Below are 57671 nucleotides of genomic sequence, written 5' to 3' on the forward strand. Positions count from 1 at the left end.
GCAGCTACCGTTCTATGGATGCGAAAGTATCATCTTTAAATCTGAAGAGGCTGGAGGGACGGGTCTACACGGATCATGCGAGCTTTTCCTACCGTGTGGATGGGAACAATGTGGATCCGGATACGGAAGGCGTCATGCTGGCACAGAACCAGCTGAAATATCAGGGACTCATAACCAGTATCAATCAGGAATTCACCAATCTGCAGACAGTGATGAAGTAAAAGAAGAGGAGATAGGAAAATGGGTTTGTTTTCTGCTTTCAACATTAATGCCTCCGGCCTGACGGCGGAGAGATACCGTATGGATATTATTTCGGAGAATGTGGCCAATGCTAATACCACGCGCACTGCAGACGGCAGTCCTTACCGCAGGAAAGTGGTTTCCTTTGAGGAAAAGAGCGAGAGGAATATGTCCTCTTTCAGCCATGTATTCGGCAAGGCTATCCACGATCATGCTTTTATGGAGACTACAGGTACAGGCGTCAGGGTGTCGGGTGTGTACCATGATTATGTCACGGAGATGAATATGGCGTATGACCCCTCCCATCCGGATGCGGACGAGAACGGCTATGTGACATATCCCAATGTGAACATCATCACTGAGATGACCAATATGATAGATGCCAGCCGTGCCTATGAAGCGAACTCCACGGCATTCAATGCCAGCAAGGCCATGGCGCAGAGAGGGCTTGAGATAGGCCAGTAAAAGCGTCATATAAATCGATAGTGAAAGAGGGGCATACAATAAAATGGATATAACAGCAATAACAGGTCTGACAGGGGTGCCCGGTCTGACGGGCATATCCGCAGATAAGGACGTGGAGCGCGCATCCCTGACCGGTACGCTGACGGACAAAGAGGAGAAAGTGGGAGGCAGTCTGTTCGATGCGTTCCTGAACAGCGCCATTGATAATATAAAGACTACAAACGCTTATCTTTCCGATGCGGAGGATGAGCAGATTAAGTTTGCCATGGGCGAGACGGAGAATTTCCATGACCTGACGATTGCCCTGCAGAAAGCGTCCGCAGCTCTGCAGTATACAGTGGCTGTCCGGGACAGACTGCTGGATGCCTATAAGGAACTGATGCAGATGCAAATCTGACATATGGCCCGCTCCCGTGTAAGAAATGTGCGGTGGGCATGAAAGGCAGGGAATTTAGAAATGACTAGGAGAGAAGCACCATGGCTGACAAGCTAAAAGAGATACCCGGTAAAGCACTGGAGTGGTGGAATAAATTTACGAGCAGACAGAAGACGATTATCATTGCGATAGTGGCAGTCGTGATATTCACTTTTGCCATTATCGTATATACTTTTTCAAGACCCCAGTATACAAGGCTGGGAACCTATGAGAGCAGTACCACCGCTGCAGAAATCGTTAAGATATTGGATGATGCCGACATTACACATAGAGAGAGCGCTGATGCGATGACCATCGATGTGCTGACCAGCCAGCTGTCCCAGGCTAATCTGGCCATTGCCACGGAAGGATATGTGCCGGACAGCCTGAAGTATACCGATATCGTAGAGACGGGCATGTCCATCACGTCATCGGACCGTGAGAGCATGCAGACGGAATACATAGAGCGCGGGCTGGAGAACATGTTCGCCAGGACAATGCCGGTAAAGGATGTGGCTATCAAGATAAACAGGCCGTCCAATTCCGGAAGACTGAGCGATTCCGATACGGATTCCTTTGCCACCATCACGGTGACGGTGACAGATGACTTCAATGCGGCCAATGCCACTGCAATGGCAAAAGCGGCTGCTACAGCGCTGGGCAATGACAGCACAGCGAATATAACAATAGTGGATCAGAACTGGAATCTGCTGTTCGCAGGGGGAGACGATTATTCCACCATGGGAATCGCCAGTTCCATGCAGGAACTGCAGACCCAGGCAGAAGCCATGGTGACGAATCAGGTGAAGAAAGTCCTGATTGGCACGAAACAATTCAATGAGGTGGAGGTGAGCAGTCATCTTTCTGTTGATTTTTCAGAGTACAACAAGAGGGTGACTGAGTACTCTGCCCCTGACGGTTATACCAACGGCATGCCATCCCATGAGGATACGCTCAGCTTTGAGAGTGACAATAGCACAGGGGGGATACCGGGCACGGATTCCAATACGGAGAATCTGACGGGATATGATTATCTTGGGGCGGGAGGCGGAACCACCTCCCAGGAAGAACGGTCCGTGGACTATCAGAACAATGTGTCCGACACCAGTACCATCACACCGGCCGGAAGCATTGACTACGATAATTCTTCCATATCTGTAGCACTGATTAAATATCGTGAATATTATGAAGAGAATGTAGAGAGACAGGGGCTCTTAGAAGGAATCTCCTGGGAGGACTTCAAGGAAGCCAACAGGGACGACATCAAACGGGAAGTGGATGAGGATGTGGTCCAGATGGTGGCCTATGCCAGCGGAATCGATGCCAGCAGGGTCGTGGTGGTTTCCTATGAGTCCCCCATCTTCTATGATAAGGAGGATTTTTTCGAGGCTGTCAGCAGCACGGATATCCTGAGCATCGTGATGATTATATTGATTCTGGGCCTCCTGGCTTTCGTGATACTGCGCAGCATGGTATCGAAGAAGAAAGAGGCCGTGGAAGAGGAACCGGAGCTGTCCGTGGAGGATATGCTTCAGTCCACGCCTGCGGAGCCTGAGATAGACGACATTGATGTGGAGACCAAGTCCGAGACGCGCAAGATGGTGGAGAAGTTCGTGGATGAGAATCCCGAGGCTGCCGCGAATCTGCTGCGCAACTGGCTGAATGAGGACTGGAATTAATGGGAGATAAAAGCGAGGTACGGATATGCCAAATAGTGCGACAAGCGAAATGGGAATCAGAGGGGTGCAGAGAGCTGCTATCCTCCTGATTTCTCTGGGGCCGGAGCGCTCTGCCGGTATTTTCAAGCATTTAAAAGAAGAAGAGATTGAGGAGATGACGCTGGAGATAGCCAATATCAGAAGCGTGACTCCCCAGGTGAAAGAGGCAGTCATCACGGAATTCTATGAGCTGTGCCTGGCCCAGCAGTACATTGCGGAGGGCGGTATCGGCTATGCGAAAGATTTGCTGGAGAAAGCTCTGGGAGCAGAGAAGGCTATGGATGTCATCGGCAAGCTGACGGCATCTCTGCAGGTGAAGCCTTTCGAGTTCGTGCGCAAGACGGATGCTACCCAGCTTATCAACTTCATCCAGGATGAGCACCCTCAGACCATCGCCCTGATATTGTCCTATCTGTCACCGGGGCAGGCGGCTCTGGTGATGTCGGCATTGCCTCCCGAGAGGCAGGCCGATGTGGCCAGGCGTATCGCCGTCATGGACCGCACCAGCCCGGACATCATCAAGGAGGTGGAGAAAGTGCTGGAGTCCAAGCTGGCAAGTCTCGTGAACCAGGATTATACCATCATCGGCGGCGTGGACGCTGTGGTGGAGATATTGAATACAGTAGACCGCGGAACGGAGCGCCATATCATGGAGACTCTGGAAGTGGAAGCGCCGGAATTGGCGGAAGAAATCAGAAAGAAGATGTTCGTGTTCGAGGATATCCTGCTTTTGGACGACAGAGCTATCCAGCGCGTGCTGCGTGATGTGGAGAACAACGATTTGACCATGGCCATGAAGAGCACTAAGGACGAGGTGAAGGAGGCAATCTTCAACAACATGTCCAAGCGTCTGGCGGTCATGATTAAGGAAGATATGGACTTTATGGGCCCTGTGCGTATGAAAGATGTAGAGGAGGCCCAGCAGAAGATTGTCAATGTCATCAGGAAACTGGAGGATGCCGGTGAAATTGTAATTTCCAGAGGTGGAGGTGACGAAATCGTTGTCTAGTAATCTGGTGAAACAATTTTTCATGACATTGCCTGAAGAGGAAGAAAAGCTGGTCATCGATAACAATGACCGTATCCGCAGAAGGCTGGAAGCCCTTTCCAGAGGGGATTCCGGGGATGGATTCGTATCCGGCCTTGCTATAGCGGATGTGATAGAAGCGCCTGAGGATGTGAGCGGCAATGTAATCAAGGCACAGGATGAAGCCAGGGAGCTTCTGGAGCAGGCAAAAGCGGAAGCGGAGGAGACGCTTTCCCAGGCCAGGGCCCAGGCGGAGAGCATTTTAGCAGAGGCCAGAACTCAGGCCGAGGCTGAAAAGCAGCAGGTGCTGGAGCAGGCAAAGCAGCAGGGGTACATGGAGGGCATGAGCAGAGCCCAGGCCCATGAGGGCGCCATGGAGCAGGAATATCTGGAGAAGAACCGGGCGCTGGAGGAGGAATATCAGCAGCAGATAGATATGCTGGAGCCGAAGATGGTAGAGACGATTACTGCAGTCTATGAGCATGTCTTCCATACGGAGCTTTCTTCTTATCGGGAGATACTGACAGCCCTGATTTCTGATGTGTTGCATAAGCTGGAGGGAAGCAGGAATTTCATCATCCACGTATCAAAGGATGATTATGCATATGTCAGCATGCAGAAGAAGCAGATACTGGCCGGCGCTGTATCGGAGAGCACCACTGTGGATGTGGTGGAGGACGCTGCAGTAGCAAGGAATGAATGCATGATAGAGACAGAAAACGGCATTTTCGACTGTGGACTGGGCACTCAGCTTTCGGAACTGAAAAAGAAGCTGATGTTGCTTGCCTGGTCAAAGGGTGAGAAGGACTTCTAGGGCGTCAGGGTACGCCGCTTAAGAAATTCTAAGTCTCACACTGTGGAGGAGGATGGTTTGCGGCAGGTTACTGTGGACTTCGCAAAATATAATAGATTGTCCGAAGGTTTTTTTTATAAGAAGAAAGGCAAGGTAGTCAATGTGGTAGGTCTGACTATCGAGTCGGCCGGACCTGACGCGAGACTGGGTGATATCTGTGAGATAGCGCCGGAGGGCGGAGAGAAGCCTATTCTGGCGGAAGTGGTAGGTTTCAAGGACAAGAAGACCTTGCTGATGCCTTATGACTCCGTGGACGGCATCGGTCTGGGATGTATCGTGGAAAATACGGGTAATCCTCTCCGGGTGCCGGTCAGCGATGCGCTGCTGGGCAAGACTCTGAACGGATTGGGGATTCCGGTGGACGGGACACATTTTGACGGTGTACCGTATCTGGTGGAGGCGGCGCCTCCTGACCCCATGAGCAGGAAAATCATCGATTCCGTGCTGCCGCTGGGGGTAAAGGCTGTGGACGGCCTGATTACTGTGGGCAAGGGACAGCGTATCGGCATTTTTGCCGGTTCCGGCGTAGGGAAGTCTACTTTGATGGGAATGTTCGCCCGCAATACCAAGGCGGATATCAATGTTATCGCTCTGATTGGGGAGCGCGGCAGGGAAGTGCGCGAATTCATAGAGCGCGATTTAGGGGAAGAGGGAATGAGGCGTTCGGTTGTGGTGGTAGCTACTTCGGACAGACCGGCCCTGGAGAGGAATAAGGCGGCCAAGACAGCCACAGCCATTGCGGAATATTTCCGGGACAGAGGCAAGGATGTGCTTTTGATGATGGATTCCCTGACCCGTTTTTCCATGGCACAGAGAGAAATCGGGCTTGCCAGCGGAGAGCCGCCGGTGACCAGAGGATATCCCCCCAGCGTATATTCGGAGATGCCAAAGCTTCTGGAGCGGGCCGGATGCGCGGCCAGAGGTTCCATCACAGGCCTGTATACGGTTCTGGTTGACGGCGATGATTTCAACGAGCCCATTACCGATACGGCCAGAAGCATCCTGGACGGCCATATCATGCTGGACAGGAAACTGGGGCATAAGAACCATTATCCCGCCATTGATATCCTGCAGAGCATTTCCAGATGCATGTCCCAGATAGCATCGAAAGAGCACAAGCAGGCGGCAGGAAAACTGAAAAATGTCCTTGCCACTTATAACGAGGCGGAGGATTTGATCAATATCGGCGCATACAAGAACGGCAGCAATCCGTCCATTGACTACGCCATATCAAAGATTGAGGCTGTGAACCGTTTCCTTTGCCAGGATGTGGATGAGAAATTCACGTTCGAGGACAGCGTGAATATGCTGCAGAAGCTGTTCTGACAGCAGGAAAAGTCTGATTCTGTGGAGGGAACGAGATGGCAAGATTCCGGTATTCCATGCAGAGCATTCTGAATATAAAGCTGAAGATGGAGACGCAGGCCAAGCAGGAATTTTCCGCTGCCAGAGCCGCTCTGGACGAAGAGGAAGAGCGGCTAAAGGCTTTGTATGACAGGAAAAGCAGCTATGAGGAGACGGGGCTAAAGCTGCTGTCAGGCACGCTGAAGCTTCGGGAAATCAATGAGAACAAAATGGCAATTCGATGTATGGAGGATTACATAGAAAAGCAACAGATTAACGTAAATATGGCGGAAGAGAATCTGGAGAGGGCCAGGGAGAAGCTCACGGAAGTGCGTATGGAACGCAAGACCCATGAGACATTGAAAGAAAAAGCTTTTGAAGCCTTTCTCATGGAGGAGAAGAGGCAGGAGAGCAAGGAGATAGATCAGCTGACCAGCTATACCTATGGCCAGCGCAGAAGTGAGGAAAGCGCAAGAAGCGTATCCGTTTAGGAGAGATTACTATATGGCAACAAAGGAATTGAGTCCTGTGGCTGCTGCGGCAGCAGAGGAAAAGGCAAAGCTTAAGGAAGAGAAAAAGAAATTCCGGCAGGAACAGAAAGAGCAGAAAAAGGAAGCCAAAAAGAGGGCGGCGGAGATAGCGAAACAGGAAGAGGCGCTGGGAGAGGACGGCGGCAATGGCGCAGTCACCTTTCTTGCGACTCTGCTGATAGTGATTCTGTGGCTGGCTATCGTCTGTGTAGTGATTAAGATGGATGTGGGCGGCTTCGGCAGCAGCGTCCTGACGCCTATATTAAAAGACGTGCCTGTTGTCAATAAGATTCTGCCCTCCAAATCACTTCCTTCTTCCGGGGAGAATGTGGATTCTGAGAGTTATGGGGGATATGACAGCATGGATGAGGCGGTAGCCTATATCAAGCAGCTGGAGCTGGAGCTGGAGAGGGAGCAGACTGCGTCCAAAGGTAAGGATTCACAGATTGACGAGCTGAAAGCTGAGGTTCTGCGGCTGCAGGAATTTGAGCAGAAACAGTCAGAATTTCAGCGCATCCAGACGGAGTTCCTGGAGCAGGTAGTCTATTCGGACAAGGGACCGGGCCCGGAGGAATACAAGAAGTTCTATGAGGCTGCAAATCCGGCCTCCTGGGAGTATGTCTACAGGCAGGTAATCACCCAGCTGCAGGCGGATCAGGAGATTCAGGACTTTGCCAATACCTATTCTGAGATGAAGCCGAAACAGGCGGCGGCAATTTTTGAGGATATGACAGATAATCTGGATTTGGTCGCTAAGATATTGAATGCCATGTCCGTGGATGACAGGGCGAAAATAATGGGAGCCATGGATTCCAGCGTGGCTGCAAAGCTCACGAAAATGATGGATCCGGACTCTTAAGGATCATATTTCAAACTCCGATATAATTTGTGGGGTAGTATTTTGATGCGAAAGCGTCAGAATATTTATGATATATCCCAAATAAAGTGGAAGAATAATTCCATTTAAAGAAAGGAGGGAAAGGATGTCAAGTACAGCTGTAAAGGAAGTCAGTTCGCTTTTCGCGAATATGACGGTGGCACAGGCAGGCAGGAATGCTCCGGGGGCCGCGAATTTCCAGAATATCTGGAATAATCAGATGAACAAGAATGCGGCGGGAAATACCTTTTCCAACAGCACTGCGGATGCAGCTAAAAAACAGAGTGTTTCAGGCACCCGGCTGCAGAAAGGGTCATCTCTGAAAGCAAAGGAAAGTCAGATCGCGCAGGAAGAGACAGCAGAGCTTTCTCCTGAGGAGCAGGAGCAGGCCATGGAAGTGCTGGGAAGTGCGGCGCTTAAACTGATGCAGGAGATTGCTGATGCTTTCGGTATCACGGTGGAAGAGCTTCAGGCGGCCATGGATAGTCTGGATATGGGACAGATGGATGTACTGGATGCTTCCAAGCTTGGCGCGCTTCTGCTGAATCTGGGCGGTGCGGAGGATTTATATGCGCTGGTCACAGACGGGGAACTGTATGATACCTACCGGATGCTGATGGATCAGCTGAATGGAGCTCTTCAGGAAAGCGCCGATGCGCTGGGGACAGAGCCGGAACAGTTACAGGCACTGATTCAGGACAATCTGGAGAGTGGTATACCTGTGGAGGAGGGGCTTGTCCGGACAGAACAAACCGAGAAGGCTGCAGAACTTTGGAGACAAGAGGGCAGCCAGCCGGTGGATGCGCAGTCTGATGCGGCTGGCAATGGAGTGCAGGAGGCCGTGCAGGAATCTCAGGAGACCCAAAATCAGGGTGAAGAGCAGAAACAGGAGCGGCATTCCGAGGGGAAATCCGACAGAGAGCCCCAGTTCAATCTGCTTTTACAGAACCTCAGAGCAGAGCAGTTTCAGCCCAATGCGGCACAGGCACAGAATGTGGCCCAGAGCAGTCCCTGGAGTGAGAACACACAGAATATCATGAACCAGATTCTGGACTACATGAAGCTTCAGCTGAACGCGGACAGCACAAATCTGGAGATGCAGCTCCATCCCGCAAGTCTGGGGACGCTGCAGATTCAGCTCGCTTCCAAGGCAGGCGTGGTCACAGCGAACTTTATTGCGCAGAACGAGGCGGTGAAAGCGGCGTTGGAGACCCAGATGATACAGCTCAAGGAGCAGTTCGAGGAGCAGGGCATCAGGGTGGAATCCATTGAGGTCACGGTACAGACCCACGAATTCGAGCGGAATCTGGATGAACAGGGCCGCGGAAGGAATGAACAGCCGGAAAAGAAGAACCGTTCGAGAAAGATTAATCCGGGCGGAGCTGTTTCCATGGAAGACGCAGAGGCAGAAGAGCCTGTGGCAGAGAGGATAACGGCAACCGGCAGCACGGTGGAGTACACCGCGTAAGAAATCAAAAAAATATCAGAAAGGAGAACGCAGATGAGTATATTGATGGCACCCGTGAAAGACGGCAAATTCGTGGAGACGGATACCCAGGCTTCCTTGAAAAAAGCAAACAGTTCCGACAAGAACGGCATGGACAAGGATGCTTTCCTGCAGCTTCTGGTAGCGCAGATGCAGTATCAGGATCCCCTGGAGCCCACTTCCAACACGGAATATATTTCCCAGTATGCGCAGTTCTCTCAGGTAGAGCAGATACAGAACCTGGCGGCTACCTCGGAACTGGCCAGAGCGAGTTCACTGGTGGGGCAGGAGGTCTATATCAAGACCACATCCTCAAACGGAAAGCAGAACCTGCTGTACGGCAAGGTGGATTATGTGGTGTTTGAGAACAACAAGGCTTACCTTGCTATCGATGAGTCTCTCTATTCGCTGGATGATTTGGATTCGGTTGTGGATCAGGACTACAAGAATGCATTTGACAAGGCGTACAATTTCACAGTAAAGCTGAACAAACTTCCTGTCCTGAACGCCGTCGATTTGTCCTATGCGGAGGATATCGATGAGTTGGAGAAGATCTACAATGAGATGACGGATTACGAGAAGAGCTTCCTGACAGACGAGAATGTGGAGAAGCTGAAGAAGTATATCGAGAAATTAAAGGAAGTGCGCCAGGCCGCAGGCGAGGGTGGCGATGACGGCGAGGATGGGGACGATTCCGGTACCGACGAGACGGAGGGCGCTGATGGAGCCGGCGGAGCGTAAGCACCACTGACAGCGGAAATTTCTATCAGGACAAAAAGGAGCATACAGGGATGGATATTCAGAACAATGGCTATATGTCCATTGCGCAGCTGACGGACCAATATCTGGGCAAGGCCCGTAAGGCATCGGTCCGGGAGACCAGGGAGGGTCTGACCTTTCAGGATGTCCTGCAGCAGAAAGCGGAGCCGGGAGCCTGCAGCCTTAAGTTTTCCAAACATGCCATGGGGAGGCTGGCCGACCGCAATATCGAGCTGGACGACAGCCAGTTGGAACGGCTGGCATCAGGCACCAGGAAAGCGGAGCAGAAGGGCATCAGGGATTCGCTGGTGATTGTAGATTCGCTGGCATTCATTGTGAACGTGCCGAACCAGACAGTGGTCACAGCAATGGACAGTACGCAGACAGATGAGAACATATTTACGAACATCAATGGGGCAGTTATCATGTGACCGGACCTCAAGGGGGTCATGAGCCCCTCGAATGACAGAGAGGGGCATGCTTCGTTGAAAGACATTTACCAATCAACATGTATAGCGAGTGGGCGCTTCCGGAATGCCGCACCGGAAAGGACAGACGGATGCACTCACGAGTATAGGAGGAAGCAAGCACTATGATGAGATCGCTTTTCTCTGGCGTGTCGGGACTGAAGACACACCAGACCAGAATGGACGTTATCGGTAACAATATCGCCAACGTGAACACGGTAGCCTACAAATACAGCACCATGACGTTCGCGTCATTGATGAGCCAGACCACCCAGAGGGCCAGCGGCGCCAACGCCACTACTGGTACGGGCGGCGTCAACGCCAGGCAGATCGGCCTGGGCGTGAAGACCAGCGCCATCAATATCAATATTACGGCCCAGGGCGCAAGCCAGTCCACGGGCAATCCCTTTGACATCATGATTACGGGGGAGAACTTCTTCGTAGTCAGCGACGGCAAGCAGAACTACTTTACCAGGGACGGTTCCTTCTATGTGGACGGAGCGGGAAACCTGGCCATGACCAGCATCGGTTACAATGTCATGGGATGGCAGCCGGATATCGACCCGGAGACCGGGGATGTGAGGGGCATCAAGAAGGATACGGTGTCCGCCCTGCGCATCATGAGCTCCGCTAACATGACTTATCCGCCTGAGGCTACCAGTGAGGCTTATATGTCCGGTATCATTGATTTGAACGATACGGATGTGACTTCTGACGGCGGTAAGGTGGTGAACCTGAATTTCTATGATTCATTGGGGTATACGTATACGGCTAAGTTTTCGTTTAAGCAGGATCCGGGGACTCCTGCAGGCCCCAACGGTACTCCTGCGGCTGTTCCGGGAGATCAATACAAGTATACTATGTCGCTCGTTGAACTTCAGGATTCGACAGGAAAGAAAGTGCCTGCAAATGCAGCTGATGAAGCGGCGTATACTAAGATAATGCAGTCTATAATGGCAGATAGAACAGTTATATTTGATAAGAAAACAGGTAAGATTGCTTCACTTGCGGAAGGTACAAATACACCGATTACTAATTTGAATGATATGCATTTTAATTTAAATCTTGATGTATTGAATGACACTGCGAATCCTCCTGCTACAGCTACTGATGCGGGTAATTTCCAGAAGATTAACCTGGACATCTCCCAACTGACGACCTTCGACAACAAGGGAACCTCCACCGCGGGAGCCACCAACGGCAAGGACGACAAGTACAACACCGGCTCCGGCCGCCGTGTAGGCGCCATGATCGGCGTAGCCATCCAGCAGAACGGAGAAATCTACGCAAGCTACGACAACGGCATGACCAAGCTCTTGGGCCAGATTGCCACGGCCAGGTTCGCTAACGCGTCCGGTCTGGAGAAGCAGGCGGACAATCTCTACTCTGCGACGCTGAACTCCGGTGCTTTCGACGGCATCGGCGTGGACATCACAGCGGACGGAGGCTACATGTCCACCGGCCAATTGGAGATGAGCAACGTGGATCTGTCCTCGGAGTTCACGGAGATGATTACCACCCAGCGTGGCTTCCAGGCTAACAGCCGTATTATAACAGTATCCGATACGCTTCTGGAAGAATTAACTAACCTGAAGAGGTAAATTTTTCTCGCTTTATAAGTTGAAGTATGATATAATAGCAACGAAAAGCTTTTCTTCCATGTTCGGAGGCAGGAGCGGCCGGGTGGCCATACTGCCAATGAACCGCCTGTATTTATGGCATAAAGGGGGACAGTGGTCTGTCCCCCATATTCTTGTAATGCGTAGGCTGCAGGGTTTCGACGTGAGGGCATTGGCCTGTCACAGAGGGAGAGTCCAAGGTGGTGGCAGGTATGACAGGGTAGAGAAAAGAGGCATTGAAATGATTGAAGTGACGAAACTGAACGGAGTGAAAGTTCTGGTGAATCCGCATCTGTTTGAAGTAGTGGAGGAAACCCCCGACACGGTCATCACTCTTACCACTGGAAAAAAAATAATTGTAAAAGAAAGTAGACAAGAGATCAAAAATCTTGTAATATTATATAGAAAGGGTATTTTTGCGGACTAATCAAAAGAAGCAGAAGAGTAGGTGATTTTCGTGGATATTGCGTCTTTAGTTGGTATTATTTTATGTTTTGCGATGATGCTTTATGGTATCATAGATGGTGCCGGTATCAATAACCTGGTAAAGGAATATTGGAACTTCCCATCAGCCATCATTACCTTTGGTGGTGCCTTTGCTGCTACGCTGACATCGCACAGTATGGCAGACTACATAAGCGGCCTGAAGAGCTTTGCACTTATCTTTAAGGTTCCGGCAGTGAATACCGCGGATATGATTCGTAAGATTATTGATTTGTCCAATGTGGCTCGTAAGGAAGGGCTCCTTTCGCTGGAGGAAGCTGCCGCGGATATGGATGATGCTTTCCTGAAGAAAGGAATCCTTCTGATGGTAGACGGCACGGATCCGGAACTTGTGCGTGCTATCATGGAGACGGAACTGGTCAGTATTGAGGGAAGACATAAGACATGCATCGGTTTCTGGGATACTCTCGGAGCAATGGGCCCTGCATGGGGTATGATTGGTACCCTGATCGGACTGGTTGACATGCTGTATCATATGGATAATGTGGCTACTCTGGGACCTGCCATGGCTGTGGCCTTGATTACCACGTTTTATGGTTCCGTGCTTGCCAATGCCATCTGTACTCCGGTGTCCAATAAATTGAAAGTAGACAATGCTGCAGAGATGATGCTGAAAGAGGTTATGATTGAGGGCCTGCTGTCCATTCAGGCCGGAGAGAATCCGAGAGTCATCGAAGAGAAGCTGAAATCTTTCCTGTCTCCTCAGGAAAGAGAGGCCGCTGGCGGTTCAGATGCGGGGGGTGAGGAGTAATGGCAAAGCGCAAAGAGGATGCGCCGCCCGCCGGTTCGCCGGCATGGATGGCGACTTTCAGTGACCTGATGAACCTCCTTCTCTGCTTTTTTGTCATGCTTTTCGCTATGTCCAGTATTGAGGAGGCCAAGCTGCAGGAGTTTGTGGCTGCCATGAACAATACTTTCAGCGTCTTCGATGGCGGCGCAAGCGCTATCGGAGATGGTATTCTGATCAGCAACGGAGTCAGCCAGCTCAATGAGCTTGATCAGTATATCAACAGCACTGGTAAAACTGCTGACAGTGAGACAGACGGAGAGGACTTCAACGATTACGAAATGTCCCCTGAGGCCATGGAAGAAATCCTTGAGGACAAGATGCTGGAAGAAAATGAAGAGCGCGTGGAGGAAATCGAGGAAGCTCTGAGCGAGAGTGACATCGCGGATGAAGTGGAAATCAGTTTTACCGCCCAGTATGTGAAGCTGACTATGAATGGCGGACTGTTGTTCGACTCGGGAAGCGCGGAGCTGAAAGATGATGCGAAGATGATTATCGATAAGGTAGGCATCATATTGGAGCGCTATGGAAGCACGGGCACGATAGAAATCGAGGGGCATACGGATAATGTTCCCATGAAGAGCGCCCAGTATCCCAGCAATGAAGAGCTGAGCAGCGCGAGAGCCCTGTCAGTGTTCTATTATCTGCTGGACTCTACTACTTTGAATCCGCTGAACCTGAAACATGCCGGAATGGGCGAGAGAGTTCCTATTGCCGACAACTCCACTCCGGAGGGCAGGAGCAGAAACAGAAGAGTCGAGATATTGATTTACAATCCGTCCCAGGGTTAAGTCTTATGAATTTCAAGGAAAATTGATGATAGAAGAAAGGGTTTTCACGATATGAAAAAGAATTTGTTAAGCGTGCTGATATTGGTGCTGATGATTGTAAACATTGCCATGTCGGCGGTCATGATGATGAGCGTGACCAGCACGAACCAAAAGACGGCCGCCCTGATGGACAGCATTGCGACAGCGATGAACCTGGAATGGAACAGCCCGGGCAGTCTGACGGATGTGCCCTTGTCGGATTCCGAGACTTACAATGTAGGAACGATGACAGTCCATCTGGACTACTCGGAGATAGTGGGAGAGGATGGCACTGTCACTACCAGCGACAAGCAGATATACATTGTATTTGACATCGCTCTTCTGTTGAATAAGACCCATGAGGATTATGAATCGTACGGCGGTGACAATATGAGCCAGTACGACAGCATGATTAAGGATGCCATTGAGAATGTAGTGACCAACTATACTGAAGAAGAGTGCCGAGCGGACTTCAGCGGCGCCATCAGGGATGAAATCCTCGCTGCCATTCAGGATTTATTCCATTCAAAGGTCGTATACGGCATTACGTTGAACAACGTAAAGTACGGCGGCGGCTGACGGACAGACAGGTTGGATAGTATGGCGGACAGCCAAAGAAGCATATGACAGGAGGTGGACCTGTGTGGCCGATATTCTTTCCCAGGCGGAGATAGATGCCTTGCTTTCGGCAATGTCTTCTGGTGAGCTCGATACAGAGCAGATGCAGCAGAAAGATGAAAAGAAAGTTAAGAATTACGATTTCAGCAGTCCTACGAAGTTTTCTAAAGACCATCTGAGGACGCTGGAGATTATATATGAGCATTATGCAAGGTTGCTTTCGACCAACCTTCCCGTGTATCTGCGCAAGAACGTGCAGGTGTCGGTATTGGGCTCGGAGGCCATAAAATTCAATGAATTTACCAACTCGCTATCAAGCCCGGTCATCATGGGAATAGTCAATTTCACACCCCTGAATGGTTCGATTATCATGGAGTTGGGCACGAATCTCGGCTATGCCATGTTGGACCGTATGCTGGGAGGAAATGGACAGCCTCTGGATAAAAGCAGAGACTTTTCCGAGATAGAACAGATAATCATAGAAAAGATATTGGTGATGTTCGTCCAGCTTCTCAGAGAGCCGTGGAAGAACGTGATTGATATATCCCCTGTGCTGAGCCGGTTGGAGACCAATGCGCAGTTCGCGCAGATAATCGCTCCCAGCGAGATGGTCGCTATCGTGACATTGAATATCAAGATTGGGGATGTAGAGGGTATGATGACCATCTGTCTCCCATTCCTCACCCTTGAGGATGTCATGGATAAGCTGAATACGAAATACTGGTATTCCACCATGCAGGAGAGGCATGACGAGAATTATGAGATGTATATCGAGTCGATGATTCGGAAAGTGGATGTGCCGGTGAAAGCAGTACTCGGTACGAGCACTATATCTGTAGGTGATTTCATGAACCTGCAGGTAGGAGATTGCATCAAGCTGAATTCCCTGATGGATCAGGATATGGATATCTATGTAGGCAATATCAAGAAGTTTACTGCGTTGCCTGGCACGGAAAGAGACTCTTATGCTGTCAGGATTACTTCGGTCATTAGAGAGGAGGAATAAACAATGGATGGTGCATTGTCTCAAGACGAGATAAACGCATTACTTTCTGGCATTGATTCGTCTGAGGACGATGATGCCCGGGCTGCCGGAATCGGCAAGGAGGGCGGCGAAAACTCTGGCGGCGCAATCCAGAGTATGGAAGAAGCCAGGGAATTGCTTTCGGATGTTGAGAAAGACGCTGTCGGTGAGGTTGCCAATATCAGCATGGGTTCTTCGGCTACCACATTGTATTCTCTTGTAAACAGGAAAGTCAATATCACGACACCGGAGGTGGGATTTGCCACATGGGATAACCTGTTGGATCAGTATGAAAGACCATGCGTCTTCATCCAGATTAAATATACGGTTGGCCTGGACGGCACGAATATTCTGATATTGAAAGAGCATGATGTGAAAGTCATCACTGATCTGATGATGGGCGGCGATGGCACGAACACGGATGGAGAGCTGGGTGAACTGCATCTGAGCGCCATATCCGAGGCCATGAACCAGATGATGGGAGCATCGGCTACGTCTCTTTCCACGATGATGAATACAAAAATCGACATCAGTCCGCCAGAGGCAGAACTGCTGGATTTGGCCCAGGTGAGGAATGGAGAGGATGTTTCGCCTTTTTTGGGAGGCATCTTTGTAAAGATATCTTTCCGAATGCAGATTGACGATTTGGTAGACAGTTCCATCATGCAGCTGTATCCCATAGATTTTGCGCGCAAAGTAGTGGATACTTTTATGAATTCGCAGTCCGCGGCAGTTGATGAAGAGAAGAAAGAGCAGGCTTCTTCCGGTGCGGCGCAGCAGGCGGCTGTGGGACCGCAGCCTGGCATGAATCAGGCAGCAGCGGTTCCCCAGATGGATATGAACGCGGCAGCGAATATGGGCATGCCTATGGGAGCAGGTATGAATTCTCAGATGAATGCGAATGCCATGAATATGGGCGGCATGCCGATGGGAATGAACCCTCAGATGATGAATATGGGTGGTATGCCTATGGGGGCAATGGGCATGCCTATGGGGATGAACCCCCAGATGATGAATATGGGCGGAGCAATGAATCCTCAGGCCGCCATGCAGAATATCAATGTTCAGCCTGCGCAGTTCCAGAGCTTTGCGGCGGATGGAGGCAGCATAGCAGGACAGGAGAACATCGGACTCATTATGGATGTCCCTCTGAACGTAACCGTGGAGCTTGGCCGTACAACCAAGTCCATTTCCGAAATTCTTGACTTTGCACCTGGCTCTATCATTGAGCTTGACCGTATTGCCGGTGAGCCTATAGATGTTCTGGTAAATGGAAAGCTTGTTGCAAAGGGAGAAGTAGTTGTAATTGAAGAGTGCTTCAGCGTAAGGATAACAGAGATTATCAAGTAGGAGGATAATTTAATGGCAAAGAATATTTTGATTTGCGATGACGCGGCGTTCATGAGGATGATGATCAAGAATGTCCTGACCAAGGGTGGCTACAATGTTGTGGGTGAGGCTGAGAACGGCGCCAAGGCAGTGGAGAAGTACAAAGAACTCTCTCCGGATCTGGTGCTGATGGACATCACCATGCCTGAGATGGACGGAATTCAGGCCCTGAAAGAAATCAAGGGCATTGATGCCGGTGCAAAGGTCATCATGTGTTCCGCTATGGGACAGCAGGCGATGGTAGTGGAATCTATTCAGGCCGGTGCAAAGGACTTCATTGTAAAGCCGTTCCAGGAGGATCGTGTCTTGGAGGCTGTGAAGAAGGTCATCGGTTGATGGTGCTATTGACTCAGAACGCGGGCGCTTATGCCCAGTTCATCACAGTGCTCTTGCTGTTTGTGGTAGTGCTGGGGATAACAGCTGCTGTCACGAAGTGGCTGGCGAATTATCAGAAGCAGCAGGGCATGAATGAGAATATAGAGGTAATAGAGACCACTCGTATTGCAAATAATAAGTATATCCAGATTATACGGGCAGGCGGGAAATACATGGCCATTGCTGTCTGTAAGGATACGGTTACCATGTTGGGCGAGATTCCGGAGGATACGCTGAAAGAGACGAAGCCTGTGCAGGGTTTTAACTTCAAAGAGCTTCTCGATAAGGCCATGATCAAAAAGGATGCCGCCCGGGAAGAGCCAAAGGATAATCAGTTGCATGATGAAAAATAAGCTTAAAACCAAGCGAATAGTAACCGCAATATGCCTACTGGTCACGGTGGGCATATTGTGTATTGTAAGTTCAATGACAGTATTTGCCAGCAATGCGGAGACGGATCCGAATATTCTGTCCATTACCATGAATGACGGGAATGGGGAAATCAACGGCTCTCTGCGTATCCTGCTGACCCTGACGCTGATATCCATTGCGCCCATTCTCATCATAATGATGACATCCTTTACGCGTATCATCATTGTGCTGCATTTTACCCGGGCGGCGCTGAATACGCAGACGGCTCCGCCGAACCAGATTCTTGTGGGATTGGCTCTGATTCTTACCTTTTTTATCATGGAGCCCTATGTGGAGGAAATCAACGAGCAGGCGTACCAGCCTTATGAGGCGGGGGAAATTGAGCTGGATGAGGCATTGGAGCGAGGGGTAGCGCCTCTGCGGAGATTCATGTACCCGCAGACGCAGCTGAAAGATGTGGAGCTGTTCATGGATATCTCCGGACAGGAATGGGACGGGGAGACTCTTGACAGCATACCGATGTCTGTATTGCTGCCCAGTTTTATGCTGGGCGAGCTGCGGATGGCGTTCTGGATAGGTTTCGTGATTTATGTACCATTTATTGTCATTGACATGGTAGTGGCATCCACGCTGATGAGCATGGGTATGATGATGCTGCCGCCGACTACGATTTCCATGCCGTTCAAGATTCTGCTCTTTGTCCTGGCGGATGGTTGGAGTATGGTGATAGGAAAGCTGGTAGAAACGTTTTATTGGTAAAGTGTGAGTTGCGAGAAGAAGTGAGCCGGAAAGGAGGAGTTGCAGGATGACGGTAGAAGCGGTTATGGACATCACAAGTCAGGCATTGTTCCTGATTATTAAGGTATCGCTGCCGGTGCTGCTGGTATCGCTGTGTGTAGGTCTGGCTGTCAGTATTTTCCAGACGGTGACCTCCATTCAGGAGCAGACGCTCACCTTTGTGCCTAAGATTATCTGTGTCTTCCTTTCCTTGATTTTATTTGGGAACTGGATGATGACAGCCATGGTAGAGTTTATGGTGACACTGTGGTCAAACTTCGGTCTCTACACGGGTAGTTGAGGGGCATGATGGATGATAAACTATTCCTTTTCCATTTATGATTTGGAATATTTTCTTTTGATTTTAGTCAGGGTATCATGTTTCGTATATGTGGCCCCTTTCTTCAGTATGAGGAACACGCCCGCCAATGTACGGGTGGCAATGAGCTTTTTCACCTCATTGCTTCTGTATCAGGCCCTGACGCCCACAGAGGCAGTGGCCTATTCTTCATTGATGGGATATACTGTCATCGTGCTGAAAGAAGCACTGGTGGGGCTGCTGATAGGATTTGCGGCCAATATTTGTACCTCTATCGTGAATTTCGCGGGTTCTATCGCGGATATGGAGACAGGATTGTCCATGGTGACCCTGATGGACCCCACCTCCAGAGAAAGTACCAGCATCACGGGCGTCCTTTATCAGTATGTGCTGATGTTCATGATGATTGCCACAGGGATGTACCGGTATCTGTTCGGTGCTCTGGCGGATACTTTTGTGCTGATTCCTGTGAATGGAGCGGTGCTCCGTTCGGAGTCATTGATGAATTCCATGCTGGAATTTCTCTCAGACTATGTTATCATCGGCTTTCGCATCGTATTGCCGATATTTTGTTCTATATTGCTGCTGAATGCCGTTTTGGGCGTACTGGCCAAGGTGGCGCCGCAGATGAATATGTTCGCGGTAGGTATCCAGCTGAAAGTACTGGTGGGGCTGTCCGTGCTGTTTCTTACAGCGGGCATGCTGCCTGGGATAGCTGATTTTGTGCTTGATGAGATGAAGAGAATGATTGATTCCTTTGTGGGAGGCATGATATGATTCAATATAATCTGCAGTTCTTTGCAAAGGAAGGCATGGGCGGTGAGAAGACAGAGCCTGCCACTCAAAAGAAGTTGGATGATGCCCGCAAGAAAGGACAGGTGGCCAAGAGCAGGGAGATTACCAATGGTCTGGAGCTTTTGGCGCTGTTTCTGATATTGAAGTTCTGGGTAGGGCATATGGGAGTGCAGTTTCTGGATGTCTTCAACAGCGTTTACAGCAAGATTCCGGAAGTGACAGTGTACTGGCAGGATACTATGCCGGAGCGGGAAGCAGGCATCCTGTTCAGCCAGCTCTTGCTGGGGGTCTTGATGATCACAGCTCCGATTCTGCTGGTGGGATATCTGATCGCGTTTGTCACAGATGTGGCGCAGGTGAAGTGGAAGCCCACTCTGGAGCCTATGAAACCTAAGTTCAGCAAACTGAATCCAATCAGCGGCTTCAAGAAGATTTTTTCAGTGAACGCATTGGTGGAACTGGTCAAATCCATCGCCAAAATTCTTTTGATAGGATATGTCTGCTATAGTTATCTGAAAGATAAATGGCCGATATTATTTAATCTCTATGACGTGACACTGATGCAGGCGCTGGGGATTGTAGCTGATACCGTGACAGATTTGGGCATACGTGTTGCAGTGTTTTACATGGTGCTGGCATTTGCGGATTTCGCTTATCAGAAATTTAAGTTCTCCAATGATATGAAGATGACCAAGCAGGAAGTCAAGGAAGAGTTCAAACAGCAGGAAGGGGATCCGCAGGTCAAGGGAAAAATCAGGCAGAAGATGAGGGAGACCTCCATGAAGCGTATGATGCAGTCTCTGCCCCAGGCGGATGTGGTCATCACGAACCCCACCCATTATGCGGTAGCCATCAAGTACGATCCTCAGGTGGCGGATGCGCCCCTGGTGATAGCAAAGGGTGAGGATTATCTGGCAGCGCGCATCAAGGAAGTCGCTAAGGAGAATAACATAGAAATTGTCGAGAACAAGCCTCTGGCCAGGATGCTGTATGCCAATGTGGACATAGGTCAGGCGGTGCCGCCGGAACTGTATCAGGCGGTGGCAGAGGTGTTGGCGTTTGTATATCATTTACAGGGAAAAGTGTGAACGGAATGAAGATTTTCTAAGGCTGGAAAGTACCCGGCCTAAGAAAATCTGAGTCATTCCGGGAAGAATCGCAGGGGAAGCGGTTCTTCCAGCAGGATTAGAATGATTCAGAGGAGGAGATGACAGCATGAGCGATAAAATGGCGAGAACAGATGTTATGATAGCTATCTATGTGCTGATAGCGTTCATGATGTTCATAGTACCGCTTCCGGCAGTAATCCTGGATGTTTTCATGGCACTTAATATCGCTGTGGCTTTTACGATTTTGTTTGCCTGTATGTTTATCAAGGAAGTGCTGGATATGTCCTACTTCCCTACCATTCTTTTGTTCACTACGATTTTCCGGATTGCCATGAACGTATCTTCGACAAGACTGATTCTGAAGACAGGCACCTCCGGAAACGTGGTACTGACATTTGGAGAATTTGTAGGCGGCGGCGATTTGATTATCGGAGCAATCGTTTTTATCATTCTGATCATGATTCAGTTCCTGGTCATTAATAAGGGCTCTGAGCGTGTGGCTGAAGTTACCGCGAGATTTACCCTGGACGCTATGCCTGGTAAGCAGATGGCTATCGATGCGGATTTGAATACCGGTGCCATCGATGACAGGGAAGCGAGAGAGCGGCGTGAGAAGATTCAGCTGGAATCCAGCTTTTTCGGTTCCATGGACGGTGCCGTGAAGTATGTAAAGGGAGATGCCATCGCAGGCCTTCTGCTGACGCTCATCAATTTGCTGGGCGGCCTTGCCATGGGTATGCTGCGAGGCGGCATGGATCCCATGACGGCGCTGGATAATTACGGCATCCTCACCATCGGTGACGGCCTGGTGAGCCAGATTCCCTCTCTGCTCATTTCACTGTCTACAGGTGTATTGGTCACAAAGGGAAGCAAGGAGTCAGAGTTCGGTCCGGCCATTGTCAGACAGCTCTTCGGAATACCGAAAGTCATGTACATGGTGGGCGGGACGCTGGCCTTTTTGTCGATATTTACTGATTTGAATACCATCCTGTTCCTGGGGATGGGCCTCGTGTTCATCGTAGGAGGCAGAATGATTGCCGGCAATCTGGAGACAGAGGCAATAGAGCGCGAGGTGGACAGCGATGAGGAGGCAGCGGAGGAAATGCGCCAGCCTGAGAATGTGGCGAGCCTCCTGCAGGTGGATCCCATCGAGCTGGAGTTCGGTTACGGAATCATTCCCCTGGCCGATGTGAACCAGGGCGGAGATCTGCTGGACCGCGTGGTCATGATTCGAAGACAGATTGCGCTGGAGCTTGGTACGGTGGTGCCCATCATCCGCCTGCGCGACAATATCCAGCTGAATCCCAATCAGTATATCATTAAGATTAAGGGCATACAGGTCAGTGAAGGAGAAATCCTTTTTGACCATTACATGGCCATGAATCCAGGCTATGTGGAGGAGGAAATCACAGGTATTCCTACCTTTGAGCCGTCATTCCATCTGCCGGCCATCTGGATTACAGAGGGACAGAGGGAGCGGGCGGAGAGCCTGGGTTATACAGTAGTGGATCCGCCGTCCATCATCGCTACTCATCTGACGGAAATCATCAGGCAGCATATCGACGAGCTGCTGAGCAGGCAGGATGTACAGAATCTGGTGAACAACATGAAGGAGACGAATCCTTCGCTGGTGGAGGAACTGGTGCCGAAGCTTCTGGGGCTGGGAGAAATCCAGAAAGTGCTGCAGAATCTTTTGAAAGAGGGCATCTCCATCAGGGATCTCCTTACCATCATGGAGACGCTGGCCGACTATGCGCCGGCCACCAGAGATACGGATATTTTGACGGAATATGTAAGACAGAGCCTGAAGCGGGCTATTTCCACGAAATATTTTCCGTCCCACGAGACCACCAGTGTGGTCACTTTGGATCCGAAAGTGGAACAGGAGATTATGGGAAGCGTGAAGCAGACGGAAAACGGAGCTTTCCTGAATCTGGATCCGGGGAGATCCCGGGCAATCATCGATTCAGTGGGCAAGGAAGTCCAGAAGCTGGAGAATCTTGGAAAGAATCCAATTGTGATTACATCTCCTATTGTACGTATGTATTTCAAGAGATTGACAGAAGATTATTTCAGAGAATTGGTAGTCGTATCTTATAATGAAGTCGAAACGAACGTAGAATTACAGTCTGTGGGGATGGTGACAGCATAAAATGATAATCAAGAAGTTTTTGGGCAAAACGGAAGAGGAGGCGGTAGAGGCTGCCAAAAAAGAGTTGGGAAACGGCATTGTTATCATGAACGTGAAGACCGTGAAACAAAAAGGCCTGATGGCTTTGTTCCGGCCAAAGATGACCGAGGTCACGGTAGCGCTTGAAGAAGAGAAAGACAGCCAGCGTTTCCAGCGCAAGGAAAAAAATGCCGGGACGGCAGGAGGCTCTGTGCTTCAGGGTGAGCAGCCGATATCCGGGGCGGGAAATACCCTGCAGGCCGGGGAAAGTTCTCTGGAAGACAGGGTTTCCATCGAGAAGAAGCTTGACAATCTTCAAAATCTCCTGGTGAGCCGTTTTCAGCAGAGCGAAGAAGAGCGTAAGGATCTTCTGGCTGAGGAGGAGGCTTTGGATTCGGGAGAGTCCGAGGAAGAAGGGGAGACGGAGGAAAAGGAAGCGGTCACAGAACAGCAGCGTTTCATGAAGCTTCTCTATAATACCATGCTGGAGAGCGAGGTTGACGAGAAATACGCGAACCAGATTGTGGACGAGGTAGATGTGTCAGGACAGTCGAATCTTCCCTTTGACTATATTTTGGGAAATGTATACCAGAAGATGATTCTGAAATTCGGCAGAGCGGAGGGCATCGCCGAGACGGAGGGGCATCCCCGGATTGTCGTCTTCATGGGCCCCACAGGGGTGGGAAAGACCACTACCATAGCCAAAATAGCCAGCGACTATGTAGTGGAGGAGAAGAAAAAGGTTGCGCTTCTGACTTCGGATACCTATCGGATTGCCGCGGTAGACCAGCTGCGTACCTATGCCAATATCCTGGAAGTGCCTTTCTGTGTCATCTATTCGGAGGACGACGTAAAAGAGGCAATACAGGAGTTTGCAGAGTATGACTATGTCTTTGTGGACACGGCGGGCCATTCCCATCAGAATGAGGAACAGCTGAACCATATGAAGAGACTGGTGGAGGTGGTGCAGGAGGCAGGGGACAGTCAGTTTTTTCTGGTGCTTTCCGCTACCACGAAGTACAGGGATCTGCAGAAAATTGTATCCTGTTACAACCAGGTTGCGGATTATCAGCTGATTTTCACGAAGCTGGACGAGACAGATGTATTGGGGAATCTGTTGAATCTGAAGCTTTATACAGACAAATCGATTGCTTACGTGACGCATGGGCAGAATGTGCCTAATGATATTGAGCTGTTCAATCCCCAGAAGACGGTGAAGCAGATTTTAAGCAAGAAGCAGGAGAGGAATGAGACATAAGAAAGAGAGAAAAAGGCACGTAAGGAGGTAAGAGATGGATCAGGCGGAACAGTTACGAATCCTTAAGGCTGAAAAGCAGCAGCCGAAATCATTGGCCCGTGTCATTGCTGTCACCAGCGGCAAGGGCGGCGTAGGTAAGTCCAATACCTCTATCAATCTGGCTATCCAGTTCAAGAAAATGGGGAAACGTGTCATCATTCTGGATGCGGATTTTGGCCTTGCGAATATTGAAATCATGTTTGGCACGGTTCCCGAGCACAGCCTCAGCGACTTGATTTATCAGGGGAAGAGCATAACGGATATCATCACCTGGGGTCCCATGGGGGTGGGGTTCATCTCCGGCGGAAGCGGTATTGTGGGGATGTCCAATCTGAGCCATGATTATCTGAATTACATCATCAAGAACCTGGTACAGCTTGACAGCATTGCCGACATCATCATTGTGGATACGGGAGCGGGCATTTCTGACGCGGTGCTGGAATTCCTTGTAGCCAGCGGCGAAATACTTCTGGTGACTACGCCTGAGCCCACTTCGATTACAGACTCCTATTCACTGGTAAAGGCGCTCTACCGGCATCCCAAATTTGATGCGGAGACAATGAAAGTGAAGCTGATTGCCAACAGGGTGGGGAAGGCATCAGAGGGACAGACGCTTTTTAATAAACTGAATGCTGTGCTTGAGCGCTATCTGAAAGTTCCTATGACGTATTTGGGCTACGTGCCGGAGGATTTCCACTTGTCAAGGTCAGTGATGCAGCAGGTTCCGGTGTCCCTCCATAATCCCGGCGCCAGGTCTACAGCGGCTTATGAGCGTATTGCGGCGCGGCTTCTGGACAGGGAAGAGGCACAGAGACAGCCCAAAAGAGGGATGGCAGCATTTTTTTCATCTATAATTACAACAAAACGGTAAAACGAAAAGTAAAGGCAGGTGGTTGTTATGTTTTCCAAATTTATATCAATCGGAGATAAGATTGAATTACAGGCTGTGTCACGGGAAGATGAGGAGAAGCCCGAAAGTCCGGCGAAAGTGTACCACAGTGAGGTGACCGAGATTCAGTCTGAGGATACCGTCGAGATTACCATGCCGATGGAGAAGTCGAAATTGATTCTGCTTCCCATAGACAGTGAGTATGACATGATTTTCTATGGCTCCAGCGGTCTGTTCCAGTGCCTGGGCAGAATTATCGATCGCTATAAGAGCAATAATTCCTATCTGCTCCTGGTGGAAATGACCAGTAATCTGCGCAAATATCAGCGGCGCGAGTTCTATCGCCTGCGCTGTGCCCTGGAGATGCATGCCAGGACACTGAGAGAGGATGAAGTGCAGACAGTGGAGAGCAGGATGCCTTATACTCTGTCAAATGACTTTCCTCTGAAAGAAAGCGTCATCGTGGATATCAGCGGCGGCGGACTTCGTTTTGTAGCCGCGCAGCGCTTTGAGCAGGGCAGTCTTCTGTATTGCAGTTACCATCTGATGAATGGCGGAGAGCACAAAAAGTACGAAGTGATATGCAAGGTGATAAGCTGCATAGAGCTGGACAATCGCCCCGGAACCTTTGAGCACAGAGTCCAGTACTATGACATAGACCCTGTGGAGAGGGAGGAAATCATCAAATATATCTTCGAGGAAGAGCGGAAGAGCAGGCAGAAGAAGAGATTTAGTCCTGAGTCATAATTGATACTGCTTAACGATTTCACTTGCTATGAAACCAGACTGCATAACGCTGACTGGTTCAATCGCATGATTGCATTAGGCAGTATTCAGCGATATGCAGTATATACTGACTTTCACTGAGACTTGACTCACGAGCAGAGGATTTCCGGGACATCGAGGCAAATTTCATCGCTTGAGCGTATACATATGCAGCGATTGTATCTTGCCAAAAAATAGAAAGAATGCCTTGCAAAAAAGACATGGGGGTATATGAATGAAAGATATCAATTTGGATCAGGTTTCACAGAATTATTACGATGTGCTGAAAGAAATCGGCAATATAGGCGCCGGAAACGCCATGACAGCCCTTTCGCAGATGCTTCAGTGCAAGGTGGACATGAAAGTTCCCCAGGTGAGGCTGCTGGAGTTTTCCGAAGTAGGGGAACTGATGGGCGGCGAGGAGCAGATTATGGCTGCCGTGCTGCTGGCCGTGGAGGGAGACATCACGGGCTATATGATGTTCATGGTGGAAGAGAACAGTGCCAGGCATCTGATTGGAAAAATTACGGGAGGAATGCTTCCGGAAGGAATGGAATTCGATGAGATGGGGCTGTCGGCCATGCAGGAGGTAGGGAACATCATTACCGGCGCATATCTGAATTCCTTGTCTTCCATGACGAATCTGACGGTGCTTCCGTCTCCGCCGGCGGTGACTGTTGACATGGCGGAGGCGATCCTCAGCGTACCGGCGATTCAGTTCGGCATATATGGGGATAAGATTTTGCTGATTCAGTCGCAGTTTTATGATGAAGTACAGCTGGACGGCTATTTTATATTGATTCCGGATCTGGAGTCGTATGAAAAGATACTGACAGCTTTGGGCGTACCTATCGAAATGTGAGAAATGTTGATGTAGATTTGTAGTGATTTTACCGTGGAAAGTAAAAAATAGCGGATAAAAAGGATATGGAAGTGGCTCATGAGTGAAATATTCAAAATAGGGATAGCAGATTTGAAGACCTGCAAGAGCCCCGACGGGGTGATGACTTTAGGGCTGGGTTCCTGTGTAGGGATTGCAATCAGGGATCCGATGACAAAGGTTGGCGGCCTGGTACACATTATGTTGCCGGACAGCAAGTCAATCACAGGCGGACAGCACAATATCGCGAAGTTCGCGGATACAGGCATAGAGGAGCTGGTCAAACAGTTGGAACGGACAGGGGCCAGGCGCATCCGTATGGTGGCGAAAATCGCCGGCGGCGCCAATATGTTCAACTTCCAGGGTGGCGGAGCCAATGCCGTGGGCAAAGTAGGAGAGCGAAATGTGGAGGCGGTCAAAGCGAAGCTGAGACAGCTGAATATTCCGATTCAGGCAGCGGATACAGGATTGAATTATGGCAGGACTGTCATTTTCTATCCTGAAACAGGGGCTTACCATATCCGCGCAGTGGGAAAGCCAGAGAAGGTCATATGAAAGGGAGACATAAATGAACAGAAAGAACATACCGCTTCTTCTCATGCTGACGGCCGGAGCAGTGACATGTATCATTACATACGTAAAAAAATATCCTGTGCACACGCAGCTGATTGCTCTGTTCGCTGTACTGGTGATTTTCTACGTGTTGGGAAGCGCGCTGGTATGGACAGTGGGTTATTTTGAAAAGCAGAACGAGGAAAAGCGGGGAGAAGAGGGAGAAGTCATCGAGAAGGATTCGGAGAATACAGGGACGGAGGGTAAGGAAGAGGAGAATTCTGAGCAGGAAGCAGCGGAAGGGCAGTCCTGAGAGCGTTCTGTATGAGGCGAGATGGCGTTTCTATGAAAAATGCGCTTGACGCGTCGGGCGATGTCTGGCATAATTGGCGATATAAAACTGTAGATAAGGAGCGAAGGTTTCATGGATGAGACAGGCAAGAAGAGACTCTTAGAAGAATATGCGAAGACGAAATCACCGGAAACCAGAGAGCAGATTATACTGGAATACGCTCCTCTTGTAAAGGTGGTCGCTGGCAGGCTCAGCATGTATCTGGGCTATAATGTGGAATATGAAGATTTGGTCAGTTACGGTATTTTTGGCCTGATAGATGCCATAGATAAGTTCGACTGTCTCAAGGATGTGAAATTCGAGACTTATGCCAGCCTGCGCATCCGAGGCGCTATCTTGGATCAAATCCGTAAGATGGACTGGATACCCAGGACCATACGGCAGAAGCAGAAGAAAATCGAGGCAGTGATAAAACAGATTGAGCAGAGCGAAGGGCATGCCGCTACCGATGAAGAAATCGCGAGAGGACTTGGTATATCTAATGATGAATATCTGGACTGGCAGTCCCAGATGAAGATTACAGGTCTGGTTTCCCTGGACGAATATATGCAGCAGGGCAGCGATGTGTCCCATGATAGCAGCAGACATACGACTTCCCACTTTGAGGCACCGGAAGAGCGGGTGGAGCGGGAAGAGCTGACAAAGGTCTTAGGGGAGGCATTACAGCTTCTGACAGAGAAAGAACAGAAGGTAATCACTCTTTACTATTATGAGGAACTTACCTTAAAGGAAATCAGCAATATACTGGAGGTTTCCGAGTCCAGGGTATCGCAGTTGCATACCAGGGCATTGAAGAAGATGAAAGTAAAGATGGGGAACTACATGGGGATTCTTTCAGACAATTAAGCAAAGGGAGAGTGTGGTCTATGGAGAATGGTTACTTTCAGTTGGTAAATGATTCCAGAGGATATGGAATCGCTTTTCATCAGCCCAGCGGCAGCGGGGAGGAGGTTCGTTTGGATGAGGTCTGGAAATATCTGAACGGCCTGAAAATCCAATATGACAGAAGAGAAGTAGAGACAGAATTCAACATGGGCATGGGTGGTGTCTGCCATCTGGGCAGCGGTAAGTGCCCGGTCTGTGATGAGACATATACATTGAACGTGAGCAAGGACTGTATGATTGCCACGGTGCGCTTCATCCCGCCTTCGGAGGGCGGCAAGCGGCTGACGATGGAGGGATTTTTAAAGGAAATCGAGCAGCAGAAGATTGTCTACGGGATAAAGAAAGAGGCTCTGGCGGAGCATTTCAACTCGGAGGGCATGTTCTGTACGGATATTCTGGTGGCCAGAGGCAATAAACCGGATCCGGGGGAAGATGCGCGTATAGAGTATAGCTTCAATACGGACAGGAACAAGCGCCCTGCCCATTTGGAGGATGGACGGGTGGATTATTATAATCTGACGACTATCAATCAGTGCCATAAGGGAGATGTGCTGGCGAGAATCATACCGGAGCGATACGGCGAAGCCGGACATGATGTATACGGCACCGTAATCAAGCCCAAGGATGTCAAAAAGGAGTCGCTGAAATTCGGTAAGAATATTACCCTTTCTGAGGATAAGCTGACAATTACCTCGGACGTAGACGGTCATGTAGTCCTGCTGGATGGTAAAGTAGTGGTGTCCAGCGTGTACAAAGTAAAGGACGTGGATCTTTCCACAGGAAATATTGACTATGACGGAAACGTTGAGATTTCCGGAAGCGTCACTGCCAATATGGAGGTGAAAGCCGGGGGCGATGTGGTGATAAACGGCGGCGTGGAGAGCGCGAGGGTCATAGCCGGCGGGAACATCATCATAGCCAAAGGCATGAACGGAATGGGTAAAGGATACCTGAGGGCTGGCGGTAATATCATGGTCAAGTTTCTGGAGAATGTCAGGGTCGTGAGCAGGGGCTATGTGGAGTCAGAGGCCATCATGCACTGTGTGGTGACAGCCGGCAGCGATGTGAGGGTAGATGGCAGAAGAGGAATCATATTGGGAGGCTTGGTCCAGGCGGCGAATTCCATCACAGCGAAGACCGTGGGCGGCAGCATGAGCACGGCGACGACGCTGGAGGTGGGCGTGGATCCCCTGATCAAGTCCCAGTACGACAGAGCACAGAAGACTGCGGAAGAGAGCAAGAAGACTGCTGATGCAGCACAGGTGGTCTTCGATAATTTCAAGGAGAAGCAGAAGAAAGGCGTCAAGTTCAATGACAGCCAGTTGAGGTATATGCGGAGCGTCGTATCGCTGATACAGGAGAAATCAAGTGAGTTGGAGAAGCTGAATACGCGCATAGAAGAGTTGCAGGCAATGATGGAGAACAGGCAGCAGGGTGAGGTCATCATCAACGAGCAGGCCTATCCTAATACGACAATTGTCATCCGGAATGTGTCAAAGACGCTTCAGAATGACTATCGCTACTGCAAGTTCGTCAAGGAGGACGGCGAGGTGCGCATGGTGGCCATGTAAGCGGAAGGAGGCAGATTATGGCATTTGGATCAATTGAACTGACAACGATATCCAGGGCGCAGGATTACACCACAATCAAGCATAATGAAGATAACAAGGTAAATGTGGATCAGGCGAATTTCAGCGAACAGTTCCAGAAGACCACAGAGCAGAATATACGCGGTGTACACCAGAGCGATGATACCCAGTGGCATGAGAACAAGCCTGATGCCAAGGAAAAGGGAAATAATAAGTATAGCGGGGACGGCGGAAGACGGCGGAAGAAACAACAGGCTGCCCAGGAGCGTGTCGTACCGAAAGGGAGCGGGGGCTTTGATATAAAGATATAATCCCGGAAGACAAATATGCAGATTAGAATGGACGGACAAAAATGGATATAATGGAAATTATCCTTTTGATTGCGGGAGGGGTCATTTTTACGCTGAGTTTCTTTATCCCGGACAAAAAAGGGGCATCCGCTGACGTACTCACGGAGGAAGATATCAGGAAAATGATAGACCGGGAGCTTGTGGCGGTGCGCAGCCACCTGGACGACGCGGTGGAGGAATCGGTATCCGATGCCATGGAGAAGACTGAGCGCTCTCTGGAGCGGATTTCCAATGAAAAAATTATGGCTGTCAACGAGTATTCCGACACTGTGCTGACAGAAATCCACAAAAACCATGAGGAGGTCATGTTTCTCTACGATATGCTCAACAACAAGCATACCAGCCTGAAGAACACGGTGATGGAGGTGAACCGCGCCGCAAAAGAAGCGGAGGAGGCGATAACTGCTCTGAAGCGTCAGGTGACGGAGACGGTAGACACGGATTCTGATTATAGGGCGGAGAGCCTGCAGACAGCAGAGTATGGGAAAACCAGTCCGGAGACAGAGGATGCGGAGGAGTTGGCAGAGGAAACGGTGGTCTTTTCCGAAACAGATGATTCTCTGGAAGAAAGCGGTTTCGTGAGCAATAAGGAAAAAATCAGGGAGCTCTACCGAAAGGGAAAACCCCTGGCGGATATCGCCAGAGAGCTGGAGCTGGGTGTAGGAGAAGTAAAGCTGGTGATTGATTTATACCAGAACCGATAGAAATGAGGAAATAAGTGAAACTGAGATATCAAATGCGGGGATTGGGAATTGGAATCATCGTGACCTCTCTGCTGATGGGAGTGGTCAAAGGGGAAAAGGTGCCTTTAAGCGATGCTGAGATAAAAGTCAGGGCAATGGAGCTTGGGATGGTAGAGAGCGATTCTTTAAGGCTGTCGGACATCCCCGATATGTCGGCGCCACCTGAGGAGCGGCAGCCTGATGCGGAAGACGGAGCTTTTGGAGGGACTAGTGCTGTGTCTGAGGAGGAAGCCGGCCTGGACGATGTGGAAAGCACGGAGGGGGAGGGGGCTTCCGAGCCTGAAGATGCCCGGGGAGACAAGGCTGGCGATATGCCGGATACGGATGATGGAGAAGCCGATCCGATGCCTGCTGGAAATGATGGACAGTCAAGTAGCACTGCGGCTGAGGGAGACATCATCACTGTGGTCATCGAGGAGGGAGTCACTTCTTATAGTGTCTGCCAGCTTCTGGAGGAGCTGGGGCTGGTGGAGGACGCGGACAGCCTTGATTATTACATCTGCTCCAACAGCTATTCCAGAATCATTCAGGAGGGTACCTATGAGATTGCCAAAGGCACTGACGAGGAGGAAATCGTAAGGATTATCATGGGAAATAAATGAACCGAAAATCGTTATATTTTGGCAATACCTCTTGCACGGCAGGAGGTATTGTGTTATAATGCAGAATGTTGGAAAGTGCGTAGCTGCGCTTTTGAAGCTGCCTGAAAGGCAAAAAACACGCAGACCGATTCGGCAATGGTGCTCTTTTCAGAAGGGTAGTTGCCGGAGACAGTCGGATTAAAACGCGAATCCGGCGGGGAGGCCATGCGGAAGAAAACAACCAAACGGAGGTAAGGACATGAGCGTTATTTCAATGAAACAGCTGCTTGAAGCAGGCGTCCATTTCGGACATCAGACCAGAAGATGGAACCCTAAGATGGCTCCCTACATCTTCACAGAGAGGAACGGCATCCACATCATCGATCTGCAGAAATCTGTGGGAAAGGTGGACGAGGCCTACAGGGCAGTGTCTGAAATCGCTGCACAGGGCGGCACCATTCTGTTCGTAGGAACCAAGAAGCAGGCCCAGGACGCTGTAAAGACCGAGGCGGAGCGCTGCGGCATGTATTATGTGAACGAGAGATGGCTGGGCGGCATGCTGACCAACTTCAAGACCATCCAGTCTCGTATCGGCAGGCTTCACGCCATCGAGAAGATGTCTGAGGACGGAACTTTCGACGTGCTTCCCAAGAAAGAAGTCATTAAGCTGAAGAAAGAGTGGGAGAAGCTGGAGAAGAACCTGGGCGGTATCAGGAACATGACCAGAGTGCCTGACGCTATTTTCGTAGTAGACCCCAAGAAAGAGAGAATATGTGTGCAGGAGGCCCATGCACTGGGTATCACTCTGATTGGTATCGGCGATACCAATTGCGATCCTGAGGAGTTGGATTACATCATTCCCGGAAATGATGACGCAATCAGGGCTGTAAAGCTGATTGTCTCCAAGATGGCGGACGCTGTCATCGAGGCGAATCAGGGCGAGGCTGTCTACACCGAGGAGGAAGCTGCAGCAGAAGCTGGCGCTGCCGAGGATATCGAGGAGATAGCCGCAGCAGAATAAAGCTTTGGGCAGGACTGAAATATGAGATGAAACAGGAGGATGATATAAATGGCAGAGATTACTGCTGCAATGGTCAAGGAACTGCGTGAGCAGACCGGCGCCGGCATGATGGATTGTAAGAAGGCTCTGAATGAGACCAATGGAAATATGGAAGAGGCCGTGGAGGTTCTGAGAAAGAGCGGACAGGCCAAAGCTGTGAAGAAAGAGAGCAGGATTGCGGCTGAGGGTATCTGCCGCATCGCCACTGAAGGCGACACGAAAGCCGCAGTGGTGGAGGTGAACTCCGAGACTGACTTCGTGGCAAAGAACGAGACTTTCCAGCAGTTTGTGGAGGCGGTGGCTAAGCAGGCTGTGAAGACAGGGGTGTCCGACATCGAAGCTTTCCTGGAGGAGGCATGGATTGAGGACAGCGCCAAGAAAGTGAAAGAGGCTCTGGTAGATAAGATTGCCGTTATCGGCGAGAAACTGAGCATCAGGAGATTCGAGAAGGTAGTGGCAGCGGATGGCTGTGTAGCTACTTATGTACATGGTGGCGGACGAATCGGCGTTATCATTGAGGCGAAGACTGATGTGGTGAATGATGCTGTGAAAGAAGCCCTGACGAATCTTGCCATGCAGGTGGCTGCTCTGAATCCCAAGTACGTGGCTACTTCAGATGTGTCTGAGGAATACAAGGCTCATGAGAAAGAAATCCTTGCAGCTCAGATTGCACAGGATCCCAAGATGGCAGGCAAGCCTGAGAAGGTTATCGAGGGCGCTGTCATGGGCCGTCTGAACAAAGAGCTGAAGGAAGTATGTCTGTTGGAGCAGGTATATGTAAAGGCTGAGGATGGCAAGCAGACCGTGGCGCAGTATGTGGCACAGGTAGCCAAGGAGAACGGCGCTGATTTGAGCATCAGCAGGTTCGTGCGTTTTGAGACTGGTGAGGGCATAGAGAAGAAGCAGGAGGATTTCGCTGCTGAGGTGGCGGCGCAGATGGGGGCTATGTAGTATAGCCAGTTAAAATTTTAGGCGTTAGTCAACATATGTGTTGGTGCAGCCTGAAAGTGCCATAAACACAGTATTCTGATACAGCCAAAACCAGGAAACCAACACAGTTATTGACTAACACCAAATTTTATGGCAAGTTTTGAAGAGCTTCAGAGAAATCTGGGGCTCTTTTTCTTTTCTGAAACAGGGAATTTGGATTGCAACATATGGATATGTTTTTGTAAAGTAGTTTAAAAACAAACTGTTTTGATTGAAATATAAACGGTGAGGCAACATGAAATTAAAAATATCCAGTATTCACAATGGAACATGCAAATCAATACTATGATAACATTGTATTTTGAGGATTTATATTTCCCGACCATATGTCACATATTCTGCAGCTGATGCTTTTGGGCAGATATGCAGCCGAAGGTGGTGCAGAGCATCATGGAGATTAACATTACAGTATAACGATTGACATTGATACTCATGTGGCGGATGAGAAGTATCAGGGGGAAATTGGGAAGTTTGGAAAGGCTATGGAGGTTGCTGAATTGGGAGAAATGGATAATTCCGGGATGGTGCAGACACTTCAGTGAGGTGCATATATTAAAATAGTAAATAATTGCAAAGTGACAGCAGATGATTCAGAATCTGAAAATTGCATAAACTGATTGAAAAAAGAGTCCGGAGATGATAAGATAAGAATAAAAACAGGAAAACAAGTGTTTTGTTGAAGAGGAGGCGATAGAATGGCTACATCCAGTATACTGACCAATGTAAAGATTACTGATCCGAAAAAAATTGAATCCTTTATCAAGGCTCTTGATGCTTCGGCAGATGATCCCAAAAGAGAGCCATCCGCACAGGTGAGCCGCCAGATGACAAATATAGATGAGATACGGAGATTGATGTCCAAGAGGGTTCGATAAAATGAAGGAATATACAGTAGTCAATATATTGGATATGCTGGAAGCAATCGGAGAGGAGAACTTAAGTGCAATTCTCTCCGATTTTTCTTGTCCGAGATTGCAGCAATCTTTACTTTAACCCATAAGGCAGTAGAAATTGGAAATGCAGATATTTCTTCGACGATGAGAAGAAAACTGTCCAGATATGCACAGTTGGATGGAAATACAAACTCCTACACAGTGTCCGCCTTTTTAATCGCGCAGTTTGGGAAAAATTATGGATTTAAAGGGAACCTGGAATTGTCCGGAAATGCTTTGATGGATGATGCGTTTGAAATATTGGGGCGAGTCCAGAGAGACATAGGTGGGGGAATCGTGTATTTGGAGTGCGAGGACCGACCGAAGCTTTTGGGATTTTATCAGAATGACAAAAATCGGTTTAAGATTTTTGGGGAGAGGTATTCGGATGTGGATTAGACAAAGTACGTTCAATTGTTGAAATTGTTTTAAGCAGCAGAGTAGACATATCATGAAAATAAAGCTGGCCGATAGTGTTATAAATTTCGTGCATGTTGCAGTAAAAGACATTGATTGAGGTTGATAATGGATTTGATTGAATCTTTGAAGCTGACGGCCGAACAGGCAATGGAGGCGTTGAAGGTGCCGGAAGCGGAAAAAATTAACCACAATTAACTTATACGATGAAGAAAGAAACGTGGTGAAGTATCAGACGGCATTTGATACTTCTGCAGGAAATATCAGTTTTGAAAACGAGGCATTTTTTCTGAAAAGAGAAGACGGCTACAAGTTGGCATGGAGCGATTCTCTGATTTATCCGGGATTATCCTCCACGGACAGAGTAAGGGTTTCCACCACACAGGCCAAAAGAGGAGAAATATTAGACAGAAATGGCCGTGTCCTTGCAGGAGCAGGTGTTGCATCTTCCGTAGGAATTGTACCGGGAGAACTGGAGGACAGAGACAATGCGATAGGGCAGATAGCGGAGCTGCTTACAATGGAGCCGGAAGAAATAGAAAAGAAGTTATCGGCAAAGTGGGTAAAGGATGATTCTTTTGTTCCGGTCAAAACACTGCGAAAAGTGGAAGAAATAGAATTGATGTCATTAGAGCCGGATGAAGAAGCGCTAAAAGAGCATGAAAGGCAACAGCGGCTGCTTGAGATACCGGGGGTTATGATTTCGGATATGGAAGTAAGGTCGTATCCCTTGAAAGATGCGGGGGCGCATTTGGTCGGTTATGTTCAGAATGTGACAGCGGAGGATTTGGAAAAGCACGCAGATGAAGGCTATACGGCAAGCAGTGTGATTGGAAGAAGCGGAGCAGAGGGATTGTTTGAGAGAGAATTAAAGGGGCAGAACGGGTGTCGTATTTATATTGTGGATTCGGATGGGAATGAAAAAGAAGAGCTTGCCCGCCGTATAGCAGAAAATGGACAAGACATAAAGCTGACAATAGATTCAGGACTTCAAAAGGCTTTATATGAACAGTTTCAGAGTGATAAAAGCTGTTCAGTGGCGATGAATCCATACACAGGGGAGGTGCTGGCATTGGTAAGCACACCCTCTTATGATGACAATGATTTTATTATGGGATTGTCCAGTGAAAAATGGACGGCATTGAATGAGGATGAAAATAAGCCAATGTATAATCGGTTCCGTCAGGCGTGGTGTCCAGGTTCTGTCTTTAAACCCATTATTGCGGCAATCGGTTTGGAGTCAGGGGCGATTGAACCCAATAAAGATTATGGGAATGTAGGATTAAGCTGGCAGAAAGACGCTTCATGGGGTTCATATTATGTGACAACCCTCCATGCTTATGATCCGGTTGTTCTAGAAAATGCTTTGATTTATTCTGATAACATTTACTTTGCAAAAGCGGCATTAAAAATCGGCGCAGAGGAAATGAAAAATTCCCTGTTAAGGCTGGGTTTTCGGGAAGAAATGCCCTTTGAAGTTGTAATGGCAGAATCACAGTATTCCAACACGGAAAATATTGAAACGGAGATACAACTGGCGGACAGCGGATACGGACAGGGACAGATTCTGGTTAATCCGCTCCACATGGCATGCATCTATACAGCCTTTTGCAATAAAGGAAATGTGGTAAAACCGTATTTTGTTTATTGTCCAGATGCAGAGCCGGAATACTGGATTCCAAATGCTTTTTCTGAAAATACAACGAGCCTTGTGTTGGAGGGAAGCAAAAAGGTTATCAATGATCCACATGGAACGGGTTATGCAGCGCACCGGGAGGATGCTTTGTTGGCAGGGAAAACAGGAACGGCAGAAATCAAAGCCTCGAAAGAGGATACTTCCGGCACGGAGCTTGGATGGTTTGCTATTTTTACAGCAGAAAACACAGTGGAACATCCGATTTTGATTGTGAGCATGGTAGAAGATGTAAAGGAGAGAGGAGGTAGCGGCTATGTGGTGGGAAAAGAGAAAGAAGTTCTGGAAGGCTGGTTTGGCAAAAAAGAATAGAAAGACATATTATGAAAAGAGGAACAACTATTTTAAATTGGGATATTGGATATTTATATGCGCAGTTCTTTTAACGGGCTGTTCGAAAGAACGCAGTACAGAAGAAAGGATTGTTGTGGAAGATGTAAAAGAAGAAATGGAGGAAGAAAAAAAGAGCGGCAGGAAATGGGTTGTTGACGCATGGTTTACCGGATTTGCAGAAACCGCAGAGGGGAAGTTATATTTTTGCGTGCGTCTTGGAAGGACAGATGGTATGAACGTATCCAGTCCGTTGGCAAAGGAAATTGCGATTCATATTGTATCAGATTATAGCAATCATTTACCGGAATGTATGTCGGCAGCGGTATCGGACTAACAAAATATCCGTTTCGTTTTCTAAACGTTCCGGAGATTATAGATGTGAAACTTATCAGAAAAGAATGAGGAGCTGTCCGCCCCTCATTCCTGATAGGTATTCCATAAGTTTAAGTCAGATAGAATAGAAAAAGTAAGTTCCGTGGCAAGAGGGCCTGAAGCGAGTTTGTCGCTTTGGATATTTGTGGCAAAGAAGTAGGTGTGATTGTCCCTTTCCACATATCCAATGAACCAGCCGGAGGTATTGAGCCCATTTACTTCTTCCGTGCCTGTTTTCCCGGAAAGAATGCCTTCATCCATGGAATAAAGACGGATGGAATCTTTGACGGCTTTGATGTTTTCCGGTGCAAATCCGAACTGGTTGTAATATAATTTTGTCAGCATTTCGACCTGTTCGACAGGCGATATTTTCAATGCCGAATTGATCCAGTAAGAGGATATGTCGCCTTCAACAAGCTGGTTGCCATAGCCTATTTCCTTAACATACTCCTTTATGGAGGGCAAACTGGATTGCTGGTCAAGTGCCTGAAAATACCATGTGACGGAATTTTGCATGGCAGATTCTAAGGTTTGGTCAGCGTTCCATAGGTCATACATATAGTTCTGCCCATTCCAAGGAATCAACGATTGTTCAGGGGATATAATTCCGGATTCCAGACTGAATAAAGCACTGTATATTTTAAAGGTGGAAGCAGGGGATATACGTGCGGTGGCATATTCTTTATTATAAATCTGCCATGAATCTTCGGCTGCATCGTATAACACAAAGCTGCCATTATATCCCTCAAAAATATCGTTTAAGTCAATATATGTAACATTATGGTTCGTTTCGCTAAAGTAGTAGCGGTTATTTTCCGAAGCCTGTGTAGACAGGATCGGGGCAGTCCCTAAAAGAAAAAAAGCAATGATGATATATAAGGCGGCGCTATGCAAAGTTTTCCGGAAAGAAGCCGGATGATAATTTGCAATATTCAAAATGCGTTTTTGCATTTGCTTCATGTTTCCGCTGATTCCGGTTGAAAAAGGAAATGGCCTAAGCGACACTTTTTCTGCAAAGTTAATCAGTGTATTTCCGTAATCTTCATAGTCCCCTTCATCCAGCAGTTTTAATATGGAAGTGTCACAGGCGACCTCTCTGTCGTTTTTCATTTCTTTCAGTGAATACCATACAAGCGGATGGAACCAGTATAAGACGCCGATGACATTCATGAAATAATTTGCCAGTGCGTCTTTGTGCTTGTAATGCCCAAGCTCGTGCATCAGCATATATTTTATGCTGTTTGCATCATAGTCCGAAATCAGATGAATCGGCATATAGATACACGGTTTTAATAATCCGGCAATGATAGGCGATTTCAAAAATGCCGTACTGTAAATCGGAATAGGCTTTTTAATATGCATTTCATCTAAACATTCATAATACAGTCTGCGTACAGCCGGATTCTGTAATGGCAGCGCAGAGTTTTTCATGTTGTGAAAACGGAGCATTGATTTTGTAATTAACAATATCATGATAAAAATACCGATGCACCATAAGATAAACAGTATCAAACCGATTGTGGAAGGCGTCCTTCTGCTTACGGATATACAGAAATCGTTCATCCAGTTTGCAGTAACAGACTGGTTTGTGGGAGCAGTCTCATTGATCATATCTCCAATGGGGGATGAGGATGCATTTTTTAAGTTCCTAAACCATGCGAAAATTTGCAGGAAACGGATTGGCTGAACCGGAATAAAGGGAACGGCTAATAAGCTAAGCAATAAATACCATAAATTATACTGCATTCGGCTGGTCAGGCTATTTTTTAACAAATGTTTTGCAAGCAGGAGTATTCCGATAATAATGCTGATAAAAATGTTGCATATGAAAAACGGAATCATAAATTCTGCCACAGCGGTTTCCCCTTTCTTAATTTTTGGAAAGAAGAGAGCGGAGTTCATCAATTTCAGTTTCAGACAGCTTGTCATTGTTAATATAGGCGGAGAGCATAGCTGTAATATTGCCGTCATAAAAACGGTTGAGAAAAGTGTTGCTTTCCTGCCCTATATATTCGGCTTCGCCTACCAATGGCGTATAGACAAATACCCGGCTTTGCTTTTCGTATGATAGAACGCCTTTGGTCACTAAGCGTTTTATCAATGTCTGTATTGTTTTAGGACTCCATGTTGTCGTTTTTACTAAACGGTCTGTTATTTCATTTGTGCTGATTGGGGCATATTTCCATATAATTTTCATAACTTCAAATTCAGCTTCTGAAATTTGGGGCAAACCTTTCATTCGCAGGCACCTCCTAAAATATTACCAATGTAATATATTATAATGTAGAATGAACAAAAAGTCAATAAAAGTGTTGGCATAAAATCCTACACATGTAATAATTAAAAAGTTTTATGTGTAAGATTTAAAGCCAATAAATTAGAATAGACAAAATGTCCGCTAAAAACAGTGTTTAGCGGGTGGAACTATGTCAAGAAAAAGTACAAGTTAAACATGGACTTTTTGTCGAATCAATAGAATCCTATTCCATCGTTTTCTGCGATCATGTCTTCCGAATCATCCAATTCGGTTACCATCTCTTCACGGAACTCCTGAATCCGGATACCGTTTTTCATATTCTCCTGGGGAGTGGTAGCCACAATGGCTGTGAATCCTTACTGTATTGCAGAATGCTTCTATATATTCAAATACAAGCCTGTATGCATGGCTGTAATCCATGATACGGAACCGGCTGATCCATTCCCTTTTTATCAGGGCGTGAAAACTTTCTGTGCAGGCATTGTCCCATGGGCAGGCTCTCGCCTGAACCTGATGTCGGCGGCGGTGGCAGTCGGCTATATGGATCAGGGATTTGAAAGGAAGTATTCAGGATGCAGGAGGCGGCGCTTTTCACCGCCGCCTGTGTGGTTTATTTTGTTACAGTCACATTTTTCCCGGGCTATCCGCCGGAGGATGCGGAGGGGTTCATCAGAAACGGCGCGGCGGGGGCGAAATATATCGGAGCAAGAAAAGCATACGCAGTATACAATCAGGAGGCTCTCCCTGCTTTCGGCCGATTCGTTACCGCGTATCGGGCAGTTCCAGCGGCCATGCCTTGTTCATATTCGACAGTTCCGGCAGCTTTTCGCCCTCTTTCTTTAGACCGGGCACGCTGTTATCTGTCTGCCTGTCGGAACAGGCGGACAGGGTATTTGCTGCCGCTGCGGGATTCAGGGAACTCTATCCGAAATTCCGCTCATAGTTATCGTAATTACCGTACTGCCGCCAGATATCTATCATCATCTCATAGCGCTCCAGGGCAAGGCCTGTATAAGCGCAGTTGGAGGTAGAGAAGATATATCCTCCGCCCTCCGCCATGCCCTCCCGCAGAGATCTGAGCACGTCCTGCCTGCACTCTTCCTCTGTCCCGGTCTGCAGCAGGCCGCAGTTCACATTTCCCACCAGAGCGATTTCGTTTCCGATGATTTTGCGCACTTCGGGAATGGAGACCCCGCCCTGGGGATCCAGGGAATGGATGGCGTCCGGCCCGCAGTCCGCAATCTGCTTTACGATGGGCATGATGTTCCCGTCGGTATGCTTGATGGTGTAATATCCCATCTTCCTGTATTCCGTGATAGTCTCTTTCAGGTAAGGCACGATGATTTCGTCGAACTTTTCCGGGCTGAAAAAGGGATTCACGTTAAAGCAGTAATCCGAGCAGAGTGTGAATCCGTCCAGCAGATGCCCGCGTTCATCCAGAGCCCGGGCAAATTCCAGGGCCTGTTCCACCCGAATCTGTGACTCTTCGTTCATCTTCTCCGGCTCCTCGTACATCCGTGTGGAGAATTCCATCATCCCCTCCCCGTCGGGGATTGCCCAGGTAGGGTCGCCGTGGGCCATGATATAATACTCGTCCCCGCTCTTTTCACGAATCAGTTCCAGGAGCCACTGGGTTTCTGCCAGCCCGCCCGGATTGGGATGGACGAATATGGCGCTGTGTCCATAGGCTTTGGCCGTGTCTATGTAGAGCTGGGCCATTTCATTCATGTGCAGGCTTTTCTCCGAATGGCTCATCTGATTCCATTGGGAGTAGTAGCGGTGGGAGGGATGCACTTTCCCGAATTTCTCCATGGTCAGGAAAAACACCAGTTCAAAGGTGGGCACCTGGCCGCCTGTCTTTTCGCATTTCAATGTCCTGATAAATTTTTCACGATTTGTCATTTCCTGTCTCCTGCCTTTCCCGGTTTCTGGGTTCTATGAACCTTATTGTAGAATAGTTCCGGGACAAAATCAATAGAGGTGTTGGAGAAACTATAGCTTACTGAAAATACATATGCTAAAATAGAGGGGAGGAGGGACTGGGTGATGAGAAAATATACATTTCAGATGACAAAAGAGGAAGTCAGGGAATTATGGAGCAGAGTGATATGGGAGCAGCTGCGTGTCCGACGCTTTAGATGGCTGCTGTTTCTGGTGATATTGGCGGTGGAATGCATCCTCTTGTCCTGGCCTGGGGCGTTGACGGTGGTCGCGCTGCTCCTGGGGATATACATGGCTTTCATAGTGCGGGGCTATTTTACGATAAAAGGGCAGCTGTGCGAAAAGACCCGGACCATGTGGATAGAGGACGGCATGCTGAAAGGGAATGTGGAAGGGGAGATGTACAACGAGATTTCCTGCAGCTATATTACAGAGATCAGGATGACCCGCCATGTGCTCATGCTGGGATTTTGCGAGGCTGCAAAGACAATCAGATGGTATTCCATCCCGCTGCGCGTATTTGCGGACGAGCGGGAGAGGGACAGGTTCATAGAACTTATAAAGGACCCGCAGACAGCGGGAGAGCGCGCGGATTCGCCTGAGGAGAGCCGTGAGGCATCCTGCGGGGAGGAACAGGAATACCTCAGCCTGTCCTTTCAGGTAGGAGATGAGGAATGGGTCAGGATGATGGCAGACGCCACGGAAATCATTCAGGCGGGGACGCTGAACGAGCGGAAGAAAAATATCCTCCCCTGGATAATCCTTACGGCAGTATTCATCATGCTCCCATGCTGGGCGGTATGGCGGTACCCGGACGCGGGAAAGGTCACCCATATCGCGCTGCTCATGGGAATGTTGATTTTCCTGATGCTGCTGCGGAAACGGTCAGTGAACCCCGAGAAAGAGATAAGGGAGCGGGTCCGCAGGGGGACTAATCGGTATAGAGCAGAAGACATCTGGGAAACATCGGTTACGGAGACAGGGATACGGCAGGGCATATCGGGGAAGAGCAGCGCCACAGTGCCCTGGGATGGCCTGTTTGGCATGGTGGAGACTGAGATGGGCCTGTTCTTTTATCAAAAGGACAAAAAGAGCTTCCTTTTTCTTCCGAAATGGAGCATGGAGAGCAGCGAACAGATAGAGAGCCTGAGAGGGCTGTGCAGAGAAAAGCATCTGGAAATCCTTGCCGGGAAACGGAAGAAATATGTGCCCAACTGGGTATTTACCATATTGTTCTTCTTTGTGGCATTGGGATATATTGCGGCAAATGCGGGGCTGGCTATCTGGGATTCCCGGAGGGGCATGGACCCTGGACATCTGCCTTTTGAGGAACAGATATCGGTTTTACGTTCTTTTGGATTCGATATTTCGGCTGATATGGAGGAAAACTGGTATGGTCATATGGAAGAATATGACATAGTCACATATGTGGAGGAATATCCTTATACATGGCTGTTGTCCAATCTGGCCTGGGAGGAAAGCGCCGGGGTATTCTGGTTTGATTTTGAGGGATGGGACATCTGTACGGATTATATCACGGTTTTGGAGGGGATGCGGGAACTTGCCGCTGGCAGCATCCTGGATGATGTGAAGGACATCCGGGAAGATACGGAGGATATGGATTGGGAAAATGGTACGGGAACCATAACCGTTTCGCTGGAATGGAGCGGGCAGGAATATTCCTGGAAAATGGATGTGGAGCATGACTGGATTGACGGAAAAGTTTTAGGGATATATAACGGCCTGCTTGAGGGGGAAAGGGATTCCGAGAGGTTCTATGCGACAGGCGACGGCGGACAGGGGGCGCTTGTATTCTACTGTACCGGGGAGTGGGCATCGGCGTTTGAGGATGCCACAGGTCTGGAGCTGGAGGCTTATACTGTGAAAGGGGAATAGTGGCCTGGACTCCGCAGAAAATCATCATGCTGCAGTCCGGCAGCAGGACCGGACTGCAGGTAAATCACATGCTGGTTCCAGAGGCCTAGTTCATCTGTTTCACAATCCTGTAATATGCCATGGAAGTCCTCTTATAGCTGAAGCAGTAAATGATAGCGAATACCAGGCAGCCTGCCGCAGTACAGCCAATCAGCAGGGCGGATTCGAAGAAGCCGATAGCTCCCAGGAGCATGTACACCATGCGCATGCCCACCGCCGTATGGAAGAATGCCCCGAACAGTGGGAGGCCGAACACCATGCTGATCTGAGTCCGGATGGTGCGCCGGATTTCCGCGTCGCTCATGCCTACCTGCTGCATGACCTCGAAATTCCTCTGGTCTTCGAAGCCCTCCGTGAGCTGTTTATAGTACATGATGATCAGCAGGCAGATCAGGAAGATGGCGGCGAAGAAGATGCCGATGAACAGCAGCCCGCCGTATATGCTTTTCTGGTCCTCCATATTGGCTCTGTGGTCATCGTATCCGGCAAATCCAGGCACCGTGTTCAGGTACTGGCTCAGGGCGGATGAGAATGCGTCGATCTCCGCGTCCTCCCCCTCAGGCCGGAAGCCGTAGAAACAGGTGTGAGAAGCCGCCCTGTCCATTCCAAATTCCGCGCATACATTTTCTACCTGCCGTTCATCCTGGAACACTGCCAGATAGAGGTTTTCAAAAACGCTGTTCGGCGCCTTTCTGCCTATGCCGCATTCGCCCAGCTCCTCCTTTACCCTGTACTCCAGCGTCCGGAAACGGACGGTGTCTCTCCCGAAATCTGCTCCGGTGCTGTAGATCAGGACTTCATCCGGGGAGAGGGATACAGGAGTTCCCTCCATCCGTTCGTATTCCTCCTGTGTCATCAGCAATACATATTTCAGGTCCCTGAAGATGTTGAACTGGTCGTCCGGAATCTGGAAAGTGTTTCCTTCCAGGACAGCGGACAGTTCAATGCTGTCATAGATTAATTCATCTTCCAGACGGACATGGTTTTCCTCTGCCAGTACGGCAGCGTTCTGCTGCAGGCTGTCGGCATCTGCTTTCGCCTCCCCGAAGCAGGTAATCTCCATTACGCGCTTAAAACCGGAGGACACGATAGTGTCCATGTCCGCATAGACCACCACCGTGCACACCGCCGTGATGATGACCATGGTGGAGAAGACGCAGATGTTGGACAGGCTGGCGGCGTTTTTCTTCATGCGGTAGAGCATGCCGGAGACAGTGGCGAAATGCTCCGGGCGGTAGTAGAACTTCTTCCGTTTCTTCAGGAAGCGCAGGACTGCGATGCTGCCGGAGGTGAACAGGAAATAAGTGCCCGCGATTACCAGGAAGACGGCCAGGAAGAAATCGGTGAAGACCTGGGATTCCAGCTTGGAGAAAAGGGCGATGAGGTAGCCTGCCCCCAGCGCGCAGAAGCCTGTGATGCTCATGGGCAGGATGTGCCGGGGCTCTTTTTCGCCTTTCCTGGACTCGCTCATGAGCTCCAGGGGGTTGGCCCGGCCTACTTGTATCAGGTTCACTGTCAGGTTCAGAGCGGTGATGAAAGCGTAGAACAACAGGCTGTCCGTGACAGCTGCGGGACTCACCGTGAACGTCACATCCACCTGCATCTTGGCCAGGTTCAGGAGCAGCAGGAAGATCAGTCTGGAGAATACCAGCCCCAGAAGGATGGCGCCTGCCATGACACAGCCGTATATGATCAGGCTCTCCCAGAACATCATGATGCCTATATGCTTCTTCTCCAGCCCCAGTATGCTGTAGAGTCCCAGCTCTTTCTTGCGCCGCTTGATCAGGAAGCTGTTGGTGTAATAGAGGAAAGGCACCATGATGATTCCCAGCAGCCAGAAGCCTATGTTGACCAGTATCAGGGTATAGACGCCCTTGGGCAGGTTGTACATGATATCGTTCTTCAGTATCAGGTCAAAGACGAAGTAGGTGAACATGGCAAAGGTGCTGACGCCGATGTAAGGGAGATAGGTGGAAGTATTCTTGCGGATGTTGGAGACCGCTATCCGGGGCAGCAGCGAGACTTTTTTCTTCGTTCCGTTCTTCATATCATGCTTCCTCCTTTGCTGTATTCTTCAGATGTTCCTTTTCCGCGTGCAGCACTGTCAGGGTATCCGATATCTTCTGGTACATTTCGTCATCGTTCAGTCTGCCGCGATAGATTTGATTGAAGATTGCGCCGTCCTTGATAAAGAGCACACGTCCTGCCCGGCTGGCTGCCTGGATGCTGTGGGTCACCATGAGGATGGTCTGGCCCTCTTCGTTCACCTCCGAGAAGATGCCCAGCAGCCTGTCGGATGCCTTGGAGTCCAGCGCTCCTGTGGGCTCGTCTGCCAGTACAATCTGGGGCGATGTAATCAGAGCCCGGGCTACCGCTGCCCGCTGCTTCTGGCCGCCGGAGACCTCGTAAGGATATTTCTCCAGGATATCCGCGATGCCGAGCCTGACGGACAGAGGGGCAAGGCGTTTTTCCATTTTGTCGTATTCGCTGCCGGCCAGCACCAGAGGGAGAAAGATATTGTCCCGCAGGGAGAGGGTATCCAACAGATTGAAATCCTGAAAGACGAATCCCAGGTTATCCCGGCGGAAAGCGCAGAGGTCCTTTTGCCGGATTCCCGCCATATCCTTGCCGGACAGTATCACCTGCCCGCTGGTGGGCTTGTCCAGGGAGGCCATGATGTTGAGCAGGGTGGTCTTGCCGGAACCGGACTCCCCCATGATGGCCACGTATTCTCCCTGCTCCACAGAGAAGTTCACATTATCCAGCGCCTGTACCTTGTTGCCGCCCAGCCGGGTGGTATATACTTTCCTGAGGTTTCTGACTTCTAATAGTGACATATGATGATACCTCCTTGTGTCTCACATTTGTTTTGTAATCACAAGATAAGGATACAAAAAAAGGAAATGGAATGCCATCGAACATCCTTACATTTCCTCTTTATAACCTTACATTTTTGCAAGCTTCAGGGGCGCAGGGCCTTTGCGGCATTTGGAATCTCCAGGATGATTTCGGTTCCGATTCCCTCCTCGCTCCGGGTCTTTACTAAGATGTTCAGGTGGTTGAAAATCTGGCGGCACAGGTAGAGGCCGATGCCGGTGGATTTCTGGTCCAGCCTGCCGTTGTAGCCGGTGAAGCCCTTTTCAAAGATGCGGGGCAGGTCCTCCGCCCGGATGCCGATGCCGGTATCCTCCAGGGAGAGCAGCACCCTCTCGCCCTGTCCCCATGCCCTGATGGAGATGCCGCCCTGGTTGGTGTATTTGATGCTGTTGGAGAGGAGCTGTTCCAGGCAGAAAGAGAACCATTTTTCGTCGGTCAGAACCTTCCACTCCATATCAGGCAGTTCCAGGCTTAAGTGTTTGGTGATAAAGGAAATGGAGTGCTTTTTGACTGCCCGGGTCAATAGGCTGTACAGGTCATGGCTCTGGAGCACCAAATCGGAAGAAATGCTCTCCAGACGCTGGAAGGTCAGTACCATTTCCGTGTACTGTTCGATTTCCAACAATTTCTCCTTCAGCAGAAAACTCTCCCTGCCCGGCAGATCTGATTTGTCCAGGAGGAGCCGCATGGCAGAGATGGGGGTCTTGATCTGGTGGGTCCACATCATGTAATAATCGCCGCGCTCGGAGGCTTTTTCGGCCAATTGCTGCCGTTCCTTTTTCTGCATTTCATATGCAAGGGACAGAAAAATGCTCTGTGCCATCTGGAAACTCTCGGCGGCTTCGATACAGAAGTCCGTCTCCTGAAGCTGCCTGGCCAAGGATTTGCTGAATAATAGTTCGCCGGAGAGAGCGAAGTGGCGGAATGCCTTTTCCAGTTCCCTGCTTTTGTGCACGTATCCGGAGCCCTCCCAGACAATCGCGATGCCCCAGAGCGTAAGGGTCAAAAGGGCGGCGTACAGAAGCTTCTCCAGATTCTTAATATGGTACAGGCTGCCCACCATAAGGAATAGAAAAATGGTCAGGGCATATAGAAGTAAAGTCGGTCTTTTTTCTCTCAGATAGCGCAGCCACAGTCTCATGGTCATCCTCCAATCTGGTAGCCAAGGCCCTTTTTCGTATTGATAGGAAGATTTGCTCCGGCGCTCTCCAGTTTTTTGCGCAGCCTTGTCATGTTCACGGTCAGGGTGTTGTCGTCTACGAAACAGTCGTTGTCCCAGAGCCGCTTCATGATGGCTTCCCGGGATACGGTCTGGCCTGCATTTTCAAACAGGAGCTGCAGGATTCGGAATTCGTTCTTCGTCAGCTCCAGCTTTTCGCCGTTCACCAGCAGGGAAGCGTCTGCCAGATCCAGAATCAGCCCCCGGCATTCCATGATGCTCGTGGGCTCCCGGAAAGCGTAGGCGCGCCGGAGCATGGCCTGAACCTTAGCCGAGAGCACCTCCGGCTCGAATGGCTTCGTCACGAAATCGTCTCCGCCCATGTTCACGGCCATGACGATGTTCATGTTGTCGCTGGCGGAGGAGACGAAGATGATGGGGACTTTGGAAATCTGGCGGATCTGGGCGCACCAGTAGTAGCCGTTGTAAAAGGGGAGGCCGATGTCCATCAGCACCAGATGAGGGGAGCAGGCGGCAAATGCGCCCAGCACATTGCCGAAGTCCTCCGCGCAGGTCACCTCATAGCCCCATTTCTCCAAATGGCGCTTTATCTCTTCCGCGATGACGGCGTCGTCCTCCACCAGCAGCAGTCTGTAGTTTGTCCGGTTTTCCGTTCCTGTATCCATGGTATCCTCCTGCCTGATTTAGGTACTGCAACAGAATCCGGGAGAGGATTCTGCTGTCAAGTACAATAGAATCCAGGAGAGGATTCTATTGTCATGTATTATAGCGGTTTTGTGTGGATTGTGCAAGGGGCAGGAATAGGCGGCAACATGCCTGATATTGGTGGAAAATGATTTTAGGTTGCTGTTGTTTTTTCTGAACGGATACTTTATAATGTATGCATCAGTTTATCAGGGTGGCTGTTTGGGAGGAGACAGGATGGAAGAAATTCATTCCGGGAAAAAAGTAGTGGTGGGCATGTCGGGAGGTGTGGACTCTTCTGTGGCTGCCTATCTTTTGAAAGAACAGGGATATGATGTCATCGGCGTCACCATGCAGATATGGCAGGACGGCGGGGAGGCTGCCCGGGAGAACAGAGGGTGCTGCGGCCTGTCGGCCGTGGAGGATGCCAGGAGAGTGGCCCAGACTCTGGAGATTCCCTACTATGTCATGAATTTCAGACAGGAGTTCAAACGCCATGTAATAGATTATTTCGTAGAGGAATATCTGCAAGGACGTACACCGAATCCCTGCATCGCCTGCAACCGCTATGTGAAATGGGAGGCGCTTCTGCGCAGGAGCCTTGCAATCGGGGCGGATTACATAGCCACAGGACATTACGCCAGGATTGCCAGGCTTCCGAACGGGCGGTTTTCCATCCGCCGCTGCGTAAATGACAGGAAAGATCAGACCTATGCCCTCTATAACCTGACACAGGAGCAGCTCTCCCATACCCTCATGCCTGTGGGTGAGTATGAAAAGGAAGAGGTGCGCCGCATAGCGGAAGGCATCGGCCTGCCTGTGGCCCGCAAGGCGGACAGTCAGGAAATCTGCTTCGTGCCGGATGACGACTACGCAGGCTTCATCGACAGGGAGGCCGGAGACCGGGTGCCGGGAGAGGGGAACTTTGTGGATGAAAACGGCCGGGTGCTGGGCCGCCACAAGGGCATCACCCATTATACCATCGGTCAGCGCAGGGGCCTGGAGCTGCCTATGGGAGAGAGGGTCTATGTGACCCGGATTCGTCCGGACACCAATGAGGTAATCATCGGACAGAATGAGGATATCTTTACCAAAGAAGTAATCTGTGACAGAGTCAGCTATATGGCGATAGAGGATTTGGAAAAGCCCATGCGCGTGCGTGCGAAGATTCGCTATAACCATAAAGGCGAGTACTGCAGGATAGAAAAGCTGCCGGATGGCCGTATAAGGGCGCTCTTCGAGCAGCCGGTACGGGCGGCGACTCCGGGACAGTCCATGTGCTTTTATGATGGGGAATATGTGCTGGGAGGCGGCATCATTGTATCAGGGACACCGCGGCAGATTTAATCGCTGGTGAGTATAGGAAAGCCGGCAAAATTGACAAAAGGCGCACAGGGAGGCCCATATCCGCCATGAGACAGGCAATTTCCGCGCAGGAGAGCATATCATTAAGAAGACAGATTATTGTTAGAGAAGAGGGAAGTTATGGATTTTGCTTTTCGTGAAAGGACACCCTTTAAAAGGAACCGCTTCGGCTCCGTGACCGGGACTATCGTGGAACTGGTGCCCACCCGGGTGGGGAACCGCCGGGCCGATGGCTGCATGCTCTTTGCCATGGTGGAGGATATGGATGGGAATATTGTGAATTTCGTGGTGACTCCATCTACTTATGTAGTGGATTTTGAGACCCTTTCCGTGGGGATGCTGTGCACTTTCTGGTATTCCATGGACGCGCCCATGCCTTTGATTTACCCGCCTCAGTACAATGCTGTGGCAGCGGCCCGGCAGAAGAATGGGCGGATGGTGAATGTGGGGTATTATGATGCCTCATTTGTGAATGAAGACCAGACCCTGCAGCTGAATCTGGACAGGAGCGTGGATGTGCGGACTACCAACAACCAATACTTTCAGGGAAGCCCCGCCAACCGCAATCTGGTGGTGACCTATGACAATTCCACCAGGAGCATTCCGGCCCAGACCACGCCTTTGAAGATAGTGGTTCTATGTGACTTCTGTGGGAAATAGGGAGCACGTTAAGATAAAGAGAGGAAGAAATAATGTATTTCAGATGTAAAAACTGCGGCGGCAATGTAGTATACAGCCCGGAGAGACATGGGATGTACTGCCCTTTCTGCGAGAGTGAGGGCAGCGACGAGAGGGCGGAGGGCCAGACAGGTGCGCTGACCCTCTGCCCGAACTGCGGCGGCGAGGTGGAGGTGCAGGAGCATACTTCGGCTACGCGGTGCCCTTATTGCGACAGTTTCCTGATCTTCAATGAGAGGGTGGAGGGCCGGTACGCGCCCCGGATGATGATTCCTTTCCAGATGGGAAAGGAGAACTGCAAGAAATCCCTGCGGGAGAAGTTCAGGAAATGCCGGTTCGCCCCGACGGATTTCCTCTCCGAGGCGCGCCTGAGCGGCATGCAGGGAATCTATGTGCCCTATTGGTTCTATGATTATGCAACCGTCTGCCATTTTCAGGGAGAGGGGACAAAAGTCAGGGTATGGCGGTCCGGGGACAAGGAATACACGGAGACCAGTGTCTTTGCCGTCCGGCGCAGCATGGACATCGGCTTTGAGAAGATTCCCGTGGACGCCTCGGAGCAGATGCCGGACGACGTGATGGATCTCATAGCGCCGTTCCAGTATGGGCAGATGGTGGACTTCAAGCCGGAGTTCATGTCCGGCTTTTACGGAGAGAAATACAACATGTCCTCAGCTGAAGTGGAGAACCGGGCCAGGGCTTTGATGAAAGAGGATGCCGCGAAGCTTCTCAGGGAAAGCTATGCGGGATATAATACCGTGCGCACCATGAGCGAGGATATCTCCGTGCGGGACAGCAAAGTGGCCTACGGCCTGCTGCCAGTGTGGAAGTACATCTACCGGTATAAGGAAGAGGAATATCCTTTTTATGTCAACGGGCAGACCGGGAAAATCGTGGGGACAGCGCCTTTTTCCAGGGCAAAATTCCTGGCGTACACAGGTACGCTGTGGGCATGCCTGACGATTGTCCTGGCGCTTCTGGAGATATTTTTGGGCCTGCTGTAAATAAAAGGATGCCATACGTAGCGGAGGAAAGAGATGGAAGAGGATTTTAAGAAAGAGGCAAGGAAGCAATATCTGCACTATTTCCGTTTTTGGTTCCTTTCGATAGGGATTCTGGCAATTGCCTGTGTGGCGATGGCGATTGCGAACCGGGGGAAAGACGGGGCCAGGACGAACAACGAGGCGCCTCGGGAGAGGGTATATGACTACGCGGACGTGCTCACGGATGCGGAGGAGGCAGACCTGCGGGAATACATAGCAAAGATGGAGGGAAAGCTCCATATCGATATCGTGCTGGTGACATTCAGCCAGTCCGTGGAGGGAGAAGAGGCCATGAAGCGGTACGGCCTGAGGTCTGCGGACTGGGAGCAGAATATGCGCGATCTGGCAGACGATTTCTGGGACGAGAACAAGTTCGGCTATAATAAGGGCTTTGAGGGAGACGGCGTCCTGCTGCTGCACAACTGGTACGAAGGGCAGAATGGCGAGCATCTCTCCACCAGCGGCAGGGTGGAACAGAGATTCAGCCTCCGGGATATCGATCAGGTACTTTACGCGGTGGACGACTATTATGACACGGATCCCTACAGGGCTTACAGGGCATATGTAAACGAGGTCTGCAGGCTGATGGACGACTCCCTGTCGCTTCCCTTTTCATGGGGGCTGGTGGCTGTCCTGCCGGTTATCGCAGCGGTTTTTTATGCAATAAGCGGTTCCCATCAGAAGAAAGCGGAGAACACAGTGGCCGTGAATGCCTATGTGGCAGACGGCAGGCCGCAGATACGAAACAGAGAAGACGCGCTGCTTCGCAAGAATGTAGTCACCAGAAAGATAGAGACCGGTTCCGGCGGAGGAGGAGGGGGCGGCCGCAGCGGAGGCGGAGGCCACCACACCAGCAGCGGCGGGGCCAGCCACGGGGGCGGAAGCCACAGACATTAATGGAAGGTTTCAGAATCGAATATAAAGGGGAGCATCTCAAAAGAAAAGAGGCAGAATAAGAATGAAAGCAAACTACCATACGCATACATGGAGATGCATGCACGCTTCAGGGACGGAAAAGGAATATGTGGAGAATGCCATCAGGGCCGGATTGGAAATCCTCGGCTTTTCCGATCATACGCCTTATCCATATCCCAAGGACTATAGCTCAGGCATGCGCATGCGGACGGATCAGCTGGAGGACTACGTGGACACGGTCCTGGCCCTGAAGGCGGAGTACCGGCAGGACATCGAAATCCATCTGGGGCTGGAGGTGGAGTATTATAAGGACTATTTCCCAAAGCTGCAGAAGCTGGTGGCGGACTATCCCATCGAATATTTCCTGCTGGCCCAGCATCATTTGGGCTGCGAGATGTATGGCGGCTGGAGCGGGATGCCTACGGATGACCCCGAGACGCTGCGGGCCTATCGCACGCAGACCACAGAGGCCATGGAGACGGGATGCTTCACCTACTTTGCCCACCCGGATCTCCTGCGGTTCATCGGGGATGAGGGTGTCTATGAGGAAGAGATGCGGATGCTCTGCCGGAGGGCCAAAAACTTATCCATACCGCTGGAGATTAATTTCCTGGGGATTCATGAGGACAGGCATTACCCGGACGAGAGGTTCTGGAAGATTGCCGGGGAAGAGGGCTGTGAGGTGGTGTTCGGATTGGATGCCCATGATCCGGAGTCATTTGGCCGCCCTGAGATAGCGCGGGCGGCGGAGGAGATAGTTAAGAGGAACGGACTGCTGCTGAGGGATACGGTGGAGTTTCGGAGCCCGGTTTGATGAACAGAAAACAGATTAGTCAACAAGATGTACAAACAAATCTGCAAGGAGGAAATCATATGAGGCTAGTCACGCAGACACATATCACGGCGGAGACTTTCGGAGATGAGGCCTGCATCCCGATTCTGAAAAAAGCGGGCTTCGAGGCTTTGGACTGGTCATTTTTCGGCATGGAACAGGGAAAGGGGATCTGGTGCACCGATGTATGGAAAGAACATGCGCTGCGCCTGAAAGAGGTTGCCGCCCAGTGGGACATCGGCTTCTCCCAGGCCCATGCGCCATTCCCCTCTTCCAGGGGAGAGGAAGTCTATGACAGGGAGATCCGGGAAAGGATTCTGCGCTCCGTGGAGGCGGCGGCCCTGATGGGAGTGCGGAATATCGTTGTGCACCCTAAGCAGGAGCTGGAGTATGCCGGGAATGAAGAGAAGCTGTGGGAGGAGAACCTGGAATTCTACCGCAGCCTGATTCCCTATTGCGAGGAGTATGGAATCCGCATCTGCGCGGAGAACATGTGGCAGTGGGACAGAAAGCGCGGCTATATCGTGGACAGCGTCTGCGCCAGGCCCGATGAGTTCTGCAGGCTGCTGGACGAGCTGGACAGTCCATGGATTGCAGGCTGCCTGGATGTGGGCCATTGCGCGCTGGTGGGCAGGGAGCCCCAGGATGTGATTCGTGCCATGGGCTCCGGGCGGCTCCAGGCTCTGCACATCCACGACGTGAATTATGTGAGGGACTGCCACACAATGCCTTTTATGGAAGATTTGGACTGGGAGGCCATAACCGGAGCTCTGGCTGAGATTGGCTATGAGGGAGATTTCACGTTGGAGGCGGACGAATTTCTGCGCAGGCTTCCTCCCGAACTGATGCCCGAGGCCGGCTGTCTGATGGCGAAGACGGGCCATTATCTGATAAGGCGCATTAATGAGCAGGGACTGCGTTAATCCGCTTTTGAAATTTCAGGAACACAAAAAGCACCCGAGGTGAGAGCCGGGTGCTTTTCGATTCTATTGCTTATGGATGATAGGTTCTAAAGTCACGCCATCTCATTGACAGCTTTGGCAATGCGGGAAACCTTGTGGGCAACGTTGTTCTTGTGATAAACGCCCTTGCTCCCGGCTTTCTCGATGACTTTCGTAGCAGCGGACAGCTCTGCAGTGGCAGCAGCCTTATCGCCGGCAGCGATAGCGGCATAAACCTTCTTGATAGCGGTCTTGACGCCGGATCTGACGGCCTTGTTCCTGTCAGCCTTTGCACGGTTCACCAGAATTCTCTTCTTCGCAGATTTAATGTTAGCCAAGTCGTACACCTCCAATTGTATACAGAATTAAATTAACGTTTCACTTTAGCCAGACACGGAGGACTATCGTAAACACATAAAGATAGTTTAGTAAATAATAGAATATTTGTCAAGACATAATCTGAGAAAAATTGTCTAAAATAAGAAATAAAAGAATGAGAGGGTGCAGTGATGGAAAATTTTCAGATGAGAACGGATTTGGCGCTGGAGGCAAGGGAGAGCATCAGCGAGGCGGACAGCGAGCTGCGGGGCGTCAGAGTGGAGGAGTACTATCACGAGGAAGAGGACATCCGGGTGACAAAAGTAATGATTGATACCAAAAATGCGGCCAAAGCCATGGGAAAACCCATGGGCATCTATGTGACCATGGAGGCGCCTGCCATGGTGGAGCCGGACGAGGACTATCACAGGGAGATTTCCTGCCGTTTGGCGGAGGAAATCCTGGAGCTTCTTCCGGGGGCGGACAGCGAGCAGTCCGTCCTGGTGGTGGGGCTGGGCAACAGGGAGGTGACGGCGGACGCGCTGGGGCCCCAGGTAGTGGACAATCTCTTCATCACAAGGCATATCGTCAGGGAGTACGGAACAGCCGCCTACAATTGCAGCAAAATGAACCAGATCAGCGCGCTGGAGCCCGGCGTCATGGCAAAGACCGGCATGGAGACGGCGGAAATCGTGAAAGGCGTGGTGGAAGAGACCAGGCCCGATGTGCTGATTGTAATAGACGCCCTGGCGGCCCGGAGCACGAAGCGCCTGAACCGTACCATCCAGATAACCAATACGGGGATTCAGCCGGGCTCAGGGGTGGGGAACCACAGGAATGCCCTGACTTTGGAAAGCCTCGGGGTGCCTGTGATAGCCATCGGCATCCCTACGGTGGTGGACGCCGCCACCATAGTGGGGGACGCTCTGGAAAAGATGCTGGAGGAGGACAAGGACCTGGAGAATGTGAAATATAAGGAAAAGCAGCGGCTGCAGTTCGCGGAGCTGAACAATATGTACATGACGGGCAAGGATATCGATGCTGTCATTAAACGGGTCAGCTTCACCGTATCCGAGGGAATCAACATCGCCGTCGGGGAGACTTTTATGACAGAATGACCACATTCAGGGCATGGAGCGGCATAGACGGGCATATAAATAGGAGGAGGGTGGCCCGGGGCCGGAAAGGAAGTGCATTGCCGTAGGATGGAAGAAAAGCATTCCAGGAAAGCTTTTGGCGGAAAAAAGGCAGGAAAACTCATTTTGCTGGCATTTTTGATTCTCGGTATACAGGCGGCGGCAAAGAGCTGCGGCGTGGCTGCTGTATCGAACGGGCAGGACACGATTGGTGAGGCCATGCTGAAAAGCATGAGCGATGAGGCCCGTATGCTGCTGTATAGTCAGTTCATGTCGGGCGTCGCCTTTGTGGAGGAGAACGGAAGAGGAACCTACTGGCTCCTGCAGGAAGAGATTGACTGCCTGTTTCCTTTTTACGGATATCTTACCGGAAATATGACAGGGGAGCAGGAGGAGAGCGCAGGGGATATCAGGACGATTCTGCTGGCGGAGGCGGAAGAGGAATCGACGCATTTACATTTAGAAGAAACTTTGCCAAAGGAGGCTCCCGCGGAGCAAAATGCGGCATCTGGCGTGGAGGGCGATGCCGCGGGAAACGGAGCCGCCGGACAGGCAGCGGACACGGAGCTTGCGGACCTTTTGCGGGCGGAGAACGAGGCGGCGATGCAGCAGGTCCGGACCACAGCCTTTCTGCCCCATGAGAAACAGACGGAGCTGGATCTGGGGCCTTTAGAGGACTATGAGACGCTGATGAGGCAGTTCTATACCATGGATGAAAATACGGTGGCTGGCAGTGACCAGTTGAATGTGCAGAAATTGATGGGCGAGGACATGACCATATCCAAGGACGCGGAAGGCCCTCAGATTCTTATTTACCACACCCATGCACACGAGGCCTTTGCGGACTCCGAACCCGGGGATATGTCGGAGACGATCATGGGCGTGGGAGAACGGCTGACCACGATCCTGACAGAGCAGTACGGCTATCAGGTGCTCCATCATCTGGGCCAGTACGATACGATTTCCCGGGACGATTCCTATGCCGTGGCACTGGGGGACCTGGAGGCGCTCCTGCAGGAATATCCGTCCATTCAGGTGGTGATCGATTTACATAGGGACGCCATGCCGGAGGAGACCAGACTGGTCATGGATCTGGACGGCAGGCCCACAGCCAGGTTCATGTTCTTCAATGGACTGTCCCGCACAAAGACCACCGGCAACATTTCCTATCTGTACAATGAGAACCTGGACAGCAATCTGGCCTTTTCTTTCCAGATGCAGAAGACGGCCATGGAGTACTATCCCAATCTGACCCGGCGTATTTTTCTGAGGGGATACCGCTACAACATGCATCTGCGCCCCAAGACTTTGCTGATTGAGCTGGGGGCCCAGAACAATACGCTGGAGGAGGTCATGAATGCCTGCGACCCGCTGGCGCATATCCTGGATCTGGTGCTCTCAGGCACGGGGTGAGGGAAAATCATTTCGCCGTCAGCACCCAGCCCGGGAACCAGCGCAGATATCTGACCACGAAAGAAGCCTCCACCGGCTGGCCCGAAAGCACTGGGTAGAACAGCAGGAACAGGGCAAAAGCGACCAGACCGTACAATACTCCGGCAGTGATGAAGAGGCGTCTGGGGACTTCCTTTTTCCACTGCAGCATGCCGTACATGACCATGAGGACGACAAAGGCCACGCTGGGGAAATAATGGTAGATAAAGGTGACCCGGGTCACGAAGAACCAAGGCAGGTACTGGGCCAGGTATCCCACGGTCAGGAAAGCGGCGGTCCTGTCCTTTTTGGCTGTCCACAGCCATATCATGTGGAAAAAAGCCGGGATGCCCGCCCACCACACGGCCGGGTTGCCGAAAGAACTGATGCCTTCCCGTAAGCCTCCCTGGGCCGTGGTGCTGACCACGCGGGAATAGTACCATATGGGACGCCTGATCAAAGGCCATTCATACCAGGCCGAGGAGTAGGGATGGGTGGAGTCCAGTTCGCTGTGGTAGGAGAACATGGTCTGCTGGTTGTACAGCATCCTGCCTATGAGCCCTCTGTCCCCATAGTCCCGGAAAGGGAGATAGGACAGCAGATAGATGGC

The 57671-nt window shown here is 50.2% G+C and carries 61 protein-coding genes (2 of these 61 cut by a window edge); 51 read left to right on the plus strand and 10 right to left on the minus strand.

Features of this window, described 5'->3' with window-relative positions:
* The 42 genes from flgB to NFS35_RS10535 all read left to right on the plus strand — a co-directional run.
* Positions 1-221, plus strand: partial view of a flagellar basal body rod protein FlgB gene (gene flgB / locus NFS35_RS10330; RefSeq protein ID WP_251207048.1) — the 3' portion only. 169 nt of this gene lie to the left of the window's left edge; the window shows 221 of its 390 coding nt (coding positions 170-390); the start codon falls outside the window, past its left edge; the stop codon is at positions 219-221.
* A gap of 19 nt (positions 222-240) precedes the next feature.
* Positions 241-705 carry a flagellar basal body rod protein FlgC gene (gene flgC, locus NFS35_RS10335; protein WP_251207049.1) on the plus strand — a complete coding sequence of 155 codons (465 nt, stop codon included), beginning with the start codon at positions 241-243 and terminating at the stop codon, positions 703-705.
* A gap of 43 nt (positions 706-748) precedes the next feature.
* Entirely contained in the window at positions 749-1102 is a 354-nt protein-coding gene (gene fliE / locus NFS35_RS10340) for a flagellar hook-basal body complex protein FliE (protein ID WP_251207050.1), read from the plus strand.
* An 80-nt stretch (positions 1103-1182) separates the two neighbouring features.
* Entirely contained in the window at positions 1183-2799 is a 1617-nt protein-coding gene (locus NFS35_RS10345) for a flagellar M-ring protein FliF C-terminal domain-containing protein (RefSeq protein ID WP_251207051.1), read from the plus strand.
* A 25-nt stretch (positions 2800-2824) separates the two neighbouring features.
* The gene (gene fliG / locus NFS35_RS10350; protein ID WP_251207052.1) at positions 2825-3847 is read left to right on the plus strand and encodes a flagellar motor switch protein FliG; all 1023 of its coding nucleotides are present in this window, start codon (positions 2825-2827) and stop codon (positions 3845-3847) included.
* A 22-nt stretch (positions 3848-3869) separates the two neighbouring features.
* Entirely contained in the window at positions 3870-4679 is an 810-nt protein-coding gene (locus NFS35_RS10355; protein WP_251207053.1) for a FliH/SctL family protein, read from the plus strand.
* Between the two features lie 57 nt (positions 4680-4736).
* Positions 4737-6044, plus strand: a complete 1308-nt coding sequence (fliI, locus tag NFS35_RS10360; protein WP_251207054.1) for a flagellar protein export ATPase FliI — start codon at positions 4737-4739, stop codon at positions 6042-6044.
* A gap of 35 nt (positions 6045-6079) precedes the next feature.
* Positions 6080-6553 carry a flagellar export protein FliJ gene (gene fliJ, locus NFS35_RS10365; RefSeq protein WP_251207055.1) on the plus strand — a complete coding sequence of 158 codons (474 nt, stop codon included), beginning with the start codon at positions 6080-6082 and terminating at the stop codon, positions 6551-6553.
* Between the two features lie 13 nt (positions 6554-6566).
* Positions 6567-7451, plus strand: a complete 885-nt coding sequence (locus NFS35_RS10370) for a MotE family protein (protein WP_251207056.1) — start codon at positions 6567-6569, stop codon at positions 7449-7451.
* 124 nt (positions 7452-7575) lie between these two features.
* Positions 7576-8937 carry a flagellar hook-length control protein FliK gene (locus NFS35_RS10375; RefSeq protein ID WP_251207057.1) on the plus strand — a complete coding sequence of 454 codons (1362 nt, stop codon included), beginning with the start codon at positions 7576-7578 and terminating at the stop codon, positions 8935-8937.
* A gap of 33 nt (positions 8938-8970) precedes the next feature.
* On the plus strand, positions 8971-9696 hold the full coding sequence (locus NFS35_RS10380) for a flagellar hook assembly protein FlgD (RefSeq protein WP_251207058.1): 726 nt from the start codon (positions 8971-8973) through the stop codon (positions 9694-9696).
* A 50-nt stretch (positions 9697-9746) separates the two neighbouring features.
* Positions 9747-10145, plus strand: coding sequence for a TIGR02530 family flagellar biosynthesis protein (locus NFS35_RS10385; protein ID WP_251207059.1), 399 nt, complete (start codon positions 9747-9749; stop codon positions 10143-10145).
* A 161-nt stretch (positions 10146-10306) separates the two neighbouring features.
* On the plus strand, positions 10307-11782 hold the full coding sequence (locus tag NFS35_RS10390; protein WP_251207060.1) for a flagellar hook protein FlgE: 1476 nt from the start codon (positions 10307-10309) through the stop codon (positions 11780-11782).
* A gap of 82 nt (positions 11783-11864) precedes the next feature.
* Entirely contained in the window at positions 11865-12227 is a 363-nt protein-coding gene (locus NFS35_RS29270; protein WP_330640156.1) for a flagellar FlbD family protein, read from the plus strand.
* A 21-nt stretch (positions 12228-12248) separates the two neighbouring features.
* Positions 12249-13055 carry a motility protein A gene (locus NFS35_RS10400; RefSeq protein WP_330640157.1) on the plus strand — a complete coding sequence of 269 codons (807 nt, stop codon included), beginning with the start codon at positions 12249-12251 and terminating at the stop codon, positions 13053-13055.
* Positions 13055-13882 (plus strand): OmpA/MotB family protein, encoded by an 828-nt coding sequence (locus tag NFS35_RS10405; protein WP_251207061.1) that lies wholly within the window; start codon positions 13055-13057, stop codon positions 13880-13882. Before NFS35_RS10400 ends, NFS35_RS10405 begins: the two co-directional genes overlap by 1 nt.
* Positions 13883-13933: 51 nt before the next feature.
* The gene (locus NFS35_RS10410) at positions 13934-14479 is read left to right on the plus strand and encodes a hypothetical protein (protein WP_251207062.1); all 546 of its coding nucleotides are present in this window, start codon (positions 13934-13936) and stop codon (positions 14477-14479) included.
* A 64-nt stretch (positions 14480-14543) separates the two neighbouring features.
* Complete coding sequence (fliM, locus tag NFS35_RS10415; RefSeq protein ID WP_251207063.1) at positions 14544-15524, plus strand: flagellar motor switch protein FliM; 981 nt, start codon at positions 14544-14546, stop codon at positions 15522-15524.
* A 3-nt stretch (positions 15525-15527) separates the two neighbouring features.
* Positions 15528-16892, plus strand: coding sequence for a flagellar motor switch phosphatase FliY (gene fliY, locus NFS35_RS10420; RefSeq protein ID WP_251207064.1), 1365 nt, complete (start codon positions 15528-15530; stop codon positions 16890-16892).
* A 12-nt stretch (positions 16893-16904) separates the two neighbouring features.
* Positions 16905-17267: a response regulator gene (locus tag NFS35_RS10425; protein ID WP_251207065.1), complete on the plus strand. Its 363-nt coding sequence runs from the start codon at positions 16905-16907 to the stop codon at positions 17265-17267.
* The gene (locus NFS35_RS10430; RefSeq protein WP_251207066.1) at positions 17267-17659 is read left to right on the plus strand and encodes a flagellar biosynthetic protein FliO; all 393 of its coding nucleotides are present in this window, start codon (positions 17267-17269) and stop codon (positions 17657-17659) included. Before NFS35_RS10425 ends, NFS35_RS10430 begins: the two co-directional genes overlap by 1 nt.
* The gene (gene fliP, locus NFS35_RS10435; RefSeq protein WP_408629633.1) at positions 17649-18437 is read left to right on the plus strand and encodes a flagellar type III secretion system pore protein FliP; all 789 of its coding nucleotides are present in this window, start codon (positions 17649-17651) and stop codon (positions 18435-18437) included. The genes NFS35_RS10430 and fliP overlap by 11 nt, the downstream gene beginning before the upstream one ends.
* Positions 18438-18483: 46 nt before the next feature.
* The gene (gene fliQ / locus NFS35_RS10440) at positions 18484-18756 is read left to right on the plus strand and encodes a flagellar biosynthesis protein FliQ (protein ID WP_251207068.1); all 273 of its coding nucleotides are present in this window, start codon (positions 18484-18486) and stop codon (positions 18754-18756) included.
* A gap of 12 nt (positions 18757-18768) precedes the next feature.
* Complete coding sequence (gene fliR, locus NFS35_RS10445) at positions 18769-19551, plus strand: flagellar biosynthetic protein FliR (RefSeq protein WP_251207069.1); 783 nt, start codon at positions 18769-18771, stop codon at positions 19549-19551.
* Positions 19548-20657, plus strand: a complete 1110-nt coding sequence (gene flhB / locus NFS35_RS10450; protein WP_251207070.1) for a flagellar biosynthesis protein FlhB — start codon at positions 19548-19550, stop codon at positions 20655-20657. Before fliR ends, flhB begins: the two co-directional genes overlap by 4 nt.
* A gap of 127 nt (positions 20658-20784) precedes the next feature.
* Positions 20785-22830 (plus strand): flagellar biosynthesis protein FlhA, encoded by a 2046-nt coding sequence (gene flhA / locus NFS35_RS10455; protein ID WP_330640159.1) that lies wholly within the window; start codon positions 20785-20787, stop codon positions 22828-22830.
* A gap of 1 nt (position 22831) precedes the next feature.
* Positions 22832-24106 (plus strand): flagellar biosynthesis protein FlhF, encoded by a 1275-nt coding sequence (gene flhF, locus NFS35_RS10460; RefSeq protein ID WP_251207071.1) that lies wholly within the window; start codon positions 22832-22834, stop codon positions 24104-24106.
* Positions 24107-24140: 34 nt separating this feature from the next.
* Positions 24141-25016, plus strand: coding sequence for a MinD/ParA family protein (locus NFS35_RS10465; protein WP_251207072.1), 876 nt, complete (start codon positions 24141-24143; stop codon positions 25014-25016).
* Between the two features lie 27 nt (positions 25017-25043).
* Positions 25044-25781, plus strand: a complete 738-nt coding sequence (locus tag NFS35_RS10470) for a flagellar brake protein (protein ID WP_251207073.1) — start codon at positions 25044-25046, stop codon at positions 25779-25781.
* 253 nt (positions 25782-26034) lie between these two features.
* Positions 26035-26661, plus strand: a complete 627-nt coding sequence (locus NFS35_RS10475; RefSeq protein WP_251207074.1) for a chemotaxis protein CheC — start codon at positions 26035-26037, stop codon at positions 26659-26661.
* A 78-nt stretch (positions 26662-26739) separates the two neighbouring features.
* The gene (locus NFS35_RS10480) at positions 26740-27234 is read left to right on the plus strand and encodes a chemotaxis protein CheD (RefSeq protein WP_251207075.1); all 495 of its coding nucleotides are present in this window, start codon (positions 26740-26742) and stop codon (positions 27232-27234) included.
* A 13-nt stretch (positions 27235-27247) separates the two neighbouring features.
* Positions 27248-27544, plus strand: a complete 297-nt coding sequence (locus NFS35_RS10485) for a hypothetical protein (protein ID WP_251207076.1) — start codon at positions 27248-27250, stop codon at positions 27542-27544.
* A 111-nt stretch (positions 27545-27655) separates the two neighbouring features.
* The gene (locus NFS35_RS10490; protein ID WP_251207077.1) at positions 27656-28429 is read left to right on the plus strand and encodes a FliA/WhiG family RNA polymerase sigma factor; all 774 of its coding nucleotides are present in this window, start codon (positions 27656-27658) and stop codon (positions 28427-28429) included.
* 20 nt (positions 28430-28449) lie between these two features.
* Positions 28450-30039 carry a DUF342 domain-containing protein gene (locus tag NFS35_RS10495; RefSeq protein WP_251207078.1) on the plus strand — a complete coding sequence of 530 codons (1590 nt, stop codon included), beginning with the start codon at positions 28450-28452 and terminating at the stop codon, positions 30037-30039.
* A 17-nt stretch (positions 30040-30056) separates the two neighbouring features.
* Positions 30057-30368 (plus strand): hypothetical protein, encoded by a 312-nt coding sequence (locus NFS35_RS10500; RefSeq protein WP_251207079.1) that lies wholly within the window; start codon positions 30057-30059, stop codon positions 30366-30368.
* Between the two features lie 41 nt (positions 30369-30409).
* Entirely contained in the window at positions 30410-31111 is a 702-nt protein-coding gene (locus NFS35_RS10505) for a DUF6115 domain-containing protein (RefSeq protein ID WP_251207080.1), read from the plus strand.
* Between the two features lie 14 nt (positions 31112-31125).
* Positions 31126-31752 carry an MltG/YceG/YrrL family protein gene (locus tag NFS35_RS10510; protein ID WP_251207081.1) on the plus strand — a complete coding sequence of 209 codons (627 nt, stop codon included), beginning with the start codon at positions 31126-31128 and terminating at the stop codon, positions 31750-31752.
* A 238-nt stretch (positions 31753-31990) separates the two neighbouring features.
* Positions 31991-32752 carry a 30S ribosomal protein S2 gene (rpsB, locus tag NFS35_RS10515; protein WP_251207082.1) on the plus strand — a complete coding sequence of 254 codons (762 nt, stop codon included), beginning with the start codon at positions 31991-31993 and terminating at the stop codon, positions 32750-32752.
* A gap of 48 nt (positions 32753-32800) precedes the next feature.
* On the plus strand, positions 32801-33742 hold the full coding sequence (tsf, locus tag NFS35_RS10520; protein ID WP_251207083.1) for a translation elongation factor Ts: 942 nt from the start codon (positions 32801-32803) through the stop codon (positions 33740-33742).
* 734 nt (positions 33743-34476) lie between these two features.
* Entirely contained in the window at positions 34477-34656 is a 180-nt protein-coding gene (locus tag NFS35_RS10525; protein WP_251207084.1) for a hypothetical protein, read from the plus strand.
* Positions 34657-35353: 697 nt separating this feature from the next.
* The gene (locus NFS35_RS10530) at positions 35354-37135 is read left to right on the plus strand and encodes a penicillin-binding transpeptidase domain-containing protein (protein ID WP_330640162.1); all 1782 of its coding nucleotides are present in this window, start codon (positions 35354-35356) and stop codon (positions 37133-37135) included.
* The gene (locus NFS35_RS10535; RefSeq protein WP_251207085.1) at positions 37080-37490 is read left to right on the plus strand and encodes a hypothetical protein; all 411 of its coding nucleotides are present in this window, start codon (positions 37080-37082) and stop codon (positions 37488-37490) included. The genes NFS35_RS10530 and NFS35_RS10535 overlap by 56 nt, the downstream gene beginning before the upstream one ends.
* Before the next feature lie 83 nt (positions 37491-37573).
* Here the strand turns inward: NFS35_RS10535 and NFS35_RS10540 are convergent, their stop codons facing one another.
* The 4 genes from NFS35_RS10540 to NFS35_RS10555 all read right to left on the minus strand — a co-directional run bounded on the left by NFS35_RS10540 (position 37574) and on the right by NFS35_RS10555 (position 41687).
* On the minus strand, positions 37574-39382 hold the full coding sequence (locus NFS35_RS10540; protein WP_251207086.1) for a BlaR1 family beta-lactam sensor/signal transducer: 1809 nt from the start codon (positions 39380-39382) through the stop codon (positions 37574-37576).
* A gap of 16 nt (positions 39383-39398) precedes the next feature.
* Positions 39399-39767 carry a BlaI/MecI/CopY family transcriptional regulator gene (locus NFS35_RS10545; RefSeq protein ID WP_251207087.1) on the minus strand — a complete coding sequence of 123 codons (369 nt, stop codon included), beginning with the start codon at positions 39765-39767 and terminating at the stop codon, positions 39399-39401.
* A gap of 300 nt (positions 39768-40067) precedes the next feature.
* A complete protein-coding gene (locus NFS35_RS29645; protein WP_334303553.1) occupies positions 40068-40352 on the minus strand; it encodes an integrase core domain-containing protein in 285 nt (94 codons plus the stop codon).
* A gap of 354 nt (positions 40353-40706) precedes the next feature.
* Complete coding sequence (locus NFS35_RS10555; RefSeq protein ID WP_251207088.1) at positions 40707-41687, minus strand: uroporphyrinogen decarboxylase family protein; 981 nt, start codon at positions 41685-41687, stop codon at positions 40707-40709.
* A 144-nt stretch (positions 41688-41831) separates the two neighbouring features.
* Here NFS35_RS10555 and NFS35_RS10560 point away from each other — a divergent pair, with 144 nt between their 5' ends.
* Positions 41832-43622: a YcxB family protein gene (locus NFS35_RS10560; protein ID WP_251207089.1), complete on the plus strand. Its 1791-nt coding sequence runs from the start codon at positions 41832-41834 to the stop codon at positions 43620-43622.
* 85 nt (positions 43623-43707) lie between these two features.
* On the opposite strand, the gene NFS35_RS10565 is transcribed toward NFS35_RS10560, so the two are convergent.
* The 4 genes from NFS35_RS10565 to NFS35_RS10580 form a co-directional block, all read right to left on the minus strand.
* The gene (locus tag NFS35_RS10565) at positions 43708-45708 is read right to left on the minus strand and encodes an ABC transporter permease (RefSeq protein ID WP_251207090.1); all 2001 of its coding nucleotides are present in this window, start codon (positions 45706-45708) and stop codon (positions 43708-43710) included.
* A gap of 1 nt (position 45709) precedes the next feature.
* Entirely contained in the window at positions 45710-46498 is a 789-nt protein-coding gene (locus NFS35_RS10570; protein ID WP_251207091.1) for an ABC transporter ATP-binding protein, read from the minus strand.
* Positions 46499-46623: 125 nt separating this feature from the next.
* Entirely contained in the window at positions 46624-47679 is a 1056-nt protein-coding gene (locus NFS35_RS10575) for a sensor histidine kinase (protein ID WP_251207092.1), read from the minus strand.
* A 2-nt stretch (positions 47680-47681) separates the two neighbouring features.
* The gene (locus NFS35_RS10580; RefSeq protein ID WP_251207093.1) at positions 47682-48383 is read right to left on the minus strand and encodes a response regulator transcription factor; all 702 of its coding nucleotides are present in this window, start codon (positions 48381-48383) and stop codon (positions 47682-47684) included.
* A 256-nt stretch (positions 48384-48639) separates the two neighbouring features.
* Here NFS35_RS10580 and mnmA point away from each other — a divergent pair, with 256 nt between their 5' ends.
* The 6 genes from mnmA to NFS35_RS10610 all read left to right on the plus strand — a co-directional run bounded on the left by mnmA (position 48640) and on the right by NFS35_RS10610 (position 54158).
* Entirely contained in the window at positions 48640-49749 is a 1110-nt protein-coding gene (mnmA, locus tag NFS35_RS10585; RefSeq protein ID WP_251207094.1) for a tRNA 2-thiouridine(34) synthase MnmA, read from the plus strand.
* Between the two features lie 138 nt (positions 49750-49887).
* Positions 49888-50427 carry a hypothetical protein gene (locus tag NFS35_RS10590; protein ID WP_251207095.1) on the plus strand — a complete coding sequence of 180 codons (540 nt, stop codon included), beginning with the start codon at positions 49888-49890 and terminating at the stop codon, positions 50425-50427.
* A gap of 32 nt (positions 50428-50459) precedes the next feature.
* A complete protein-coding gene (locus NFS35_RS10595) occupies positions 50460-51449 on the plus strand; it encodes a hypothetical protein (protein WP_251207096.1) in 990 nt (329 codons plus the stop codon).
* A gap of 33 nt (positions 51450-51482) precedes the next feature.
* On the plus strand, positions 51483-52385 hold the full coding sequence (locus NFS35_RS10600) for a TPM domain-containing protein (RefSeq protein ID WP_251207097.1): 903 nt from the start codon (positions 51483-51485) through the stop codon (positions 52383-52385).
* Between the two features lie 61 nt (positions 52386-52446).
* Positions 52447-53217: a histidinol-phosphatase gene (locus NFS35_RS10605; RefSeq protein ID WP_251207098.1), complete on the plus strand. Its 771-nt coding sequence runs from the start codon at positions 52447-52449 to the stop codon at positions 53215-53217.
* Positions 53218-53276: 59 nt separating this feature from the next.
* Positions 53277-54158: a sugar phosphate isomerase/epimerase family protein gene (locus NFS35_RS10610; protein ID WP_251207099.1), complete on the plus strand. Its 882-nt coding sequence runs from the start codon at positions 53277-53279 to the stop codon at positions 54156-54158.
* Between the two features lie 92 nt (positions 54159-54250).
* Here the strand turns inward: NFS35_RS10610 and rpsT are convergent, their stop codons facing one another.
* Entirely contained in the window at positions 54251-54514 is a 264-nt protein-coding gene (rpsT, locus tag NFS35_RS10615) for a 30S ribosomal protein S20 (RefSeq protein ID WP_251207100.1), read from the minus strand.
* A 168-nt stretch (positions 54515-54682) separates the two neighbouring features.
* Between rpsT and gpr the strand changes: the two genes are divergently transcribed.
* Together gpr and NFS35_RS10625 are read left to right on the plus strand one after the other, a co-directional pair.
* The gene (gpr, locus tag NFS35_RS10620) at positions 54683-55612 is read left to right on the plus strand and encodes a GPR endopeptidase (RefSeq protein WP_251207101.1); all 930 of its coding nucleotides are present in this window, start codon (positions 54683-54685) and stop codon (positions 55610-55612) included.
* An 87-nt stretch (positions 55613-55699) separates the two neighbouring features.
* Positions 55700-57043 carry a stage II sporulation protein P gene (locus tag NFS35_RS10625; protein ID WP_251207102.1) on the plus strand — a complete coding sequence of 448 codons (1344 nt, stop codon included), beginning with the start codon at positions 55700-55702 and terminating at the stop codon, positions 57041-57043.
* 7 nt (positions 57044-57050) lie between these two features.
* Here the strand turns inward: NFS35_RS10625 and NFS35_RS10630 are convergent, their stop codons facing one another.
* Positions 57051-57671, minus strand: partial view of a phospholipid carrier-dependent glycosyltransferase gene (locus NFS35_RS10630; protein ID WP_251207103.1) — the 3' portion only. The gene runs 2466 nt beyond the window's last position; 621 of the gene's 3087 nt are visible here — the last part of the coding sequence; its start codon lies off the right edge, out of view; it ends in the stop codon at positions 57051-57053.

The organism is Acetatifactor aquisgranensis, from assembly GCF_943193215.1.
Taxonomy (GTDB): domain Bacteria; phylum Bacillota; class Clostridia; order Lachnospirales; family Lachnospiraceae; genus Acetatifactor; species Acetatifactor aquisgranensis.

Excerpts from the sequence above, each read along its gene's own strand:
- fliP (WP_408629633.1), top strand. The coding sequence starts at position 17,649 with ATGAAAAATAAGCTTAAAACCAAGCGAATAGTAACCGCAATATGCCTA.
- NFS35_RS10610 (WP_251207099.1), top strand. The coding sequence starts at position 53,277 with ATGAGGCTAGTCACGCAGACACATATCACGGCGGAGACTTTCGGAGAT.
- fliJ (WP_251207055.1), top strand. The coding sequence starts at position 6,080 with ATGGCAAGATTCCGGTATTCCATGCAGAGCATTCTGAATATAAAGCTG.
- fliQ (WP_251207068.1), top strand. The coding sequence starts at position 18,484 with ATGACGGTAGAAGCGGTTATGGACATCACAAGTCAGGCATTGTTCCTG.
- NFS35_RS10345 (WP_251207051.1), top strand. The coding sequence starts at position 1,183 with ATGGCTGACAAGCTAAAAGAGATACCCGGTAAAGCACTGGAGTGGTGG.
- NFS35_RS10480 (WP_251207075.1), top strand. The coding sequence starts at position 26,740 with ATGAGTGAAATATTCAAAATAGGGATAGCAGATTTGAAGACCTGCAAG.
- NFS35_RS10595 (WP_251207096.1), top strand. The coding sequence starts at position 50,460 with ATGTATTTCAGATGTAAAAACTGCGGCGGCAATGTAGTATACAGCCCG.
- NFS35_RS10465 (WP_251207072.1), top strand. The coding sequence starts at position 24,141 with ATGGATCAGGCGGAACAGTTACGAATCCTTAAGGCTGAAAAGCAGCAG.
- NFS35_RS10425 (WP_251207065.1), top strand. The coding sequence starts at position 16,905 with ATGGCAAAGAATATTTTGATTTGCGATGACGCGGCGTTCATGAGGATG.
- NFS35_RS10430 (WP_251207066.1), top strand. The coding sequence starts at position 17,267 with ATGGTGCTATTGACTCAGAACGCGGGCGCTTATGCCCAGTTCATCACA.
- NFS35_RS10495 (WP_251207078.1), top strand. The coding sequence starts at position 28,450 with ATGGAGAATGGTTACTTTCAGTTGGTAAATGATTCCAGAGGATATGGA.
- NFS35_RS10535 (WP_251207085.1), top strand. The coding sequence starts at position 37,080 with ATGTGGTGGGAAAAGAGAAAGAAGTTCTGGAAGGCTGGTTTGGCAAAA.
- NFS35_RS10405 (WP_251207061.1), top strand. The coding sequence starts at position 13,055 with ATGGCAAAGCGCAAAGAGGATGCGCCGCCCGCCGGTTCGCCGGCATGG.
- flgC (WP_251207049.1), top strand. The coding sequence starts at position 241 with ATGGGTTTGTTTTCTGCTTTCAACATTAATGCCTCCGGCCTGACGGCG.
- NFS35_RS10555 (WP_251207088.1), bottom strand. The coding sequence starts at position 41,687 with ATGACAAATCGTGAAAAATTTATCAGGACATTGAAATGCGAAAAGACA.
- NFS35_RS10600 (WP_251207097.1), top strand. The coding sequence starts at position 51,483 with ATGGAAGAGGATTTTAAGAAAGAGGCAAGGAAGCAATATCTGCACTAT.
- NFS35_RS10545 (WP_251207087.1), bottom strand. The coding sequence starts at position 39,767 with ATGAAAGGTTTGCCCCAAATTTCAGAAGCTGAATTTGAAGTTATGAAA.
- flhB (WP_251207070.1), top strand. The coding sequence starts at position 19,548 with ATGATTCAATATAATCTGCAGTTCTTTGCAAAGGAAGGCATGGGCGGT.
- NFS35_RS10490 (WP_251207077.1), top strand. The coding sequence starts at position 27,656 with ATGGATGAGACAGGCAAGAAGAGACTCTTAGAAGAATATGCGAAGACG.
- fliG (WP_251207052.1), top strand. The coding sequence starts at position 2,825 with ATGCCAAATAGTGCGACAAGCGAAATGGGAATCAGAGGGGTGCAGAGA.
- NFS35_RS10375 (WP_251207057.1), top strand. The coding sequence starts at position 7,576 with ATGTCAAGTACAGCTGTAAAGGAAGTCAGTTCGCTTTTCGCGAATATG.
- NFS35_RS10370 (WP_251207056.1), top strand. The coding sequence starts at position 6,567 with ATGGCAACAAAGGAATTGAGTCCTGTGGCTGCTGCGGCAGCAGAGGAA.
- NFS35_RS10560 (WP_251207089.1), top strand. The coding sequence starts at position 41,832 with ATGAGAAAATATACATTTCAGATGACAAAAGAGGAAGTCAGGGAATTA.
- NFS35_RS10565 (WP_251207090.1), bottom strand. The coding sequence starts at position 45,708 with ATGAAGAACGGAACGAAGAAAAAAGTCTCGCTGCTGCCCCGGATAGCG.
- mnmA (WP_251207094.1), top strand. The coding sequence starts at position 48,640 with ATGGAAGAAATTCATTCCGGGAAAAAAGTAGTGGTGGGCATGTCGGGA.
- NFS35_RS10505 (WP_251207080.1), top strand. The coding sequence starts at position 30,410 with ATGGATATAATGGAAATTATCCTTTTGATTGCGGGAGGGGTCATTTTT.
- NFS35_RS10475 (WP_251207074.1), top strand. The coding sequence starts at position 26,035 with ATGAAAGATATCAATTTGGATCAGGTTTCACAGAATTATTACGATGTG.
- NFS35_RS10485 (WP_251207076.1), top strand. The coding sequence starts at position 27,248 with ATGAACAGAAAGAACATACCGCTTCTTCTCATGCTGACGGCCGGAGCA.
- flhA (WP_330640159.1), top strand. The coding sequence starts at position 20,785 with ATGAGCGATAAAATGGCGAGAACAGATGTTATGATAGCTATCTATGTG.
- rpsB (WP_251207082.1), top strand. The coding sequence starts at position 31,991 with ATGAGCGTTATTTCAATGAAACAGCTGCTTGAAGCAGGCGTCCATTTC.
- NFS35_RS10605 (WP_251207098.1), top strand. The coding sequence starts at position 52,447 with ATGAAAGCAAACTACCATACGCATACATGGAGATGCATGCACGCTTCA.
- NFS35_RS10355 (WP_251207053.1), top strand. The coding sequence starts at position 3,870 with ATGACATTGCCTGAAGAGGAAGAAAAGCTGGTCATCGATAACAATGAC.
- NFS35_RS10500 (WP_251207079.1), top strand. The coding sequence starts at position 30,057 with ATGGCATTTGGATCAATTGAACTGACAACGATATCCAGGGCGCAGGAT.
- NFS35_RS10570 (WP_251207091.1), bottom strand. The coding sequence starts at position 46,498 with ATGTCACTATTAGAAGTCAGAAACCTCAGGAAAGTATATACCACCCGG.
- NFS35_RS10580 (WP_251207093.1), bottom strand. The coding sequence starts at position 48,383 with ATGGATACAGGAACGGAAAACCGGACAAACTACAGACTGCTGCTGGTG.
- NFS35_RS10590 (WP_251207095.1), top strand. The coding sequence starts at position 49,888 with ATGGATTTTGCTTTTCGTGAAAGGACACCCTTTAAAAGGAACCGCTTC.
- NFS35_RS10525 (WP_251207084.1), top strand. The coding sequence starts at position 34,477 with ATGGCTACATCCAGTATACTGACCAATGTAAAGATTACTGATCCGAAA.
- NFS35_RS10625 (WP_251207102.1), top strand. The coding sequence starts at position 55,700 with ATGGAAGAAAAGCATTCCAGGAAAGCTTTTGGCGGAAAAAAGGCAGGA.
- NFS35_RS10380 (WP_251207058.1), top strand. The coding sequence starts at position 8,971 with ATGAGTATATTGATGGCACCCGTGAAAGACGGCAAATTCGTGGAGACG.
- NFS35_RS10390 (WP_251207060.1), top strand. The coding sequence starts at position 10,307 with ATGATGAGATCGCTTTTCTCTGGCGTGTCGGGACTGAAGACACACCAG.
- NFS35_RS10410 (WP_251207062.1), top strand. The coding sequence starts at position 13,934 with ATGAAAAAGAATTTGTTAAGCGTGCTGATATTGGTGCTGATGATTGTA.
- fliE (WP_251207050.1), top strand. The coding sequence starts at position 749 with ATGGATATAACAGCAATAACAGGTCTGACAGGGGTGCCCGGTCTGACG.
- tsf (WP_251207083.1), top strand. The coding sequence starts at position 32,801 with ATGGCAGAGATTACTGCTGCAATGGTCAAGGAACTGCGTGAGCAGACC.
- NFS35_RS10470 (WP_251207073.1), top strand. The coding sequence starts at position 25,044 with ATGTTTTCCAAATTTATATCAATCGGAGATAAGATTGAATTACAGGCT.
- NFS35_RS10575 (WP_251207092.1), bottom strand. The coding sequence starts at position 47,679 with ATGAGACTGTGGCTGCGCTATCTGAGAGAAAAAAGACCGACTTTACTT.
- flhF (WP_251207071.1), top strand. The coding sequence starts at position 22,832 with ATGATAATCAAGAAGTTTTTGGGCAAAACGGAAGAGGAGGCGGTAGAG.
- fliY (WP_251207064.1), top strand. The coding sequence starts at position 15,528 with ATGGATGGTGCATTGTCTCAAGACGAGATAAACGCATTACTTTCTGGC.
- fliR (WP_251207069.1), top strand. The coding sequence starts at position 18,769 with ATGATAAACTATTCCTTTTCCATTTATGATTTGGAATATTTTCTTTTG.
- NFS35_RS10385 (WP_251207059.1), top strand. The coding sequence starts at position 9,747 with ATGGATATTCAGAACAATGGCTATATGTCCATTGCGCAGCTGACGGAC.